Consider the following 57,671-nt stretch of genomic DNA (forward strand, 5'->3'; position numbering starts at 1 on the left):
CCCTTTTCACGAAACCAAGTACCTACACGTGAAAAAGTAGAAACGTGAGGAACGAAATATAAACCACAAGATACACGAAATGAAGGATATTGATGCAAAAAACGTGTTAATTTGCGTAAAGAGTCAATTTGAAATACAGTTTTCAAGAAAAAGCATTTCAGTAAGGCTTTTCTACAGATTGGTGGGCGACCTGTCACAGGCGGAACGCCTTCAATAGTTAAACTGTCTACGTATGCAAATAAAATCTGTAAAATGGATTGATTTTCATCAAATTTGGTTATCATACTAGTAAATCCGTCCTTTCTGGAGATAGTTTCGGTTACTATCATTTTTCCAGGAAAACGGATTTTTTTATGCATTCATTTTTGGATATTTATGAGTTTTGCAACACCCTCTTTGGTAAATAAAATTCGTTATTTTGTACATTTTTCTCTCAAAATACTATATAATAATTCTGAAAAGTTTAAATTACACATTTTACCATATATGTACTATGGATCACTCTCATTGCAAATATTATAATACCATAAAAATTTTTGCATTTTTTTCTTCAAATTATTATAACTAAATTGCAATATTATAATTTATTAATTAAATTAGAAAGGAGGTCCATAAAAATGAAAAATATTATCCCTGCACTATTAGTCTATTTTATTGTTTGCGTTATTTCCGTTATCATCCCAGCATCTGAAGGCTATAATTATGTCGGCTGGAAGTTATTTGTTGGGCAAGTGTATGCGATACCTATTTTCTTCATTACTGCCATAATTACATTTTATATAAACAAGAAAAAATCTTACGAATAAACGATTATAAGGATAGCTAACGCTATCCTTATTTTAATTCGTTAATCAAATTTAGAATGACCCTTGCAGTACTTTATATCCTTTCTTCTAAAAAGTCAAACGCAACTTCTGTATTTCAGCGTTTAAACGTAGCCCCTCCGAGAGCCAGCTCTCTAATTCTGAAACCGACGTAATATTTCGTTCTAAAAGTGACTGTAATTTACTCTCCAAATCATTAAACATACACAATCCTCCCGTTTTTAATTTTCTGTTTTTTAGAGATAAAAAAGGACAAGTAGCCAATCTGACTACTTGTCCTTACTGTTCATCTGTACGCAATACGATTAAGCTTGGAATGCTTCTGTTAATACTGGTACGATTTGTTTTTTACGAGATACAACACCTTTTAAAGTAGCTGTATTGTTTTCTAGTGATACGTTGTATGCTTTCTCAACAACGTTTGCTGCTTTACCGATCGCAAGACCGACAGAATCGTTAGTTAAGATATCAGTTACAACGAATAAGAATAGGTCTAAACCTTTTTCTTCTACTACTGCAGAGATTACTTTTTCAAGTTCCGCTTGGTGTACAAGAACGTCGTTTGTATCAACAGCGTTTACTTGTGCGATTTCAACTTTCGCATTACCCATTTGGAATTCTTTAGCGTCAAGAGAGATTAATTGCTCCATTGTTTTTCCGCTTAAGTCAGCACCAGCTTTTAACATTTCTAAGCCGTAGTTATCTGCATCTACACCAGCGATTTGCGCTAATTCACGAGCAGCTGCTACGTCTTGTTCTGTGCAAGTTGGAGATTTGAATAGTAAAGAATCTGAAATGATTGCAGATAACATTAAACCTGCAACTTCTTTACGAATTGTTACGCCATTTTCTTTGTACATTTTGTTTAAGATTGTAGCTGTACAGCCAACTGGCTCACAACGATAGTATATAGGATCGCTTGTTTCAAAGTTAGCAATACGGTGATGGTCAATAACTTCTAACACACGAACTGATTCGATATCGTTAGCACTTTGTTGACGCTCGTTATGGTCAACTAAAATAACGTTGTCCACTTCGCTTGCTACTGTCTCAACAAAACGCGGTCCTTCTACTTTAAAATAGTCTAACGCAAATTGAGTTTCACCGCTGATTTCGCCTAAACGTACAGGCTCAGCATTCATTCCTAATTCTTTTTTCAATTCTGCATAAGCAATTGCAGAACAAATTGCATCTGTATCTGGGTTTTTATGCCCGAAAACTAGTACTTTTTCCATGTTTTCCACCTCTTCATGAAAAGGATATCTTAAAGAAGCAAATATGACAATATTTAAAGCATATTTTTTTATAAATAATTGCACTTTCTTCTATATTTTTCATCATTTTCATAAAAAAATCATCTAAAATGAATTAGATGATCGAAATGTATGTTTCAATTAAAATAGTGTAGGAGCTTGCACTACATTGTTAAAAGCGAAATTTGAGGATAAGCCATTATTCAAAAGGTTTACATCTATAACTTGATAAAACGCATTTCCAGTGTCTGCAATTTCCCAAACAGCTAAAATAAGATGGTATCCACTACGGTCAGTTGGTACATTTGCTTCGTGCGTTACTGTTGTCCCTGGTCTAGCTCCACCGTCATTTTTCACATAGAATGGCACTAAATCTAAATCTGATCGCGTTAAAGGTTTATTTGGATTCCAACCTTTTTTCGTAATATAATATTTCCACTCTTTTGTACTATGAGGAGCCGTTAGTTTCCACTTGAATGTATTCGTCCCGCCATTTAACGTAACTTTCTTCCACCTATCTACAGTTTGAACATCTAAAGCGGGAAAATGACCAGCCCCTGCAATTTGTCCATCAGAAGGTCCTAGTTGCGGAAATCCACCTATCCCTTCTACGCTTTGTGGTTCATATTGAATCGGTCCACAATTTACATTTACCCCTTGCTTACATAAATAAGATCGGCTCGCTGGTGATTCTACATATCCATGAGCTGAAGCCTTTTCTGAAAATCCAAATGTTAATAATCCCGTAAGTAATACTCCACCACTTAAAATAACTTTCTTCATCTTTTGTAAACTATTCTTTTTCATACTTTCATCCCCTTCCGATAATAAAGCGAAAATAACTATAGTTGGCTAGTCATCTTCTCTACATTTATTATAAGACGAGAATCATTACTAAAAGAACCCTCTAAAAACTTTCTCAAATTCATTTAGTGCGTTAATTAGATTATAATTAACTATTTTAACACCGCCAGAAAAATATAGACTGTGTTAAAAATAGTTGTTTATTATTCACTTACTAATAATTAAGCACTCCCCCCGTTTGATTATACCTTAAATGTTTTTATAATAAATAACCGTAGCATCTAACCTTACCATTCGGAGAAATTGCATACCCTGGTATTGTTCCAACTTCTTGGTAGTCTAGTAATTTGTACAGTTTATTGGAAGGATCTCCTTCTCTAGTATCTAATACTAAAAGAGACCTGTTTTCTTGCTTTGCTCGTTCCTCTGCTTTTTGCATAAGCGATCGTCCAATACCGTTACGTCTAAAGTTTGGATGAGTCATTAATTTGCAAATCTCGGCTCTATGAATTCCGTTAGGCTTAGTAACTAATTGTAATTGAATACTCCCTGCTACTTCGTTGTTTATTTTAGCCACATACAATATCACTTCTGGCGCTAATACTGTTCGCCAATACTTTGTTGCGTCTTTTTGTTCCAGTGGAGGCAAAAAACCAATTGATGCCCCATCATTTACAACCATTTTTAAAAGTTTCGAAAGTTCTTCCATATCATTTTCTAGTTGCTTAATTTCTTCAATTACTAAATTTCGCATTACTTTTCCCCCTTTTGTTTCATTGTAACAATTTTTAAAGAAGGAATAATGAAATAATAAGATGAATTTATAGAAAGATATGATTTTTTGTGAAAGGATAACGATATGAAATATATATTAGATAGAACGTACGCAAAAGAATTACTCGAATGGGCATATGAACAAAACCCGGGCCCTTGGTTTGAACATTCACTACATGTTGCTCATGCAACTGAAAACATAATTATAGAACTTATAAAAAAAGGGTACAAGCTAGATGCTGACATAGCATATAATGCTGCCCTTTTGCATGATATCGGAAGATACAAAGGTTTTACCAAATCGGTTATTCATTCCTATGATGGTTATATGTATATGAATGATTTAGGGTATACAGGAAACGCTGTTATTTGTGTGACACACTCATTCCCATGCAAAAATGAACATATAAATATCGCAGCGGAGTGGAGTCTCGTTCCTGACCATATGAGAAGCCGGTTAGTTGAAATATTAAATGAACATTGTAACTACGATTTATACAATAAAGTAATTACTCTTTGTGACGCTCTTGCTGATGCGGATGGCTTTACTACGCTGGAAAGAAGATTAATTTCTGTTGGTTTGCGTCATGGTACAACATCTCATACATCTTTACATTGGAAAGGGTTTTATGCGATTAAGAAAGAATTAGAATCTTTAATCGGTAAGAGTATATACACAGTTCTTCCTGATGTAGAAAAATCTATTTATGAAGATATAGAATATTAAATTGCATACAAATTGAAAACGATAAAATTTGTATGTATGTTTCTAAAAAACTCTTTCAAAAGTGGAGGGATTTCTTATTAGTAAAATAGGATTTGACTTGATAAACCTTGAGATGAATTTTGATTTTGGATATGAAGATATAAAAGAGATTTCTATGAGATGTAAATTTTCTAACTGTTCACATACAAATGAACCAAACTGCGCGGTTAAAAGAGCTATCTCTGACGGTGCTCTTTCTGAAGAAGTAGTTAACAGTTACTATAGAGATTTTAATGAGGCACATTATGTTTCTAAACAGAAAAATAAAACAAAAGCCATTGACTATATGAAGCAATTGAAGCTTTTTACAAAACCTTAAGATTAAATAGTTGTTATTTCTCATTCCTACTAAATTTAAAATTCTCCCATTATTGTATAACCATAAATTGAACCCATCCTAGATAATTTTTATACTCAAATTTAATTTCACATAAAAAACGTTTTAAACATAAAGTTTAAAACGTTTTTTTATTCAATGCTTTTGATTTTTCAGTTCTGTTAAACACTCTTGCACTAAAGTTACCGCTTGACTCATCGCAGCTCCGCCAGCAAATGCTGCTGAAACACCACATGCTTCCAGAATCTCTTTATCCGAACATCCTTGATCAAGACAACCTTTTGTATGATAAATTGTACAATACTCATCTTGCGTTGCTAAACTAATTCCTAATGCAATAAGTTGTTTTTCTCTTTTTGTTAAAGCACCCTCTTGAAAACAAGCTTGCGTGAACGCATTATATGTCTCAGCGATTTCAGGAATTTGATTTGTAAAACTACCTATACCTTCTTTATAATGATGTAGAATATCATTTATCGAACTATGTTGCTCATGTTCCATCTTATTCCCTCCAGTCATATTATCCATACCTATTGTAGTATGCGATGAAATGGAGGCAATATACCTTCTTTTAAATTAAGAATTTTCAGTTAATTTACGTTATAATTTTAAATTATCATCTACAATAACTTTTTCTCTAGAACTTTTTCTTTCAACCTCTTTACTTCTTTCTTCCCAAAATGTTAATCCTTCAATCCCCACATTTTTAGGATTAAATACTGGATCTTTCCCTTCTTTTTTCTGCGTTTCATAGTCTTTTAACACTTTTAATGCGATTTTACTTAATAATAGAATCGCGATTAAGTTTAACCATGCCATACTACCGATTCCTAAATCTCCGAGATTCCATAAAAGCGACGCTGATTCAACACTACCGATGTAAACCATAATTAAAAATCCAAATTTTAAAACTGGTTTTAACCAGCCATACTTCAATTGACGATCTAAATAAGTAAGTGTCGTTTCAGCAATATAGTAATAAGCGAGTAACGTTGTAAATGCAAAAAAGAAAATTGCAATTGAAATAAATATTGGACCAAACCCTGTCATCACAGTTTCAACTGCTTGTTGCGTATAAATTGGACCTGCTTCCACATTTCCTATGTTTTTTACAATAGCGCTTTTCCCTTCAGGTATAACATTATACATACCTGTAATTAATATCATAAGAGCTGTCGCTGTACATACGACAATTGTATCGATATATACGGAAAACGCTTGAACTAATCCTTGTTTTGCAGGATGCGATACTTCAGCAGCAGCCGAACTATACGTTGCTTCTCCGACACCAGCAACGTTTGAAAATACAGCGCGTTTTACACCCCATGCAATAGCTGCACCAACAATTCCACCAAACATTTCATTTACACCAAATGCGCTAGAGAAAATTAAAGCAAACATACTTGGAATCTCCGTTACATTCGCAATTAATATGATACATGTAACAATTACATAACCAATTGCCATAAATGGAACAAGCATTTGAGAAACGCCAGCAATTCTCTTTACACCACCAAAAATAATTGCTGCTAGTAACACGACTAAAAATATACCAGTTATATATTTGTTAATACCATTAGAGTTTTCGAATCCAACTGCGATACTACTAGATTGAATACCTGGTAATAACATGCCATATGAAAGTGTTACAACTACCGCTACAATGACTGCAAACCATTTCATTTTTAAACCTTTCTCAATGAAATATGGAGTACCGCCGCGATATTCATTCCCTACTTTACTTTTGTATACTTGAGATAATGTTGATTCAACAAACGCACTCGCTGCCCCTAACAAAGCCATTACCCACATCCAAAATACAGCTCCAGGCCCGCCGAAAGCAATTGCTGTCGCTACCCCTGCAATATTACCAATTCCAACTCTTCCTGATAAGGCTAAACAAAATGCCTGAAAAGATGATATCCCCGTCTCTGAACTCTTTCCTTCAAATAATAGTTTAATCATCTCTTTAAAATAACGAATTTGCAAAAAGCGTGTTGCAATCGTGAAATATACGCCTGCCCCTAATGCAAAAACAACTAAACCGATACTCCACACTTGCCCTACTAACCATTCTACTAAATTCTCCATCCAAATCCCCCTTATCATTTTTTTAAAAAGCAATTTTGTATATAAGAAAACGGACAACTATTATCAAACTTTCTAGTTGTCCGCATCTTTCATTATTTCATCCCTCAATTTTTGTCAGTAAAACGCCCTATTACTTTATATTTACCCAAACACTTTTCACTTCTGTATAATTGTCAAGCGCATATGAACCTAATTCGCGGCCAATACCAGATTGTTTGTATCCACCAAATGGTGCAGCTGCATTTTCTAAGTTATAATCATTAATCCATACTGTTCCTGCTTTTAATTTATTTGCCACTTGATGACCCGTTTTGATATTTTGCGTCCATACACCCGCAGCAAGGCCATAGGATGAGTTGTTCGCTCGTTCAATTACTTCTTCTGTCGAATCAAATGGAAGTACAACAACAACTGGTCCAAATATTTCTTCCTTAACGATTGTCATATCGTCTGTAACGTCTGTGAATACAGTTGGCTTAACGAAATAACCTTTTTCAAGCGCACGTTCACCACCAGCCGCAACTGTAGCACCTTCTTTCTTCCCTTGCTCAATGTAATGTGACACACGCTCTTGTTGTTTCTTAGATACGAGTGGACCCATTTCCGTTTCTTTATCCATACCTGCTCCAAGTTTTACGTTGTTCGCCATTTTCACAAGTGCATCCACTACAGTTTCATAATGTTTACGATGAACAAACACACGTGATCCTGCGCTACAATTTTGACCGTGATTATACATAATACCTTGGAATGCACCATTAATTGCTTCTTCCAAGTCCGCATCTTCTAAAATGATATTTGGTGATTTTCCGCCAAGCTCTAACGTTACATGCTTAATCATTTCTGCAGACTGACGCATAATATACTTTCCAGTAACAGTAGATCCTGTAAAAGCAACTTTATCAATGTCATGGTGATTTACAATTGCCGTCCCTGCTTCAGGACCAAATCCTGGTACAAAGTTTACAACACCGTTTGGAAATCCAGCCTCTTTAAAGAGTTTCGCTGTATACAGTAAAGATAAAGGCGTTTGCTCTGCTGGCTTTAATACGATCGTACAACCTGTCGCCAGTGCAGCTCCCATTTTCCAAGAAGACATAACGAGCGGAAAATTCCACGGAATAATCTGACCTACAACACCCACAGGTTCATGTCTCGTGTAATTTAAGTAATCTTTTGAAATTGGTATGGTTTGCCCAATAATTTTTGTAGCCCATCCTGCGTAATAACGATAATTTTCTACAGTCGCTGAAATATCATCATCAAGTGCTACTTGATATGGCTTTCCATTATCTAAAGCTTCTAGTTGCGCTAATTCTTCTCTATGTTCTTCAATTAAATCTGCTAATTTATAAATAAGATGCGCTCTTTCAGCAGTAGTCATTTCTGCCCACGGACCAGATTCAAATGCAGATCTTGCCGCTTTTACTGCAGCATCAATATCCTCTTCTTGCGCTTCACATACGACAGCTAGAACATCTTCTGTAGCCGGATTATACGTTTCAAACGTCTTTCCGCCAATAGCAGAAACAAATTCGCCATTAATAAACATTTTAATTTCTTCATTTAAGAACGCTTCCACTTTTGGTTTCAGCTCAATATTTGTCTTTAACATTATGTTCTCCTCCTTATTTAAACAGCTGCATGAGCTGCAATATTTGATAAAATCATTTGAAGCTTTTGATCTTCGTCAGCAGTTAACCCTAGTCTTGGATAGCGAGAAGGTCCTCCGGCTTGCCCATGTAATTCCATAGAACGTTTAACGATTTGAACATATTTCCCTGATCCTTCAAGAAACTCGCAAAGTGGTAAAATAGCATCGTTTATTTCCCACGCCTTTTCTAATTCACCATTTTGAAAATGCTCATACATTTTTGTAACGAGACCGGGAACGATATTTCCTGCTACTGAAACCCATCCCGAGGCACCAACTAAATATGATTCCATAACTAAATCTTCAGAACCACAGAAGACTTGGAAAGCCCCTTCACTTTGTCTTACTAAATCTCTTGCTTTTCGAATATCTCCGCTAGATTCTTTAATATGTGTAACATTTTCACACTCTTTTCCAATACGGAGCATTAGCTCTGTACTCATATCGACACCAGAAGTAAATGGGTTATTGTATAGCATAATTGGTATATTTACAGAGTTTGAGATTTCTTTAAAATGAAAATAAATCTCCTCTTCCTTCGGTTTACAATAGTAAGAGTTTATAATTAATGCACAATCCGCTCCGTGCGCTTCTGCATGTTTCGTATATTCAATTGTTTCTTTTGTGGTCTCTGCTGCAGTTCCAACAATGACTGGAATACGGCCATCAATTTCTTTCAACACAGTTTCTACCATTTTAAATCGTTCTTCTTTTGATAAACTTACAAACTCTCCTGTACTTCCATTAATGATAATACCTGCAACCTTTTGTTCGATAAAGTAATTTACATTTTGTTTTACCCCATCCCAATTAATTTCCTGAAATTCATCCATCGGTGTTATTAATACTGGAAATGCCCCTTTAATTTTTTGCATATTTATCTCTCCCTATCACATTTTATTTTAATAAGAATCCTGCTGGAAACGGATCCGTAGGGTCTAATAGAAACGTCTGCATCCCTGTAATAAATCCTCTACTTTCAAAACGGAAAATGTATCCTAGTTCCTCCTTCTTCACTTTTTCCACAGTTATAAAACTATTAAATATACTTTCATTTTTAAAAGGTTTATCCGCCATATAATCATTTTTAAATAATGCATGAACATAGGAAACGATAGTAGAAACAAAACCTGGCGAACGTACGATAAAGTTATCTTCATGAAATGTAATCGACTTTATATGGTTCTTTTCATTTTGCGAAGGATCTACTAAAATAAGCCTTTTTATTAGCGACTGTTTTTGTATAGCCTGCAGTGTAGCTTCTCCCCATCTTTTCAATTCTGAAATGTTTTCAACACGAATTTCTGGCGAATACGCACCTTTTTCTACAACTGCATATACTTTATCTGCTTGTATGAGAGAATAACTTACATTACCAACCTGTAAATTTTCCTCAATCAAATAGCAAAGTTTGCTTTCAAACGAAACAGATATAACTTCATCATTCTCTACATACGCATGAACTAAAAATATTCCAGATAACGTTTCAATTTTGTATTGATTGGACTCTCTCTTTTTTAAATACCCACTTTCGAGTAACATCGTTATTACCGCAACAATGCCCCCATAATGAAGCGGAATCGAACCTTCATGATTAAAAAATAATACAGCTGCATCCACTTCATTATGGATAGATGGAACGACAATACACCCATTCAAACCGATAAAACCACGTGGTTCATTTAATAAAAGCTTCATCTCTTCTGCTAATTCACCTGAAAATTGTTCATTTAATTGCTCCAAACTGTAGTAGTATTTGCACGGTACGTCTTTCATTACACGAAATGCCTCGCCATTTACATGTACGTCTACTGCTGTATACATTTTTTGAATGTTCATTTTATATCCTCCGTTTCATGTTCCATCGGCGGAATTAGCAAAAATCCTTCTTTGAGTGGATCCATTTCATTGTAAAAAAATTTATGCATACCCATAAGCCAAGCTGATCCCGTAATTTTCGTTATGACAGCTTCAATATTTTCAACATGTGTCGTATTCACGACATATCCTTTAAATAAAGAACCAACGATACTCTCATGAATGAACTCTTCACCAATTTTGATTTCTTTCTGAGCGTATAATACAGCTAGCTTCGCAGATGTTCCTGTACCGCATGGGGATCGATCTATTCCGCCTGGTGGTACAACAACTGTATTTTTCACATGCGCACATTCATGAGTAGCATCTGTATAAAATTCAACATGTGTTAATCCTCTAATAAACGAATACTCTGGATGAATGATTTCAAACTTCTCATTAATTGTGTTTCTTATATGAATCGCCTTATCGATGATTGTAGATGCATTTTCTGGTATTAATTTTAGGCCTACTGACTTCGCATCAATAATGGCATAAAAATTCCCTCCATACGCAATATCAGCCTCTATAGTCCCAATGTCTTTCACTTGTACAGTAATATTTTTCAATAAAAAAGCTGGTATGTTACAGAAAGATACTTCTTTTGCTTTTCCATCTTGAACAGCAATATCTACTTCCACTAAGCCAGCCGGTGTATCTAGTTTTAAAGAAGTAATCGGTTCAACTACCGGAATTAAACCTGATTCAACTAACGCTGTACATACACCGATTGTATCGTGACCACACATCGGTAAATATCCACCTGTCTCTATGTATATAACACCTATATCAGCCTCAGGATGACACGGGTCTGTTAATAATGCTCCTGACATTACATCATGACCACGCGGTTCATTCATTAACAATTTTCGAATCCAATCATACTCCTTTTTCATATGTAACATCTTCTCTGCCATCGTCTCTCCAATCAACTTTGGAAGTCCACTAATTAATGTCCTCGTTGGATTCCCGCCCGTATGTGTATCAATCGTCGTAAAGACTCTTTGTGACCTCATCTGTTTAACACCCTTTCTGTAAAACGACTCAAACGAAGTGGTTCAATAGGAATAATTGTCTCTTTTTCATTTAATAACTCTTCAATTACTTTTCCAGTAACTGCTGCAAGACTAATCCCATCACCTTCATGTCCAGCGGCAATGAAATAATTCGGAATATGTTCCACTCGTGAAATAATCGGTAAATGATCTTCTGTCCACGGACGTAAACCAGCGTAAGAACGAATTACCATCATATCTGCCATTTTCGGATAAAAGCGAATTGCTCTATTTGCGATACATTTAATGACTTCATTATTTATCCTCGTATGAAATCCTACAAATTCACGACTACTACCAATTAAGAAATTTTGACTTTCAGTAGGCTCAAATACGAGCGCAACCCCGTATTTTTCAGTTAAAGCATCTACTTTTCGTTTTCCGCCAAATTTAGAAATTAAATAACCGAATTCCATTACTTTACGGCATCCTACGTGTTGTTGCCTTGAAGCTACAATAATATGCCCTTTTCTCGGTTCAATTGGTATATTTATATTTAACATCTGACCAATCTTAGGAGCCCACACACCGGCTGCATTTACAACTTGTTGTGCTGTAAAAGTTCCATTCGTAGTTTCTACAACAAATGAACCATCCGTCTCTATTTCCATACTCTTTACTTCCGTCTGCTTAAAAGCTTTTGCGCCAAACTTTTGTGCCTCTGACAGAAGCGAGAAAGCAAGGAGATATGGATTCACAGTTGAATCCGTCGCACATTCTAAACCGCCTAATAAATCCTCAGCAAAAAAAGGCGACTCTTCCCTTATATCTTGCCTATCAAGCATTCGAAACGGTAATCCAGCTTCTTTTTGCCGATTTACCCATTGCTGCGCAGCTTCCATCTCTTCGTCTGACTCACATACGAGAATACTTCCTGGTGCCCTATATTCAAATGAATGCTCTAATTCTTCACTTAAATCAGTTACTAATTTTTGACTTACTAAAGACATTTGACTATCAAATCCTGGGTCTTTATCAATGGCCAAAATATTCCCATCACACCGTGAAGACGTCCCGCTGACAAATTCCCCTTTTTCAATGATTGTTACGTCTCTTCCGTATTTTGAAGTGTAATAAGCGATAGAACACCCTATTATTCCACCACCTATAATTAAAACGTCGCAGTGCCTCACAATATACTCCTCCTTTCCCTAAACCTCTCACTTTCTTTTATGCAATTGACGTGCCAATTTTTCATATATACAATTTCCATAAACAATATTTTTATTTGTAAAAATAATTTAAATTTACAGTAAATAGGTGTATTATTTTTTTATCACTGTCAAAATTTTTATACATAACAGGAGGGCATTATGGCATTTTCATTTCCGACTATACAAGAGTTTTTGGAACGTGTTTTAATCGATCATACATGTAGCCTTAATCACATTAAGCAAGTAAACGAAAGGTTTTATTATCTCCCTTCTACTACAGATGAATATAATTGCGCCATTATTTATGTAGATGACTCATTCACTGCACTAATTGACGCTTTTTCTTATGAATTAGCTGTTATCATCCTTAACGAAAACGATGAGCCGATATGCTGTATAACTTCTCAGCAAATGATTCCATTTCTTTATAAGTCCTACAATGAACTACAGTCATTTTATGACACCGTAATACAAACAACTGACTCTTCTGTTACAGTCATTGATAGTAAAGAATGCGTTCGAACTTGGACAGATGGTGCTGAAAAAATATTTTCAGTCAACCATAATGAAATTATTGGGCAACCGATTACTCATTTTTTTGATTATAAAGACTTGGAAATTTTACAATCTTTACATGATGGAAAAAGCATAGTCGCTCAGTTCCATCAGCCTCGTCCCGATTTATTCGTATTAATTAATTCAAATCCAGTTTATTGTAATGATGAAATTATAGGAGCAGTCGTTTCAGAAACAGATGTTACAAATCAAGTCGCTTTAAATGAAAAACTATTTAATATGTCACATGAAATGCACCGTTTAGAACAAGAAGTGGCAAAGTATAAAGATGAATCCGATCCATTCCTTGCGATGAATGGGAAAAGTCCTGTTATACAAAGAACGATACAATTAGCTAGAAAAGTTTGTTCGGTAAAATCAACTGTTTTAATACTTGGGGAAAGCGGAGTTGGAAAAGAAGTATTTGCGAAAGCAATTCATGAAGCAAGTGAGGCAGCGAAGGCGCCTTTCATTTCGATTAACTGCGGGGCAATTCCAGAAGCGTTATTTGAAAGTGAATTATTCGGTTACGAGCGTGGGGCGTTTTCTGGAGCAAATAGTAAAGGAAAAAAAGGTAAAATTGAACTCGCGCAAGGCGGTACTTTATTTCTTGATGAAATAGGTGAAATGCCACTTGATATGCAAGTAAAACTGTTACGTGTACTGCAAGAGCGAAAGTATTACCGAGTTGGTGGTGAAAAAGAAATTAATATTGATTTCCGTATTATCGCTGCTACAAATCGTGATTTACAAGAAGAAATGAGAAAAGGAACTTTCCGAGAAGATTTATATTACCGCTTAAATGTAGTTAGTTTGCAGATTCCACCGCTGCGCGAAAGACGCGAGGATATTATTGAATTAACCTATTCTTTCTTAAACGATTTTTCAATCAACTACAACAGACCAATTCGTGACCTACCTTCAAGCATTATGCATGAACTGCTTCATTACAATTGGCCAGGTAATATTCGCGAACTTCGAAACGTTGTTGAACGGCTTGTGGTATTCGCAACAGACGGAATTATAAAACAAGAATATTTACCATTTCATACGACTGAAACTTTAGACAACCATACAGCTCATTCCCTATTACTCAGCAACAATAATACAATCCTTTCTTTACAAGAAGAGATGGATGAGCATGAGAAAAAAGTTATTGAAAGGGCTTTACGAATTTTAAATGGGAATAAATTAGAATGCGCAAAACAACTTGGTGTAACAAGGGCTACTTTATATAACCGTTTAAAGAAACTTGGACTTCAATAAAGAATCAGTATGCACCGATCAGGCGTTTACAGGTAGCCCTCTCTCCCTCCTCTATATTGGCATGATTTTTGCATGTATAATTTGTGAAAATCGAACTAGAGGAGGAATACACATGACAAATAAAAACAACTTAATCGTTTGTCGTTGTGAAGAGGTTACATATGGGCAACTTCAATCGACAATTGCTGAATATAACTGCTCGGCAAGAGAATTAAAATTAAGAACACGTGCTGGCATGGGATTTTGCGGTGGTCGCACATGCAGAATAATGATAGATCGAATGATTGAAAATGTGAATCCTGACGTAACTCTTAATGAACTACCGTTAAAATATCAACCACCAATACGTGCAGTTACTTTTGGATCAGTAGGTGAAAGTAAATGAGTAGAATTACACATCACCCTATTTTAGGTACTTTACAAAGTAGTGAGCGTATTACCTTTCAATTTAACGGTCATCAATACGAAGCATATGAACATGAAACGATAGCTGCTGCCCTGTTAGCAAATGAAATAAGGACATTAAGAGTTCATGAAGATAGCGGAACACCGCGAGGTATTTATTGTAATATCGGGCACTGTTCCGAATGCCGCGTGACAGTAAATAATCAAACAAATGTACGCGCATGCTTAACTGTTGTAGAAGAAAACATGGTTGTTGAAAGCGGGAAACAGCATCCGAATATCGTGAGAGAGATGGTGAAAAAGCGATGAGTGATGTAATTATTATAGGTGCAGGGCCAGCGGGATTATCTGCTTCTATCTCTTGTGCTCGTTTCGGACTAAAAGTGCTCGTTATTGATGAATTTATGAAGCCGGGCGGGAGATTGTTAGGACAGTTGCATCAAGAGCCTACTGGAGAATGGTGGAACGGAATAGAAGAATCGAAGCGACTTCATGAAGAAGCAGAATCACTTTCAGTACATATCAGGTGCGGTGTTTCGGTCTATAATTTAGATAGAGATGAAAACAATTGGTTTGTACATACTAATATCGGTACGTTAGAAGCACCTTTCGTACTACTTGCTACTGGAGCTGCGGAATATTCTATTCCCCTTCCTGGCTGGACACTTCCAGGAGTGATGTCAATTGGAGCAGCTCAAGTTATGACAAATGTTCATCGCGTGCAAGTTGGAAAAAAAGGAATTATTATTGGTGCTAACATTTTGTCTTTCGCCATTTTAAGTGAATTGCAATTAGCGGGAATTACAGTGGATCATATTGTACTCCCTGAGAAAAGCGAGTTAAGTCAAAAAGCTGGTGAACCTGAAGAAGTTTTAAACTCTCTTTTAAATGCAGCTCACCTCGCTCCTTCTGCTTTCTTGCGAATAGGTAGCCACTTTATGAAATTTGATTGGATTCGAAAAGCTGGATTAACATTCTATCCAAACAACGGAATGAAAATAAACGGAACGCCACTTCACCTTCGGAAAGCAGCTCTTGAAATTATCGGAACAGATCAAGTTGAAGGTGTACGTATTGCTAATATTGACTCTAAAGGAAATGTTATTAATGGAACAGAGAAAATATACGAAGCAGATTTTGTATGTATTGCCGGGGGATTATACCCACTTGCCGAACTTGCAGCTGTAGCTGGTTGTCCCTTCCATTACATTTCAGAATTAGGTGGACACGTTCCTCTCCATTCTGAAGCAATGGAAACCCCTCTTCCCGGTTTATTTGTAGCCGGCAATATTACAGGCATTGAAAGCGGAAAAATTGCGATGACGCAAGGAACAGTTGCAGGTCTATCTATTGCTAAATATGCAAGTAAAAAACCTGATATAGTCGACCAACAATTATCTCACGCCATTCAAAACGTTCACTCTGTTCGTCAAAAAGCTGCAATTCAGTTTAATCCTATGGTAGATATCGGTAGACGAAAAATGAATGAAATTTGGCGTGATTATTCTTCTACATATGCACATACTAAAAAGAGCTGTTGAGATTATTCTCAACAGCTCTTTTTTCTAGTCATCTGAGTTATTAAATTTCGCTAATGCGTAAATGCCTTCTTCATCATCTAATTCAAGTTGTAATCTCGCTGCGAATGGATTGACATTATATTCTCTGTCAAGCAATAAGCGTAAAGCTTCGATTAAGTTTGCTTGAATTAAAATTTGCTGGCGACCATTTACCTCTACTTCCGCAGAGAAACCGTAGTCGTCATCATACATGAGTTCAACTAACACTTCTTCTGGACCCACTTGTCTTTTTTCAGCTATATATACGCAAAGCGCATTTATAAGCTCTTGTTCAGAAATTTTTATTGTTTCCATGCTACTTCATCTGCTTTCTTCTTACGTTGGTCTTTGAAGTATTTAAATGCACGAACTGCTAACATTACGATACCAGCCATTACTAACATATTTACCATAAACGCTAATACAGAACCAAGAGCTCCCATATTTGCAAATAAGCTACCCATTAGTAAACCACCAAGACCACCTAGTAATAAACCTTTCATAAAGCTTCCTTTATTACTTTTTGGTGCCGTGTTTGTTGCTTTCGTTTTTGAATCTGGAGTCGTTTTTTGAGAATTTACATTTGAGTCTTTTTTGTTTAAATCAACTTTTGACTTTTGACCTGAACTTGGTGTAAATGATTTTTTACCAGATTTGTAACTTTTCGCTGCTGCATGATCTACGAACATAAAGCTGCTAGCCCCAAAGATAACCATGAATGCTGTCATTACTGCTACAAGTTTTTTCAACATATTATATCCATTCTCCTTTTATATAGATATATGTGAAATCTATCTTTCTAGTAAATTCAGAATGATAGATTTGTTTTTAAGAACATTTTAAAGGTTCTTATGAACTTATTATATGAACTTTTGTCGAAATATGCAAGTATTATTTACTTTCAACAGTTTGGTCACAAAGGAAAAATTAAGCAAAACAGAATTGACTTTAAATGAAACAAAACATATTATAAGTTCATAAGAACTTTTTATTATTTTGGAGGTGAAAAGATGGAAACATTTCATCTCACACGAAACGAAATGGCTACCCTTCTTCTATCACTAAGAGGATGGAATACGAAAAAGCCTCTCGGTATTTTACAAGAAGCTTGGGCAAAGTCACATAAAAAAGATATTGAAAGCGGACAAAGCGTTACAGCTTTTATTACTACCGCACTTTCACCTATTTTTGAAAAGCTGATTAAAATTGACGATACTGATGTCGGTTTTTCTTTAAATGAAATAGTTGCGCTTGGCAATCAGATTGAAAACACAAGTTTCTCTGTAACTGCTATGCAAAACTGGGTGAAACGAGATATAAAAGAAATGATTGGCTCTCCTCAAAAAGGGAAAAAATATTCAATTGAACAAGCAGCCTTACTATTTATTGTCGAAGATTTAAAAACAGCACTTGATTTTGAATCCATTCGTAAGCTATTACGCCTTATTGTAAATGACCCAGCCGATCGAAGTGATGATTTAATCAATCCTGTTCATTTATATGTAGCATACTCTTCTCTATTTGAAGAACTCAATCAAGGGAATTGCTTACAATTAAATGCAACAGATACCGTTCATACAATTGAAAACATCGTAAAAGAAAAAGCTGATAAAATCGCAAGCAAGTTCGATCAAATTAATAACGAACAACGCGAAGCAATTCGTAACGCTATTATTATTGCGACCCTTTCTGTACATACCGCTTATGTACAAATGTTAGCAAAACGTTACGTAACAGCAACTTTATTTTTACAGAACTTAGATGTGAAGCCGTAAAAAACAAGCATCCCCCCGTCATATACGTAGTACAGGGGGATGCTTGTTTTCAATCAATATAAAATACAAAAATCATTTTACATCTAAGTTTCATTCTACAATAGCTCTTGATTATGTAAAAATCATGACTAACCTAACATTCAACAATGTTCATTTCTTTTTATTAAATTCCCATCAGATTTTCTCGATAAACTTAATTACTTCATCTTTATAATTATATTTGTCATTAATTTCTTGTAATAATTCAATATCATGCGTATGAGTTTTTCCTGTCTCTAACAGCTCACGATATAAATCAATATAAGGAAGATTTTTATTTATGGCATTTTTATATTCCTTTTCTACATCGTAAAAAACCTTTTTAAACCTCACATCAGTAATCCCTGCCTCATCAATTTCAAGAATTGCATACTGAGCACGTAAGTCAGAGTTTAGCTTATTCCACTTGTAAAAAGGTTGTCCAACTGTTCCTGGGTTAATAATTAATTGATCATTGCTACTATAGCGCAATAATTGATGGTGGGTATGAGCGTAAATCGCAATATCATAATCACGATCAAATAACCGATCAAACTGTTCCTGATTATTAGTGGGCCACAAATCTCCCCCGTAATTTTTATTTTGTAGATTATGACTAATACTGATTGATAAATCATTAACCTGTTTTGTTATATGTAATGGTAAATTTTTAACATGCTTAATATAGTTTTCATCCAAGTTTTCACATTGATACTGAACTAATCTAGAAACATAAATATCAGTTGCGTTATCAATATCAATATTTTTATTAAGAACGTCAAGAAAACTATCTTCCCAGTTTCCTTGTACATAAGTATCAACGTTAATACTTTCTAATATTTCAAATAAATCATTCGATCCAGGACCAGGCATAATTAAATCTCCTAAAAACCAATAATCAGTCACACCTTCTTTCATAGAATCTTCGATAACTGCTTTTAAAGCAGTTGCATTTCCATGTACATCTGCCAGTACAGCAATTTTATGTTTCATGTATTTTATTCCCTCCTCTAAATTTACGTTTCCATCTCATTCATTTTTTATTTTCGAACCAAATCAAATTGAATAGGCATATTCTTTTTTAGGCAATTTTACTATCTCTTGAATGAAATTTGATTTCTCTAAAATGTCCTCTAACTGCCCCTCACTATAGACGTAAATACCACCTACATATGAACTGTACGCCTTTTTCTCAGTTATTACTGCTAAGGTGCTATTTTCCTTTTTAAAATCACCCTCTAGTCCTTTTTCAAAAGATAAACTTTTGGCTTCTGAAAAATAAAGGTGAATTAACGTCGCTAATTGTACGTCCTCTGATTTTGCAAAGTACTTTATTTCATTTAAAATCATTTCATCTTGTAAAGGAAGAAAGTCTTCTACTTCTAACTTCTCTCCTTTATGAAAGAAGTTTTGAAGTTCAGGAGTATAGAACGAAAGATTTTTCTCCTCTATCATTTTTAAAATTGTTTGCAGCAATATGTCTTTTCCTATCACAAACGGGTGGCCAAATCCATTATTGTAAAGCCCTTCTTTCATTTTCATTAATTGTTCGATGAAGGGGATTCCTGATTCTTCAATAACAAGTTTATCGTCAATTAAACGCATGTTAGCAATCAATTCTTCTATCTGTAAACCTTCTAATTCAAGCGATGAGTAATATAAATCTCTATTCCAAAAATCTAATTGATCCATTCCTAATGAATTAAATAAGAGCTCATCTATAATTGGAAAAACTCCATCTTCTGTTAAAGCTTTCGTTACATCATCTAATAATCTAGGTGTTTGATTTAAAATCGTACGTATTTCTTCGTCCTCTTGAATGATTCGTACCGTCCACTCACCATGATCTTCACCCGATATTTGCTGAAAACAATGTGAATATGGCCCATGTCCAACATCGTGTAGAAGGGCTACAGTAGATACTAGCTTTCGTTCATATTTCGATAAATGTATGTCACCAATCTCAGTAAGATGTTCTATCACTTTATTTACTAGCACATATACACCTATCGAATGTTCTTCCCTCGTATGTATTGCGTTCTCATGTAAAAAATAAGTATGTCCTTGTTGTTTAATATTCGCCAACCTTTGAAATGCTTTTGTATCTATCAATCGAAGGATATCTCTATCACGAATAGAGATTGGTCCATAAATCGGATCTGTAATATACATACGTTCTCCTCCTATTTTTGTAAATGAAAGACCTATACCATTATACTTAATTTTCAGTCTATTATCATTGATATATGAGAAATTTTTAATAATCTTTTCATTAACCCTTCATGAAAACGCGGCTTATATCTTTTACTATAATAATTATGAGAGACATAAAAGAATTGAAATAGCAATCCCCTATGTAAATAAGGTATAATCTACATATAGTGAACCTTTTACGTCATTAAATAAAAGGTTCTTATACTCAAAAATTCATAAACTAGAAGGTGCAACAATGTTAAGTAGTTTTATTCATTCAGTATTAACGTTTTTTGAAGGATTAGGTTATTGGGGCATTATGCTTGGACTTATGATTGAAATTATCCCAAGTGAAATTGTCCTTGCTTATGCAGGATACTTAGTATTCAATGGAAGTATCTCATTTATAGGCGCTGTTGTATTCGGTACAATTGGCGGTGTTATTGCTCAAATCTTTATTTATTGGCTTGGACGATACGGCGGACGCCCTATATTAGAACGTTACGGAAAATATATTTTCATACATAAAAAACAAATAGATGCTGCAGAAGATTGGTTTAATCGTTACGGAACTGGCGTCATTTTTACAGCACGCTTCATTCCAGTAGTGCGTCATGCGATTTCAATTCCTGCTGGTATTACAAAAATGCCATTACTACGTTTCACTACATTAACAGCACTTGCGATTATCCCTTGGTCTATTATTTTCATTTATTTAGGTGAAAAACTAGGTGAAAATTGGGAGAATATAAATGATATTGCTGGTCCGTATGTGAAATCATTCGCAATTGGTGGCGTCGTACTTATACTTTTATACTTCGTTATAAAAAAATGGACAAAAAAGCGTAAAAATCTCGCTTAAGAATATAATAAAAACCGCTATAAATTCATTCGGAATTATAGCGGTTTTTTATTTATATATGAATTAATCTTCAGGAATTATATAACACCTTTCCATCTACATTTACATGGATAAGCAACCATTTAATCATTTCTTTCGTATATTATCTCAAAAAGGAGTGGTTCCCCTATGCATTGGCAGCAAAAAATACCGTACTTAATCGGACGCCCTATCGGCATTTCCTTCATAAATGGACAAGGAACTTCTGGTGTATTATGTTCAGCGCATGATGGTCAATTATATGTGTATGAATACCTTTATCAAGCTCAGTTTGCAATGAAACATTATGATTATAGACAGATTCAAGATATACATGCATTCCCAAATTGTCCTCACCAAAATCCTCTATACTAAAAAAATCGGAACGGCTCATAGCCATTCCGATTTCTATACTTTATTTCTCAGAATAAAATTTCTGCACTGCTTCATCAAAATAAATCCAACCTTTCCAGCCCAAATGAATCGTATCTTTTAAGAAATACTTATCATATTCATGACCAGAGAAATCAATTACTGGATATCCTGCTTTCTCAACCTGTTCTCGAACTTTTTTATAATACACTTCACGGCGTTCTTTCGGGAAGCCAGTATAATCATACCAAGGCCCATTTACAGGTACAGAAATAAAGAGTGGTTTGACATTTTTCTCTTTAAATAACTCTAAAATAATTTGTAAATCACCGTATTCTGGTGATTCATCATATGTTTCATTTGCTCTAAAGTTTTTTAAACCTTTTAGTTTTTTCTTCAGATTATTCTTATGATAATACGGATTTTCAATTCCGAATGTATTTGTAGTAGATTCAGCTTTCCCTTCTTGTTCTGCGTGTTTACGTGCGTCTTCCCAAGAAATTGAACGAAGTCCGATATTTGTTTTCTCTTTCATCGGTTCGATTTTAAATAAAGAGTTAAATAAACCTCTATGATCTAAAATATTTCGATGCATATAAGCAAGTGGTTTAACTAACCCTGCTTTTATGTTATGTTTCGAATCATTATATACAATACCTTCTAATGAATTTTTTAATATATCATCTTCTTGAACAACTTTATAATCTAATAGCCGTTTCGCGATTTGCTTCTTCATTTCTGGATTTATCTCATCATTAAAAATAAAATGATATGCTTGTTGTTTGGAGAAATTATTAGTGAAATCCCCTTGTGATACACCAGTCTTTGTAAACCATTGTGGTGAAAGAACAAAGACTACTTTTTTACCTTCTAATTCATCCATAGTAGATGTCATATTTAAAATATGAGCTAAACTTTGTGTACCACCAGTTCCAATTAAAAACGGTGTAAAACCAGTTGGGTTTACTTTGAAATAATTAGACGGATGATATGCATCCATTCGTAAAAATTCTGATGAACCGTACATCGGTAAATACTGTGAATTCTCTAACATTTTTTGCTGTAAGAAAACACTTTGTAATTTCTCTTTTTGTAAAGAAGTTGCCGCATCTTCTACCTTCTTATCACTAATAAGCGATACTAAACTTTTCGATGGGATTAGAATGATAATGAAAAAAAGCACACACGCTAAAATTATAGGACCAAAAGCATGCTTCATTTTCATCTTCTGTCCCTCTTTCTATCGTTATTAAATTGTAACCCTTGTTTTTGACACGTCATCTTTTCTCTCCTTTTTCTCTATACATGTTCCATTCTATTTATCTATTATATACATGTATGTATTTCCTTACTTGGTCTATTAAGTCCTATATAAATAGCACAAGAAAATGTTTCCATAGAAACACGTTAATTATACAAGATTCTACATAAATTTCACACTGGAATTTCATTAATAATTGTATTTTTTAACAATAAAAAAACATATGAAATGTCTAGAATTCTTCGGATGATGTATGAAGTTCAAAATATGATAATAAACGCCCGCTATGATTAACTTCATGAGTATATATAAACCCGAGCTTTCGTAAAAGTTTTTTCGAGCTCTCATTTGCTACTTTAACTCTAGCAATTATTCTTGTTACATTCAAAGTCTCTATTGCATATTTAATGGAAGCCTCTGCTGCTTCTAATGCATACCCATTCCTCCAATGTTCTGGGTCAAGGAGATACATAATTTCTATTTCACCTGTTTCCTCTACCGTTCTTAAACCACAATGTCCTAAAAGCTTTCCTGTTTTACTATTAAATAACAACCATACCCCGAAGTCATACTGTTCCCAATGTAAGATAAGTTGCCCAATATAATCATTTGTTTCTTCCTTCGACATTCCTCTTGATTTAGCCAACCATTTGCCAACAGTATCTTTTTTTAATATGTTATAAAACTGATTAATATCTTCTACAATTGGTTTCCTCATAAATAATCTTTTTGTATAAATTACTTTCTCTTCTTCAAACATAGACATCATTTCCCCTCCAAATACTGTTTACAGACTAATAAATTATACCATGAACTATTTTTCTAACTTTAAATGAGAAAAACAGACTATCACATACATGAAGTCTGTTTCTCCATCACTTTATTTTTGTACATCTGCCCATTTTAAACTTGTAGCTGGACCAAATTGATGTACATATAAATCTTTCACATAGGGTTTTTGTAAGTAAGATAATCCGCGCTGGAATACTGGAGCAATTACCGCATCATCCAGTAGCATTTTTTCAGCATCTTGCATTGCTTTCCAGCGAGCCTTTTCATCATTACCTAATTCTGTTTTAATCTTCTTAATTAACGCATCATATTCTGGGTTTGCATATTCTGTATTATTGACGCTACTTCCAGAAAGGAATACTTCTAAGTAAGTCATTGGATCTGGATAATCTGGTAACCAGCGTGATAACGACATTTCATATTCTTTCTTCTTCTCAAGTGCTAATTTTTGCGTATGTGGTTGTAATTTCACATTCACTTTTAATCCTGGTAAGTTTTTCTCAAGCTGCTCTTTAATGTACTCTCCAACTTTTTTAAAGTTTTCCAAGTCATAATTTAATAGTTCTAACGTCACTTCATTTGTACCTGTCTCTTGTTTTGCTTTCTCCCAATATTCCTTCGCCTGTTTTACATTTGTCTTATTAAACTCACCAGCCGTACTTCTAAAATCTTTCTTATCTGGGCCCTTTAAAAATCCTTTTGGTACGTAATAGTTTGCTGCAACCGATCCATCATTTAAAAATGAATCTGCGAGTCCCTTCTTATCAAAAACTGTACTTAGCGCAAGACGTGCATTTTTATTTTTAAGAATCGGTACATTTTCATTAAATCGGAAGAAGTACATAACTGGATCTGTATATTGTTTTAACTCTTTATTATTTTTATATTTATCTACGAATTCTGTAGAAATAACAGCTCTATCAACTTTATCTGTTTCATATAAATTTACCGCAGTTGAAATTTCTTTTACAATTTGATAGTTTACTTCATCTAACTTCACTTCTTTTTTATCCCAATACTTATCGTTTTTCTTCATTGTAAAGCTAGCTTCATGCTTCCACTCTGATAATGTAAACGGTCCATTATATACCGCTTTATTTGCTTCTAATCCATATTTATCACCTTGCTCTTTCGCATATTTTTCGTTAATTGGATAGAAGGATGGTAAAATTAATAATTTCGTAAAATACGGTACAGGATGTTCTAGCTCTACGACGAATGTTTTATCATCCTTCGCTTTTACTCCTAATTCATCTAGACCTAGTTGTTTTTTATTTATTTTCTCAGCATTTTTTACATCGTACGCAATGTATGCATATTGAGAAGCAGTATCTGGATTTACCAATTTCTTCCAAGCGTATACATAATCATGAGCGGTTACTGGCTCTCCGTTAGACCATTTCGCATCACGTAATTGGAATGTATATGTTTTTCCATCTTTACTCACTTCATATTTTTGTGCGCCGACTTCAATTACTTCATCATTTTTCGATAGACGAAATAGTCCTTCCATTACGTTATTCAAAACGTTAAACGAGACTGCATCTGTTACTTTCCCTGAATTTAACGACGGAATTTCACCTGTTTCTAGTAACTGTAATACTTTCTTCTCATCTTTCGGCTTTGTTGCAGTTTTTTCTTTTGCGCAACCAACTAAAAATGAAGAAACTAATAGAGTACTAACTAATGAGTAACGAACAACTTTTTTCATTTAAAAACCCCCTTCTATTTTTAAGGTAAGTAACGACGAGCACCAGCGTATTCTTCTATATATCCTGGTGTATTTAGCGGTATAATCTCTACCGACCTTTCAGCTCTTGGTGAGTGAATCATATTGCCATCACCAATATACATTGCAACGTGATGGACACTACCTTTCCCTTGATCATGTGCAAAGAAAATTAAATCTCCTTTTTGTAGATTTTCTTTATCAACTGCAACCCCTGCTCTTGATTGCGGTCCAGAATCTCGCGGAATTGTAATGCCGTGCGATTTATAGATCGTATGTGTGAAGCCAGAGCAATCAAATCCAAAACCACTTGTACCAGCCCATATATACGGTAAGCCTAAAAACATTTTCCCTGTGTTAATTAAATCATCGGCCGCCGGAGTTGGAATATCAGTTTGAGATCGGTAAACTGTTCCATCATTTTTTCGTAGCCATGCTTTCTGACCATTTGGCAACAATACACGGTATGAAATTGTGTCTTCACTTAATAGCGGCAGTCTTGTATTATAACTGACTTCAAGTGATTTATGTTTTTCAGAAGGATTTATATATAAAATCGCTGTTGGTTTGGTTATTAAGACAAAAGGTTCATTTGTTTTATCTGCAAATTCTTGATTATATGTTAATTGTTTTTCAGGCATCCAGCCCGGATAACCTTCTTCATTTCGTGGTGTTGGCTGTCCATGCACTAATACCTTCACCCATTCGCCTTTCTTATCAATAACAGTTACTTCTTGACCGAGTAAAGCTTGTGTTTCTAATTTATTTGCATTTGTTAACCATAGTTTCTCGTCAAGTGTCATTGATTTCGTCCATTTCCATAGATCCACTGGATTTGTTGCACTCGGTGTATCGATTGGTCTTAATGAATCAGGTGCTGTCCATAACGTTGCAGCAGATACATCTATAAATGCTTTATTATCCTTCTTTTCTTCAGCATTTGCCGATGTAAACGATGAAAATATAAATAAAGTTGTTAAAAATGCAGTTCCTACTTTTTTCATATATATCCCCCTTAAAAGATAGTTTACTTGTCTCTTCTCCTAAGATTTACTATTCACTGTCGATTGAAGGTTTACCTTTGATCCAGAATAAGTCATTCCTTCTGGCTCTTCCATTAACCAAAGCGGTGCATCAAGATCAAAATAATGAATATTAGGATGCGCTGCCGCTAAATGCGCAACAGCACTAACGGAAAGTGAAGACTCCATCATGCTGCCCACCATACACTTCACACCAGCTGTTTCTGCGATATCAGCAATACGCCATGCTTCACGTATGCCACCACATTTCATTAATTTAATATTAATGAAGTCTGCATATCTTCCTTGAACGAGCTTTAATGCGTCACTTGCTGAAAATATACTTTCATCGGCCATAATTGGCGTTTGCACACGATCTTTGACGTACTTTAACCCATCCCAATCTTTCGCGTGTACTGGTTGTTCAATAAATTCTATATTTAAATTACGATTTTCCATCTCTTGAATGATAGAGACCGCTTCTTTTGGACTCCAACCTTGATTCGCATCTAAACGTAATGTCGTATTTCTTGGTACCACATTTCGAATTGCCTCAATACGTTCCAAATCTAAATGCGCCTCTTTACCCACTTTAATCTTTAATGTTTGAAATCCTTTTTCTATATGTTTCTTCGCTTCTTTTGCCATTAATACAGGCTCATCTACACTCACTGTAATATCGGTATGAATTTCTTTCTTCCCGCCTAACAATGCATATAACGGCACATTTTGATATTGGCAATATACATCATATAAAGCGATATCTACCGCTGCTTTTGCACTTGAATTTCCAATACAACTCATTTGAATGCGCTGTAGTAACTGCTGAAATTGAATGATATTTTGACCAATTAAACATGAACGCATCGGCCCTAAAATCGCTTCTTCCATTCCGCTGGTGAAATCCCCCGTAATAACTGGCGTTGCGGCTGCAGCCCCCTTACCAATCACTCCTTCGTCTGTATGAATATAAACATCTATACTTTCAATTTCGGTTACAGTACGAAGCGCGGTTTTAAACGGTGTATGCAGTTTTACACGTCTACGATTTACTTTTACATCTGTAATTTTCATTTTGTTCATCCTTTCGTTCTCCAATGAAGTGAAATTTTAATCCACCGGAGATTTATACCCACGGATTATTAGGTAAACCCATTGGGCATTTACTCTCCTATCTCTCTACTTTATTTTCGTTTGCTTTTGATGTAGGACGATAATGTGAAATAAAAAAATCCAGCCATAAGAATGATTCTTACGGCTGGATTTTGTCTATGATTGAGTAGACAAAGCAGCAATCTGATTATATTTTTCCTGTGCATCTTTTAGCGCTACAAGTAACGCTTTTTGAGAAGAACCGAAATATCGGTTCTTTACTTCCATTACTAACGCCGGGTCATTTATATTTTTATGTAGAAATAAATATTTAACAAATTGAGATGTTAATGCAATTGTCGCTGAGCAGTCTGCATCTACAATTTCCCCTGTATCCTTAACAAGTATAAATGCTACGAAATAGCTTTTAAACTTTTCAGTAATGGGATTATTTTGAGGTGCTTTCGCATCCCCTACGATATAAATTGTATTTGAGGCGTACACAGCTATCTTCCTTTCTTATACGAGGATAACGGGTTTCTTAATAGTCGTATGAGCGAGGAACTCAACGTTGATTAAAAAATGTATCCGCTTACCTTGTATTATAATATAATTGACAGAATTTTAACAACATTTATTTTAGTGCATATTCCATATTTATGAAAATAGCTTAAACTCTTCATTTCTACAATATGTGATTGTTCCTTGTACCATGACATTCATACATAAAAAACTGCACCCCCAATTGTTAGACGGTGTCTAACAATTGGGGGTGCAGTTCAATGGCTAACTGTTTTTATTACTTTGGCATCACAAATATAGTTTCATTTGACTTAGAAAATTGATACTCTTTTCTCGCTAACTTCAAAATTTCTTCCTCATCGTCTGTTAAATTTTCTATGTTAGTCTTTAAAGAATCTTTATCTTTTTTTAAAGATACTAATTGCTTCTTTTGATCCGTAATCGTATCTTTCTTTTTATCAATTACTTCTTGTTGTTTCGTTAAAATATATTGAACATATAGAGTAGTTGCCGCAATAAAAAGGACCATTAAAATAAGTCGCCTTAACTTCTTTTTATTTATCCTACGCTTGTCACTAGGTTGTGATAATTGCTCTGGTATATTAGGAACATTTACTCGCTCGAGTTTCCTCATTCAAATCCCCCTAACCCATATTTTTCACTACCATCGGCACGTTTTCTTACTAAACTAAATTCTATTCTTATAAAATAAACTCCTTCACAAAAATATCCCATAAATTAACCAATTAAAGATAGCATTCGACGACATTTCCATATTTACACCGATTTTTTTTATACATGCTGCTATAAAATAGTAGTTTCTGTAATTCTTTTTCTACTATTGTAGAAGAGTTTTTTCACACACAAAATTCCTTCCCCACATATCCATGTTATAACATGCTTACAAGGAGGGGGAATATGTATTACCGCACATTAGGTAAAACTGGAATAACTGTTTCTGAAATAGGTTTTGGCGCATGGGCAATCGGTGGTGATGAATGGGGACCTGTTAACGATAAACAATCTATAACCGCTATAAAAAAAGCAATTGAGTGTGGTGTGAATTTTATTGATACTGCGGATGTGTATGGTTTAGGACATAGTGAAAAGTTGGTAGCTACCGCGATTAAAGGACATCGTAATGATATTATCCTATCAACGAAAGGTGGTTTAATCGGACATCACTACGACCCTAATGGAGTTCCTGTATATGATACTCCCGAAAAAATCATCGCCGTATTCGAAACAAGTTTACAACGTCTTCAAACAGATTATATTGATCTTTATTTTTGTCATATTTGGTGGCATAATCGTAGAGAAACAGAAGCATTTCTACATGCATTTGACATATTAAAACGTGATGGCAAAGTAAGAGCAGTCGGTGTTTCGACTCATGATTTACAATACATTCATCATTTCAATAACAACAACGAAATTGATATCGTACAACTTGATTACAATATATTAAATCGAAAACCAGAAAAAGATATATTACCATTCTTACAAGAGAAAAATCTAGGAGCTGTTATTCGTGGTCCATTAAAAATGGGCATTTTAACTGGAAAATTCACAAATAAAACAATTTTTCCAGATGGAGATTTACGCAAAGATTGGCCAAATGAAACTTGGTTTCAAGAAGACTTACAAACCGTAGAGAAACTTCGGCTGCTCTCAAATAAAAATCAGACCCTAGGGCAACTTGCACTTCGCTATGTACTCTCTCATCCGGCAGTAAGTGTTGTAATTCCTGGTGCAAAAACAGGAACACAAGCACAAGAAAATGCAAATGCATCTGTTCGCCCTATTTTGAGTGATGAAGAGCTTAACTATATTCATTCAATATAAAAAGCCCAATCCGGGCTTTTTAATTTGGCAAACTAATATCATACTCCATTCGCTTCGCTGTGTCCTCCGCAACATGCACACCTAACAAGTTTTTCACAATATGAAATGCCATATTAATTCCAGCTGAAATTCCGGCAGATGTTATAATATGTCCTTCATCTACAAACTTTACATTTTCTATAACTTCAACATTTTGAAACTCATTTTTAAACTTTTCAATACTAGCCCAATGTGTTGTTGCTTTTAAACCTTCCAGTAAACCTGCTTTCGCCAGTAATAGCGCTCCTGTACAAACTGAAGTCATCAGCTTTACTTCTTTCATTTGTTGGCGAATCCATTTTATTACTATTTCATTTTTCATTTCATATTTTCTAGCACCTAGTCCACCCGGAATTATTAAAATATCCACTGGTGGTAAATTTTCAATACTATAATCTGGCTGTACCTTCAATCCATTCCTTGCTGTAATCATTTCCCCATTCTCGCTAACTGTATAAACAGTAAATGTTTTTTCTCCATTCACCTCAGTCACAGAAAAAACTTCAAATGGCCCTGCAAAGTCTAACACTTCTACTTCATTAAATAAAAATATACCAACACTCCATGTATTCATCATAAGTTCACTTCCTGTTTCAAATGATGTAAAAGGTGATTATATCCTTTTTCTAATGCAATATCATACGCTGTTTTCCCATCATTTTTCTTAATCATCTTATTAGCTCCATTTTTAAGGAGCAACATAATTATTTCTTCATTTCCTAATAATGCTGCTTCGTGGAGTCCTGTCCAGCCACCACTTTGCATAATATTTACATCTGATCCTTTTTCAATTAAGAAAGCGACAAGTTCACTTTGCTTGTTCGCAATTGCCGCTTGCAAAGGTGTATTTTCATTTTCGTTTTTCGCTCTATTATGTAAATCTGCACCGCTTTCTAAAAGAAAACTCGCTATTTCTTTCTGTCCAAAATAAGCTGCTAAATGAAGTGGTGTCCAGCCATCTTCACTACATTCGTTAACAATACTTGGACTCGCCTTTATAAACTTCACTACTTTTTCCTTATTACCACTTATCACAGCTTGTGCTATTGATTGTAAATGCTCCATAATAATCTCCCATCCTTCAAAATATTTAAGCATCTCCTTCTACATGTTCTATTAATTATTATATTTTCCTTTTAAAATCTTAAGTTTACATAATAATATTATATATATTACTTTTTTGTGCTTAATGGCTGAATAGCAATAATGTTAAAAATACTGCCTTTAAACAATGAAGACCATGATTTCATTAGAGTTACTGAAAAAGCAAGCAAAAAACTATACACATAGTTTTCATCATATTTGTTCAGTTTCATGAACTAAAACAGGTAATGTTTATTCTGCTATTTATGCTTTCAACATATCAAATAATATTATTCCAATAAAAAAAACAATCCCTTTTTAAAATGGATTGTTTTTTTATTTCTTTTTTATACTGTTTATTTTATTTTTGTATTTTCAATGATGAAATAATTACATTTACAAAAATGAAACGATACTATCTTAAACCCTCTTATAGTAAATTTTTCGTTTGAAAACAAAAAAACACACTTCCACCTTACGATTGAAAAAACATATGTAAAAGTCTCTAAAACAGCTGCCTTATCATACTAATCTATAGCAATTCTGTCTTCTTCCCTTACCTGTTTCCTTTAACACATACGATTTTAAAACTAGCGCCGTTAATGAATCTGTTAATGTTTTATATGATAAATTTGATAATGCCAATAGATCGTTCGTATATAGCATTCTATGCTTCTCTAATAATAATAGTACTAATCGTTCAGACGGTTTTAATGCCTCATCACTTTCTAGTATAAAGTCTATATTTTTCATTTCTCTAATTATTACTCCTTATATAAAAAAATACTTTAGACGCTTATTTAATATAAAAATAATACATAACAAAATTATAAATATATTAAAATAGCACCATCTAAAAACACTATTATACTATAACATAGAAGTAGTGTTTCCCCAAATAGGAAATGCTTTTTTATATCGCTTATAAGATTCTTGCAAACCTACATAATATTTTGTACCATTAGCCGCCAAGTTTTCTTCTAATTTCGCTGCTCATCCTGATGTATTTGTAATCAATGAAGTTCTTCTAAATTTATAAACAAATAAAAAACGGTTCGTCTATCATGCCCTAAACATGAATGACAACCGTTTTCCAGCTTCTTCTTAATTAACATGTTCTATCTTAAATATTTCTTGCAATATGCGGCTTACTGTAATGACTTGTTCCACCGCCACCAACTACTACTTTACCGCCTTTTTCGAAAATTAATAATTTACTTGAACCATCTGCAAGAAGCACTATTACTTCAGCATTATTACTTGTTGCTACATAAATTACATAACCACTCTTTGATATACAAGTTTCCCAATTCGAATCAAATTCTGATCTTACTACACGATTTGAATACACTTGATTTTCAATTCTATCTTGTTCTACGTTTTCCAAATTGATTCCTCCCACTTCACTAAAATAGCATTTATAGGAAAATAACAGCCCTATATAAAATAGTAGCCGACTTTAACATAAATAGTATATGTAATTAATAGGAAAATGCTTGGACAACGAAAACGAAATAAACTTACTAGCCTTTTTGCTTCTTTCGTACTGTAATCAAAAATTGGACTTACTAAATCAATTGTCATGTGGTTATGAAAAAGTTTTAAACCGGTTAATGTTGCTAATTCTTGCCCCACTGTCATTTTTCCAACTGCTTGTGGGCCAAATATTAATATAAGTTTCATTTATTTCCCTCCAATCTTTCTCTATAAACCATTACATAAAATAAAAAATAAGGCAGCCGATTTTAAATCGATTGCCTTATTTTTTATTCATAGTTTTAGTTCTATTCTTTTCGCACAGCTTCAAAAGTAATCATTTGATTTGCATTTGACGGTTCTTTTTCATAATCATATTCAGCAGAGCAAGTAATATTAGAGAAACCTATACTTTCTAAAAGAAGTTTAAACTCTTCTATTCCATACCAGCGCAGCGCAAAGCGTTGCAATTCTGTTTGTACTAACTGTCCTTTACTCCACTTTTCATATTTCAAATATGACACAGTAACTTGGTTCAGCCAATCTATTTCAATTGATTTATTTTCTAATGTGATTCCGTCTCCACTCGGCAAAGAGAAAGTCGATGTATGAATTTCCCCAGTCTTCCAGTCATGCGGAAGCATAATATCTACGATTAATCGTCCATCTGGATTAAGATGTTCATAAAAACATTTCAATGCATTTATAGAATCCACACGATTTTCAATTAAACAAAAAGATCCAGTAGGAATGATAATTGCGTCATATTTATGCGGAAGTGAAAATTGTTGCAAGCTTCCTTCATATAAATTAGGATGTAAGCCTCTCTCTTTACAGCGCTTACGGCAAGAATCTAGCATTTCAGGTGAATAATCTATCCCATCCACTTTAAAACCAGCCTCTAGAAGCGGAATGATGACACGTCCTGAACCTACTGCGGCTTCGAGGATTCTTCCTCTACAATCTTTTAAACGTTTTTTGTAATACTCAATATCACCATTTAAAGAATAACCGACTGGTTTTGTGTAATCATACAGTTCTGTACAAAGTGTACTATAAAAGCTAAACATTTATTTTCTCCTCCGTTTTTACGTACGGAAGATTTCAATTCAACTAATCTTCCTGCACCTCTGATTTTAATGATATTTCGAAAGAGCTGACTGTCATAATATATCACTCACTTTCCATAGAATATAATGATATTGTATTACATAACCTTCCAATTTGAAATATAAAAATTAAAAATTCAGACTACAAATTAAAGAGCTTACTTTAGTAAGCTCTTTAGAAAAAATATTTATTTCACAATCGGCAATGTCACTTCACTTAATTTCACTGTAAGTTTCGTGCCAGCTTTCGGTCTAATTGTATAATCATAATCACTTGCAATTAAAACAACTCCGATTTGATGCCCCACTTTATATACATAATCATCTGGCTGCATGTCCCATGTAAATGTATAATCTTTGCCCGCTTGAATCGCTGTTGAATTTTCTATACTCTTTACGTTTTGTGGATCCATCCAGCCTCTCGTTACGATTTCCGGCTTCGCTCCTCCATAGTCAACAAGTAATGCTGTTAAATTTGATACAGATCGATCAATATTTCCTGTAATTGAAATCTTTGGTGTACCACTTATACGCGTATCTTTTTGCAGTACAGGCATTGTATATACTAATCGATTTGCTACTTCTAATTCTGGGTTTGCTACTAATTGGTTTGATTTCATTTGTGCATCATCTAAGAATGAGAAAACTTTATTAGCCGATCCCATACTTAATGGCAAATTGACTAATTTATTACTTAAATACATACGGATTTTTGAAGGTACAGCTGATGGATCTGGCCAATTTTTTATCTTTTGCCACGTTTTATTTTCTCTTTGCACATCAACCATTGGTTCATCCATAATTCCATTTTCAATCCCGTATAACCAATAATCTAACCATTTATTTTGTGTTTGCTGCCAGCTATTACTTGATGTCCCACCATGACCACCTTGATGTAGCCACATTTTACGCGGAACATTATTTTCTCCAAGTGCTTCCCACCATTGCGCGAACTGTTTTGTTTTAACATTCCAATCGTTTAAACCATGAACAACAAATACACTCGCTTTTACATTTTTAGCATCTTTTACATAGTTACGTTTATCCCAAAAATCATTATAATTACCTGTTTTTCGGTCTTGCCCAGCCGTTAACTCTTTTATAACTTGTCCGCAAACTTCAGGGTTTTCCCTTGTCAGTACTGCTTCTGCCATATTATCTGTATCTTCCCCTTGATATCCGCCTGGAGCAATGACTGCACCATTTGCACGATAATAATCATACCAACTACTAATTGCTGCGATTGGAATAATTGTTTTTAAACCTTCAACTCCAGTAGTCGCAACAGCATTTGGTAATGTACCATTATAAGAAACTCCAGTCATACCTACATTTCCTGTAGACCAATTTGCCTGAACTTCCTCACCCTGTTCTGTAAATGCTTTCGCGCGACCGTTTACCCAATCAATAACAGATTTTGTCCCGAGTATCTCTTGTTCATCTCCAGTTGTAGGGCATCCATCTGATTTTCCAGTACCGATACTTTCGCCTAGAATAACTGCATAACCTCTTGGCACGTAATAGTTCCCATACGAACCAAGATTAACCGCTCCATACGGTTTTCCTTCATACGCATACAATTCTTCATCTACATTATATACAGGAACATCTTTTAATCCAGATCGATATGGACTCATTTCATAAATAACAGGAACTTTCACATTCGGATCTGTTTTTGGACGCATAACTTTTATCGATACTCTGTCTTTCTTACCGTCTCGATCACTATCAACTTCTGTCTCTACATATAAATTTTCGATAATAGCTTCATCGAGAGAATAAATCGGTTTTGTCATCCCATTTTCTAATTCAATTTTCGTACTTTTAGTCTCTTCCTTCTTCTCTGCATGCACATCCATAGTAAAGCTAGGTATAATTGTTGCAGATAGCATTGCTGACAGTGTAATTGCCATTTTCTTTTTACTCAAAATATTCCCTCCCCTTATTCGTTCTCTTTTACTATATAACAAAATAACTGAAAATTCAGTTTTATTTTTATATAAAAGTTGAGAAACTCAAAGATTTCTTATTAAGTAAAATTTAATAGAGGTGTGAAATTATTTTCCCACTTCCTCCTTCTTTATAACGTGAAACTTTAATCAGCCCTCACCAATTGGGCGTTTACGATCAGCAGGGCCACTTCTTTGCTTTCGCTGAATTTTGAGGTGGGGTCTTACTGCCCGGCAAATAGCGGGATAAATAGAGAAAAAGACAACCGATATTTCTATCGCTTGCCTTACATTCCATTTATTATTTTTCTAACTCTTTAAAGGTATCTTTCAAGTCTTTATCAGATACCTTTATATCTGCATTTTTAAGCAGTTCTCTAGTAACTTGTTGATGGAATTGAGGATCTTGTATACGTTGCTGTTCTAATTCTTTACGAATATTCTCTTTCTCTTCCTCATACGGTTTAAGCTCTTTTTTATCCGTTAGCTTAATAATATGATATCCGAAAGAAGATTTAACAGGTTCACTCAATTGACCAACTTCTAACTTATACGCAGCATCCTCAAATTCTTTCACCATCATACCAGGTCCAAATTCAGATAGTTCCCCACCTTTTTCTTTAGAACCTGGATCCTCTGAATATTGTTTAGCCAATGCCGCGAAATCTTCGCCACTATTTAATTTTTCTTTAATTTCTTTTGCTGTCTTTTCATCTTTTACTAAAATATGGCTAACTTGAAGCTTTGGCTTATAATGATCTTTAATATCTTTTTCCGTTACGGTTGCTTTAATAGCTTTTTCAAAAGCAAAAGTAAGCTTTAATTTCTCTTTCAACTGATCTTCATTTTTCACACCATTGGATTCCATATATGTATTAAAATTATCGCCCATCTTGTCTTTTAATTCTTTTAGTTGTTTCGTTACCTCTTCATCCGTAACTTTATATTTATCATGTAATACTTTTTCTACTACCATTTCAGATAAATTCTGTTTACCGTAGTTTTCTTTTAATTTTTTGTTAAAATCACTTTCTGAAATGCTTCCTGATTTTGTCGTTACAATATTATCTGATGAACCACATGCAGATAAAGATAACGTCATACCCATTAAAATGCTACCAATTACTAATTTCTTTCTTTTCAAATCTGAATACCTCACTTCATTAAATTCAAATATAACTATGTAAATATAACGTTTTCCTGTGAACTTCACGTGAATTTAATGAAAGTAGAACATTTGCTAATTCTCCATTTAATACATCAATTTTGAAAATTATGGTGATTCATCCTGTATCGCTAATCTCTAAAGCTGCAAAAAGGACTAATATTTTCATTAGTCCTTTTTCACATTTATATAAAATTGAATTTCTCCATCTATAGAGGAAACTCCATATTCAAAACCATGCCTTTCTAAAATACTTTTCACTATCGCTAAACCTAATCCTGTACCTGATTTTTCTTTACTACGAGAAGATTCTAGTACATAAAAAGGCTCCCAAATTTTCTCGATATCCTTAATTTTATCCGTAGGAATGCCATTTTTTATTTGGAAATATATACTTTTATTTCTATCTTCTAATGTAATTATTATGTTTTGATTTGCTGTATATTTTATCGCATTAGAAATTAAATTTTGAAACACCATTCTCATTTTATTTAAATCTGCATAAACGATTGTATCGCCCGCATTACAATTTACTTGCAAGTTAATTTCTTTCGAATCCAGTTCAATCTGATGCTTATCTAATATACTCTGAACCAGTGGTTCAATGGGGAATTCTTCTTTTTGTAAAATATCTCTTTCTAGTTTAGAAAATCGTAATAGTTCTTCAATTAAGTTTGATATTTGATCTGTTTGTTTAATAATTGTATCTACATAAGTCCCATCATCTAATCCATCTTTAATCCCCATAGAGTATGCTTTTACTAATGCGATCGGTGTCTTTAATTCATGCGTTACATCACCCATAAATCGTTTTAAATGTTCATTACGATCAGTTAAGTCTTGATGTGCTTCATGTAGTTTTTCACTCATGATATTAATACTATTGGCCAACTCTCCTATTTCATCATTCGTTTTCACTTTCGTTCTTTTAAACTGCAAATGTGAAATATCCTGAGCCACATCACTTAACTCTTTCAGTGGTGTCGTTATTATTTTTGAAAGTATCCACACAAGTAAAATAATAAGAAGGAGCGAGAAACATAGGATATATAAGTAAAATGTATTTAACGTATTTATAATTTCATTTGAATTCGCAATGGAAGTCCCAATTAAAATTATCGTATCATCTTTCGCAATATATTTAGCAAAAAAACTCGCTTTTACCTTTCCTTGATCGTACAGTTTATTCGATTGCCCTTCCGTCTTCACTTTCATAACTTCGTCTTTCGTAATCCAAAGCTTATTTAACGTTACTTTCTTTTTCGTAAGTTGCATGCGTAACGCGTCGTTCATAGCATCTTCCGACTGATTAATTGGCGTATACGCAATTGTAACGTTATTTTCACTTTCAATTGTATGAATAACATCCTCTATATTTTCCACTGTTGTATTTTGTATTTGTGTTGTAAATTTATTTAAATTTTCACGTGTTTTATAAATATTATAGTTCGGTAAGAGATTGTTAATGAATAATAATGAAATCATAAAGATGAGAATAACAGTTGCAGAAATACTTAAAAATAACTTTTTCCCAAGTTTATTCACTTTGTTCCTCCAAACTATAACCCAGCCCACGATGCGTCTTAATAATATTTTCTCCAATTTTTTTACGTAGCCTTCTTACATGTGTATCAACCGTTCTCTCTTCTCCAAAATAGTCAAATCCCCAGACAATATCTAGCAATTTTTTACGAGTTAAAATTGTTCCTTTATGATTTAAAAAGCATTTTATTAATTCGAGCTCTGTTTTTGTAATTTCTAACTCTATATCATTTTTATATACTTTATTTTTGGCGAAATTTATCTTTACATCTTGTACTTGAATAATATCATCATGCTGAATAAGTTTTTTCGCTCGCGTAATTAGTACTCCTGGATGAAATGGTTTTTTCACGTACTCATCTGCCCCACTTTGAAGCGCTGCTAATTCATCTTCACTTTCACTTTTCGCCGTAAGCATTAATACTTTTACGCTTGAATTCTTTTTTATTTCCTGACAGACAGTAATACCACTATGTTTTGGCATCATCCAATCCAAAATAGCTAAATCAATTTTTTCATCATAAAATATTTGAAGTGCTTCCTCCCCGTCTTTTGCTAAAAAAACTTCAAATCCTTCTTTTTCAAAATAAGCTTTTAAAATCCTTAACATATCTTGTTCGTCATCTGCAATTAAAACTTTCATATTTTTTCCTCCATTGCTTTTAAACAAAAACCAATTGTATCATACAACATCTTTGTTACATGAATGTGACAGAAAAATATTTAAAGCTTTTGAGGGGATAGTAATGGTGAGGTGTTGTACTATGATAAAAAAAATCGGGGTCATTTCTCTTCTTCTATTTCTATTATCAACAAATGCGTTCGCAAATACAAATCAACAAATTGAAGTATTTGATTGTCAAAAAGAAATGGTCATTCAAAAACAATCTTTAGATCCAGTAATCCAAAAAGAAGCAGTTCAATACGCTAAATCAATTACTGGTCCATTTAAAAACTTAAATGTCGTTCCAAAAGATGGCTATATGATAAAAATCCCTTTATCTAAGCCGGTTTCTATTACTAATCAATGGTTACACACTACAATAGACGAAATACTTATACTACTCCCACTAAAAGAAAAGCCTTATATTATGCTTTATGATGATGAAAATAATCCGCATTTTTATTATGTAAAAGGTAAACCAGGATTATTATTGAAACAAATGAAGGTTAAAATGTAATTGAATGAAAAGGAGTCACCTTATAAGCTAAATTTTAAAAGCTAAGGTGCTCTTTTTTATAATAACAATTTGGTAAATGAAATTATAAAAGTTGTTTTTAATATAAGGGTCGCACCTTCATATATATCAGGGATTTTTAAAATATATCGATTTATCAACGAAAATATCTTTCCGTAGCTATTCTTTGGATAGCAATCTCTATAATAGTTTGTAGTGACTCGATCCCTTATATAATCCCCCTTTTACAAATCCATTTGAAGTATAAAACACATCCCCTTGCTTCGTGTCAGCATGTAAAACAATCACTTCAAAATACTTTTCCGCATGACATAATAGTTGATTTAATAATAAATTCCCTAACCCTATACGCCGATAATCCTTGGAAATATAAAATCTCCTCAACCGCCCAATCTTATTGTCTTTTGTGTACGGATCTTTATTTAAACCTCCAACTCCGATTAACATATCCCCTTGGAAAATACCATATAAACATTCTCCAGTTTTATTGAATACATTTACTTTGTGTTTATATTCATTTATTAGTCTTATAAGGAAATTAAACCCTTCTTCTTCACTGTCTTGAACGAGATGACTGAATTCATATTCCATTAAATTTTCTATTTGTTGAATATGTATATCTTTCAAGTCCATTCCCCCTAAGTACGAAAATACATAAAAATGCTCGAGAATCATTTATTCTGAGCATTTTTATGGTTGTTACTTTATTTAATTCATAGTATGCATATACTTCACTTCATATGTAAATCGATAATACAGTTAATTAATTTTATTATGAAAATATAAGAGCCTTGCTACAATCTAGTGTGTGGTAAGGCTCTTTAAAGTTGTGTAATTCTTATTGAACTAAAGCACCTGTTTACTTAAATGAATACATATACATTTATAATGTCTCTCAAATATAATATCAGTTTATAAATTCACCATTCTTCTCTAACAGGTATAAGTTAAATTATAATTTGTTAATTGATATGCTTGTGTAACCACTGTTCAAATATTTTCAACTGTTCTTCAGTATGAAAGTAATGTTCACCCGTCTCCATAACTTCTAATTCACAACGATGTTTTTTTGTAAAATAGTTAATAGTTTCAAATTCGCACAGCTCATCCTTAGCTCCGTACATAATATATGTATCTGTATTCCATGTACTAATAGGATGCTCTTTTACATAGCATAAATAATCCCAATATAACTTTTGACCAATAGGTGTCTCTATAGTCATTTCTTTTTGTAAAAGCTCCGGTGTTACATTAAACCATTTCATCATATTTTCGATAATTCGTTCCATATTAACTACTGGTGATAAAAATAATGCCTTTTCTAGCACATCATTTTGATAAGCTAAAAGACTAAAATACGCTCCCATACTACATGCAAACACATTTATTTCTTTCCAATGTACTTTTGCGTAGTTCATAATTATAGATAATTCACTAACACAAAACTGTACTTTGCAAGGAGTGTTATCATTTTTTCTTTCTCCATGCTCAGGTAAATCAAAGCTTAATACTTGATAGCCTTTTTGATTGGCTTCTTCAGCTAATATTTGAATAACTATATCTTCCTTATTTGACATATTTCCATGTACTGCAATAAAAACTTTTTCACTCTTCTCTCCCCATAAAACCGCAGGAATATTACTAATTTTAAAATTATTTTTAAGCATACTCCCTCCATAAAATAAGACATATAGGACTTGGAAAAAATGCACACACTTTATTTATCTCTGTACAGCAGGCAGTATCCGCTTTAACTCTATTAAATCATCTATTACTATATCAGCCTGAGCAAGTTCCTCTTCTTGCGCAAAATCAAAATTGCACCCAACTGCAAGTAAACCGTTGTCTTTCGCTGCATTTATATCAGATAGCCGGTCACCAACTACCGCTGCCTCTTTTATATCATATTTGTTCATAATACTTTTAACTAAGTCACCTTTATTTAGCGATTGTATTTGTTCAATACTAAACGTTTCAGTCACCCACTTGTCTAAAGCATAATACGTTACGATTGCTCGTAAATATTCTTTCAAACCATTACTAGCAATGTAAATTGAACAATTATTTTCTTTTATATATGTAAATATTTCTTTTACATTTGGATATAAAGCGCCTTTTCCGCTTTTTATGTTTTCAATTAGTCTATCTAAAAAATATGCATCTGTTTGTTCTCTTATTTCAATAGAATGGTCCGGTAATAAAGCTTCCCAAACTTTCGGTAGCGGCACACCCATAATTTCACGGTATTTTTCAATCGGTGTTACCGTATCCCATAATTGAAGTGATCTTAAGTGATCAAAAGTATCATCTAACGATAATTCTAAAATTTTATCTGTTTGAAATAATGTTCCATCCATATCAAAAATTAATGCTTGTAACATTCCTATCTCTCCTTTTGGACTATAGTTTTACCAGATATATTTTTAAGCATCTCAATAATAATTTCTGAGCAATAATTCGCAGCAGTTTTCGCGAAATCATCATAAGAAACTTGAGCTTCATCATCTGCACTGTCAGAAATACATCGTATAACAAGAAACGGTATATCATTTATGTAGGCAACATGTCCAATTGCTGCACCTTCCATTTCTGTACAATGAGGTGCGTATTCATCTATTAATTTTGCCTTTAACTTTGAATCTTCAACAAAACATTCACCACTTACAATTCTTCCTTCGTGAGCTTGAATATTTGAACTATTACTGTTACATGCTTTACGTGCTAACTCTATCAATTCCTTACTTGCAATAAACTCCTCTTGAAACGGGAATAATTTTTTCATTTGATTTTTACTTACATCATGATGGGTAACATTCGTTGAAATAACTACATCACCAACTTTTACATCTGGATGTAATCCACCAGCAACGCCCGTATTGATGATAGAGTCTACATTAAATTTATGAATTAATGTTTGCGCACATGCAGCTGCATTTACTTTCCCTACACCAGAACGTGCAATAATTACTTCTGTTCCCATGAATTCTCCAATATAAAATGGCATTCCCGCTATTGTCTGTTCTTCTTGTATTACTAGCTTTTCTAAAAGTAAATCTATTTCAATTTGCATTGCTCCGATAATGCCGATTCTGTTCATGTATGTAGTCCCCTCGTAGAATATAGTTTAGATCAGTATTTCTGCTTTCTAATTACCCTGATTTTTAAAAAAATAGATAACAAGATTCCTTACGGAATTTGTTTCGATATTATTGAATTTCCCAGATACAATGGATGTATGGAAAGGATCCATCGGGAATTTGCTCATTTCCCCTGTAGCTCTGTCTACGATAAAAAGTCTGTTACCCGAGCCATTGCTATCACTACCAACACACTAGCTGTTTCGATAACTGATTGGGCTTTTGGATAGTAGTTCAAAAGGTAGCCCCCAAAAGTTGTCATTGTATTCTCGTAGGCGAGGTTGTGGTTACGCAATGAGCTTCTGGGAAATCCCATAGTATCGAAGCATATTCCAAATAACCAATGAAAGGAGGTCCTTCCAAATGAACTTATTTGTCGGATTAGATGTCAGCTCTGAGAAACTAGATGTGTGCTTTTTATCAGACGATAACCAATTGACAATTCTTCTTGAAGCGAGTCTCGGAAATGACGTGAAAGGCGCTCATCAAATTAAACAAAAAATTTTAGAATTTCAAAATGTGTACTCGTTTTCTCAAATCGTCATAGGCATGGAGTCAACTTCTATGTACAGCTTTCATCCTGCTACATTTTTTAATGAGGATCGAGAATTAAAGCGTATAAATACCGTCGTTACCATCGAAAATCCTTTTCGCATCAAGCAATTCAGTCGAATATTTGATGAAGATAAAACAGATAAAAATGATGCGATGCGAATCGCTGACTTTTTAAGAATCCAAAGATTCACTACGTCTCCCATTAAAGAAGAGAAATATATGGCTCTTCAACGTTTAACTCGCACACGTTACCAATTAATTGGACAACTTGTAGAAACGAAACAACATTTTCTCGAAAATTTAACTTACAAATGCAACACGCTCACGCGTGAGTTAAAGAATAGCGAAACTCCTTCTTCTGTATTTGGAGCTACCTTAATCGCTTTAATGACAGAAGATTATGGGTTAGAAGAATTAGCTCAAATGCCTTTAACAGATTTCGCCTCTTTGCTTCAAGAAAAAGGTAACGGCCGGTTTAAAAATCCAGAAGGATTAGCGAAAACGATTCAACGAGCCATTACTATGTCTTATCGTTTAGGAGAAGTCGCTCAAGAATCCATCAATATTATCCTGAGTATTCTTGCTCGCGAAATTCGTGCACTCGAAGCCAGTATCAAAGACCTTGATAAGGCAATTGAACAGCTCGTAATGGTCCTACCAGAATACCAATGCTTGACGAGTATTCCTGGTGTTGGAAAAGTGTATGCTGCTGGATTACTAGCTGAGATCGGACAAATCCAACGATTTGAAGACCAAACGAAACTAGCTAAATATGCCGGATTAAGCTGGAAAATCAAGCAATCTGGAAATTATCAGTCTGAAAATACGCCCTTAACCAAACAAGGCAATCGTTATCTTCGCTATTACTTAGTTGAGGCTGCCAATTCAGTAAGAAGATATTTGCCTGAATATCAAGCATTTTATCAAAAGAAATACAAAGAAACACCCAAACATCAACACAAAAGAGCCATCGTCTTAACCGCAAGAAAATTTGTGCGTCTGGTGGATACGCTACTACGTAACCATCAACTCTACACGCCACCAAGGAGCGTGATAGAAAAATAACACTTTGTTATTGACGCAATCTTGGAAACGGCCCGAAAAAATTTCATTTTTGGTCGGGTCTATTTCCGTATGCTGAAAAAATCGCACCTAGAAAAAATCAGTCTTGTTTTACTCTTGACTTATTACCACTAGACTTTATTAATTAATCCCTTTAATCCTCTCTGACATAACCGACAATAAAAATTTCGGAAGTACAAGTTGTCTCTTTAATCTTTTCGGCTGTGAGAGTAACCTATACAGCCATTCAGTTCCAGTATCCCTCATTATTTTCGGTGCTCTTTTTACAGTACCAGATATTATATCAATCATTCCCCCGATACCAATAGATAGCGGAACGTTTAATGTTTGTATGTTTTCATAAATGAACTCTTCTTGTTTTGGTGAACCTAGTCCTACAAGTAATAAATGCGGCTTGAATTGCTTAATTTTCATTTTTATTTCTTCTATTTCTTCACCATTTACAAATCCATGCTGTCCTTTAAATTGTGCTCCTGGGAACTGCTCATTTAATTTTTCTAATGCCTTTTTATTACTTTCTGGCGCAGCTCCAAAAAGAAAGACACGATATTCATTGTCGTTACAATATTTTATTAAATCGTGAGTTAAATCCGCCCCAGTAACACGTTCTTTCAAAGTTCCTTTTAATATTTTCGAGCCAATTATGACACCAATCCCATCCGCTGTTATTAAATCCGCAGATAGTAACATCTTTTTAAACTCCTTTGATTTTTCCGTATTTTCCTTTGCAGACATAACAATTTCAGGATTTGCAGTTACTACAAACCTTGGTTTCTCTTGTTGTTCATGTACCCAACCTTTTAATAAACTTATAGCTTTTGCATATTCTAAAGTTGAAAAAGGTATACCTTTTATAAACTGTTGATCCACTATACTCTCCCCTTATATAAGCTGCAAATATTCATCAATGTCTTTAGAAATTTGAATAAAAGCTTTATTCCAAAATTCATAATTTCTTATATCTATTTCAAAATGTTTTTTCATAAGCTCCTCTACTGGAGCCTTTCCTGTTTCTCGTAAGAACTCTTTATATTTCGAATGAAAAGTACTTTTACCTTCTTGAGCTATTTCTAATAAACTAAAACTTACTAAATATCCAAACGTGTATGGATAATTGTAAAAAGGAACATCTGCTATATAAAATTGAATATATTTCATCCATACAAACGGCTGGTATTCACTTAAAGCTTTTCCATAAGCTTCTTTTTGTGCCATTATAGATAATTTCTCAATTTCATCAGCACTTAATGGACCCTCTTTACATTTTTCATAAAATGTTTTTTCAAACTGATACGATGCTCGTATTGCCATTACATAATTAAAACTATTTCTTATTTTCCAGCTAAGTAATGACTTTTTCATATCTTTACTATCCGTTGTTTCAATTAGATAATTTAAGAGTACCGTTTCAAAGAAAATAGATGCTGATTCAGCCGTACTCATCGGCAAATAATCATCTAAAAAAGATGTAGATTGTTCAAAACTCATATTATAAAAATGCCAAGCATGTCCTAATTCATGAGCGAGCACTCTTACACTATCTATACTCCCATCATAACGCATGGAGATTCTCGATTCTTTCTCACTGAAAAATGGAGCACAAAACCCACCTGGTGGTTTATTCTCTCTCGGTTCAGCATCTATCCATCCACTTTCTATCGCATTACGTGCAAATTCTGCTAATTCTTGATCAATATTCTTACATGCATCATAAACGTTTTGTACTGCTACTGAAAAAGGAATCATGACCTCATTACTTTCCTTTACTGTCATAAGTTCATGCCATGTAATCGAAGCTTTCCCTTTCTTATACACGTTTAAAGCACTTACTAATTTATCAAGGTTTTCTTCTGTCACATTCCACATTTGGAATAATACAGTTTCTGAAATGCCATTCGCATGAAAAGATTGTGTTAAAATCTCTCTATCTTCTATTTCATTACTCTTTGCATTACGCAATCTCCCTACTTGATTTAATACAGTAGCAAAGATTTCTTTTTCCTTATGTAAAGCACATGTTAATGAATCGAATACTTCTAATCTTTCCTTTTCATTATCACTATTCATTGCAATAGTATTTGCTTGTCCAAAGGATAATAGTTTATTATTGTGCTCTATTTCTATCCTATCCCGTAATTGTATGTACATATTTTCCCACGCATTAAGTTCATCTTTTATTAACTTAGTATTATCTGAAGTTTCCACTTCATTATGTTTTATTACTTGCTGTAATTCACTTTTTAGTTCCTTCACTTTCACGGTCAATTTAGTAAGGTCAGATGGAACACTTTCTTCAACCGATCGACAGTACAAATAGTATTCTGCTTTTTCAATAGCTTGTATAAGCTTTGAAAGAATCTCTACATCTTTTGTTACAAAATATTGCTCTTTCAACTCCAAAATCGGAAATAGAATATCCTCATTCAAATACAAGCGATTTAAATCCCATCTAGCACTTTCTTGCATTTTTATAGCCGCCTCCTATTTTTACAAATAGTTACAGATATTTCTCCACACACAATTATATATGAAATGGAAAAATTTTGATATCTTCAAATATTTAAATTCCTATAAATATATTCTTATTTATACTCTTTTCTTCTACCATTAAGTATCATTACACATATAAAAAATAATCCCTCTACAAGATTGCATTTGATATAGGGAAACTTCAAAGATTTTATCTTCATCAATACCATATCGACCGATTATCACAGATTAAAAAATAAAAAAGGATTGATCAAAAGATCAATCCTTTACTCTACTTCATTTAAGAAAAATAACGTTATAACGCCAGGTCCTGTATGTGCACCGATTGCTGCACCAATTGTATTTACGATAAATACTTCACAGCCAAATCTTTCCGTAATTAATGATTTTAATGCTTCCGCTGTTTCTAAATCGTCACCGTGAGTCATACCGATTGTTTGACCTTTAAGGTCTTTACCACGTTCTTCCATAATATCAACAATACGGCTTAATACTTTCTTTTTCCCTCGTACCTTTTCAAGTGGTACAAGTTTTCCTTCTTCCACGTTTAAGATCGGTTTAATGTTTAGTAAACCACCGATAAATCCTGCGACTTTACTTAAACGTCCACCTCTCACTAAGTACTGTAAGTCAGCTACAGTGAAGATATGTTCCATATGGCTCATTAGAAAATCAACACGCTTTAAAATATCTTCTTTTGATGCGCCGTCTTTTGCCATTTTAGCAGCTTCTAAAACGACAAGACCTTGACCAAGCGAAGCACATTTCGTATCAATAATTTCTAAATCTAAGTTAGCATATGTTTCTTTTACTTCCTCTTTAATGACAACTGATGATTGATATGTACCAGACAGTTCAGATGAAAAAGCTAAATATATACAAGGATTACCTTCTTTTGCATAAGAAACAAATTTTTCTTGGAACGTTTCAAGTGAAGGCAATGACGTTCTATAAACAGCGCCTTCTCTCATTTTTTGCAATAATGTAACTGACTCTAATGTTACTCCATCTAAATACTCTGTTTCTGCTTCATCATATACACGGAGTGGAATTAAATCAATATCATATGCTTGCAGCAATTCTACTGGTAAATCCGCCGCACTATCCGTAATGATTTTAACACCCATTTTTAAACCTCTATTCTGTTATAAATATAAAATAATAAAATAAAAATAGTACTTTTAAATTATATACGTAAAACTTAAATGAAGAAAGGAAAACACTTTATATTGTATGCACTATTCTTCAAAACTTGAACTGTTAATGAAAATGATTCTATTTTAAACACCTTTTTCTTATTATTTTTCTAAAACACGAATAATTTTATAAGTATTTTGTATCATTATATTTTAATTCTTTATCTTAATATAATCTTTTCAAATTCATACTGTTTAAAATTGAAAAGCCAAATCCAATAAAGGAAATGGCTTTTACATTTTCATAAAATAACCAAACTTTATTTTCCATCACATTGTTTGTTTACATTCATACTTTGGTGATGTTGAATATTAGTCCAGTTATGATAAATATTTATAGCCTGTACTATAATTAAAACAGTGAATATTCACCTGTAAGAATCACTAGATAAAAACAAGTTAAACATTTTATAAAATATTTAATTTTACTAGTAAAGCTAATAAAATTTGGAGAAGAATTTGAACATTTACTGCTATGTCTGTATCCGTAGTCGTAACTGTAACATTTCTAGAATTTCTAATAACAGTTTCTTGTTTATTAATTTGTTTAATAGATGATTTTTGAAACAATTCTTGTGCTACACGGTCAGCTTTTTCACTATCTGCTATAGAAATACTTATTATAACCACGATAGCTGCTTGTAATGCTGCTTGAATAGATAAAGCAGCTTTTGTATCTGTAGTAGTAACTTCTACATCTGCTGAATCTACAATTGTAATAGATTCTTCAGAAATTTGATACGTTTTACTTTCTTGCGCAGCTGCTTCTGAAACGCTAGCATTTTTAAAAGATGGATGAGGATTTGAGGAATCTAATGCACTCCACTTTTTATTTTCATCTGAATGACATGTTTTGTCCATGCGTTCACCCCATGCCCATCAACTTAAGACTTTTTACTACCCCCAAGTACAAAAAAACGTTATTCTTTCTTAAGCAACTATAAGAACCTGTCTGAAATCTTTGGTATAATCTATGTAAAAAGGATGTTTTCCATGATACACAATTATACAAGTAATATTACTCGTGAACAGTTTGAAGTGATTCGAGAGGATTTAGAAAATGCACGGAAAACGACGCGCCCACGCACAGTAGATTTATACGAAGTATTCTGTGGCGTACTGTACCTGCTCACAGCAGGCTGCCAATGGCGCCATCTACCAAGTGACTTTCCAAACTGGAAAACCGTGTATTCCTACTATCAAATTTGGCGGAAAGTAGAGGAGAATGACACAANGTTACAGAAAAAACAAAAGGAATTAAGTGAATATAAAGCAATTGGAATGATTCAAGATCATCTATTTCTCCTCTATCAAGCCATAGAAAACACCCAAGAGATAACAAAGCTTCTAACCCGCCTGTTCCACCTTCTAGAGAAAAACGGACGGAAATCTCATCGATATGAGAAGAAAACAGTCTTTGATATCATGGGTGTTATCTATGAGTATAGTGGATATAGCAAACAAAAGAAAGCTGCATAAGAAAAAAATGAAACCCGTTAGGGTTTATTTCGTGTGCTTATTTTTAATAACTTGCCCCCATTTGGGGAGACTTTAGTTCAAATGAAGAAAAGTTAATTTTGTATCCATTCTTAAGTTGATGGGCATGTGCGTTCACCCCCTTTCAATCTAAATAATTATTAACTTGTGATTGTATTTCAGAAACAATACTTTTAATTTGCTGCTTTTTTTCTGGTGATAAATTTTTTAATTTTTCTTCATTTATCCCATGCCTATTAAAAATATCTGAGAGTAAAAGGTCTATAATTATATTCTTTTGATCCTTATCAAACTTAAAGGAAGAAAATTTGTTTAAATCATCCATTTACAATATTCACTCCAATCAATTTTCTATAAAAATTTTAAATATCTACGAGCATTATATGTAATGAAATAAAAATTGCTTGGACAAGTAACTTAATCTTCTATTTTCACTTCTTTTTGCTAATAAAATCAAAAGCTGACTTCTAATAAGAAGACAGCTTTCCTTCACTTCACATAAATATAAGTTTCATTACTGTTAAATCATGTATTTTATCTTTATTTGTAGTTTTCCACACTTGCTTTACCATTAATCTTGAATATTAATTCAGTCATAATAAAAAGTCCAAGCTTGTACCACGTATTACAACAAAAAACATTTACTTAGAGTGAAAACTTATAGCTAAATATCAATAGGATAGACACTTTATAAAATGTTTAGTTTAACTAATAAAGCTAATAAAATTTGAAGGAGAATTTGAATATTCACTGCAATATCTGTATCAGTAGTTGTTACGGTTACGTTTCTAGAATTTTTAATAAATGTTTTTTGTCTATTAATTTGTTTAATAGCTGATTTTTGAAATAATTCTTGTGTTATTTTATCTGCCTTTTCACTATCTGCTATAGAAATACTTACTACAACTACGATAGCTGCTTGTAATGCCGCTTGGATAGATAGCGCAGCTTTTGTATCTGTAGTAGTAACTTGTACATCTGCTGAATCAACTATTTCAATATATTCCTCAGAATTTGATCGATTTCATCTGTTTGTATAGCTGCCTCTAAAAAATTTGCATTTTTACTAAACGAATAATCATTTAATGATTCGCAATCTTCTTTTTTTGGCTCACAATCCTCTTTTTTTGGCTCATGAACTCGTTTTTTCGGCTCAAACTCCCGGTTTAATGGATCCCGATTTTTCTTTCGTCTACAAACTTCACATTCACACATAAAATCACCCCTTTTAGTCTTAAAAATTAGCAATATTAAAATATTGACTAACTAATAGCATTTTATGTATTTTTTTAAAATTTGTTTGGACAAGTAACTTAATCTTCTACTTCTTTTTCTAATAAAAAAAGCTGCCTTCTAATAAGAAGACAACTTTCTTTGTGACTACTCTAGAATAGATTTCATACAATATAATTGTTCCTTCCTTATAACCTGAGTTCGTCACTTTAGTTATAAAAATGTGGGTATATCCTATAACCTTTTTTAGGGACCATCCATAATTTATTTCATAAAAAGTGCTTTGTTTTACTGAAAGGTGGTTGCGGAAACAACCGCCTTTTTATTCGGAACAAAATAAAACTTTTATATAAAAGACCCATACTTAAATACACTAAACTTCATATAATATATTGCATCCTTTCTTTTTAGAATAAGTAGTCGTTTACTGAAGGGCACTTTTCGAAGTGCTCTTATCTTTAATCCCCCTCTTTTTCAGGAAGAGTTTTTTTACTAAACCATAATATGATTTGTATCACTAAGGCTAGGGATTACGACATTTCCTTAATAACTTCAATGAATACAGTAGCTACTAATTAAAATACCCCTATGATCTTCTCTACACTTAAACCATCGTGCATTACCGAACGCATGAACTAATTTTTATTTTGACTATGTAACACTAAATTCACAAGATTATTATCCTATGTTTGGTGAAGCCATCATTTCAATGCCAACAACCCCACACTTTTAACTAATAACTTAAACAAATGGGCTACCTCAAGGTTCCTTTGATATAGTATGTTATGTTCTATATAATGAAGAAAGCGCTAGTATTTCCAAGGAGGATGTATATGAGTATTCAATTAGCCACATCTAACGATTTAGAATGGGTTAATAATCAATATGACTCAATAGGATTTGTACGAAGTGATTTAAAAAGAGATAAAGTTGCAATTATTACATATAACAACGAGTATGCAGGTGTTGGCCGATTAGTCCAAATAGATGAAGATACTTTAGAAATGGGCGGGATTTTTATTCTGCCTCAATTTAGAGGGCTTCAATTAGCTGGTGAGCTTGTTTCATTTTTAGTAGAAACTGCGAAAAAATCACAAATACAAAATGTATATTGTCTTCCTTTTGAGGAATTAGAAAACTTTTATAAGAAATATGGATATACTGAAGTCGATACTACGACAGAAGCAGTCCATCCAATTATTCTAAAAAAATATAATTGGTGTTTGGAGAACTACGATAAACACGTTCTACTATTTAAATTGTAAATGTAATAAAGTGAAACTTTAATCAGTGGGAGTTTTAATCAAACCCCTCACCAATCGGGCTTTGATTAAAACTCTATGTTCCGTCAATACTATAGATAATATGATTGTATTTCTCCATTCCTCCTGAGAGAGGAGCAGTTGGCTTTTGCTAGCTGCTCTTTTATTTTTTCAAAAAGTCACATAAATATCTTTAATTCCAAACATTCAAAAGATAAAATATGATATGATTGTTATGAAGATATTTACCAACTAATAAATGCGCCCTAGACTTACGTACTAGGGCGCATTTATTTTTTAGTATGTAACTCCTTCACTCATCTATTATCCACAAAATAAGTATCATATGCCTTATCAAATTCATATCCTAACTTTTCTGCTAGTTTAGCAGATGTAGTATTCGCTGCGTCCCAGTTTGGATACTTTCCATTTTCTAAGCAATCCAATATAAGAGCTGCACTTACTACAGTTGCCAAGCCCTCTCTTCTATGATTGTGATCAGTCGCAACTTCAATTTCAATCCCATCATTATAAATACTATACGAGGATGCACCGCATACAACTTCTCCGTTATATAAAATGCTATAACCTATACCACGGTTTATATAATCTTCTACCGAATGAAATTGACTTGTGAAATCTTCAGATATCTTATGTAATGTAGGGCTATTTGCGATATGCTCGTCTATTCTTCTTAACTCATATTCTTTTGGAAGTGCTGATATAAAAGATTTTAATTTTGAACGATTAAAAACTTCTGGATTTCGTTTGAATTTATAACGTAAAAACTTATCTATTTTTCTTTCATGGAATGTTTCTAAGCGTTGTTTCCACTCTTCACTATTTACGATAACTAAAATTCTTTCTGGAATATTACGTAATAACTCTTCTGTTTCTTTCGTATTTGGGTCTCCAGCGTAAAATGTAAAAATCCCTACCGTAACTTGTGCTACTTTTGGATTTTCAAGATCATTTACCCAAGCAGTACCCATATGCCCTTGTAAATAAGAAAGTAAAACAACGTTATTGAAATCCTCAAACATAGAAACTAGTTTTTTTCTTGTATGTATATTCGCTTCATATATCATTTACATTCCCGCCTTCTTTAGAATCAACTACTCTTAACATTTTCATGAGCGCTCCATAATTCGTATTCATATACATACCCACCTGTTCATCATAAAAGCAATTGACTATTAAATTAAAACTTCGAATATTTATAAAATATCAGTAAACATAAAAAGATTATAACATCTACTAACTATGAAATGATCAACATATAAAATAAGTCAACAATAAATATATTTCTTACCCGTTAACAAACGGTTTGAAGGACCAACATAATTAATTATGTAACAACCCTCAACAATAGTTTGAGGGTGCATTTAAATACATGTGTTATAACTCATTTTTATAAATAAAAGATTCCGTCTCACCGTTCTTATATACTTTAGTCAATTTAACAACTGATTTGTACGTGTTAACGTCATCCTCTATCATTTTTTTCATCTCTTCTATTTCGGCATCACCAGTTCCGCCCTCTATTTTTAAACAGTTCGAAATGGAAAGGTATCCGCTTGATGCCAATATAAAAATAAAAATCGTATCAGGAAAATTAATAAATAATAATCCGTAGTTTAAAGGGTCTCCAGCTGGATGTGATAAAAGTAATCGAAAACCTACCAGTTCAGGTACTTGAACAAAATCTCTAGAAACTCTCGCCTCACCTACTATAGTAATTTGCTTTACTACATTCCCGAGATCATCTGTAAATTCAGTACATCTAGGTGGATTAATTGTTGTTGCTTGGAAAGACACATTTAATTCAGGATTGTTAAAATCGAAAAAGATTGTACTCCCCTCTGTTAAACAATGCGGGCAAACATTTCCTAGCAAGCTAAAGTCCTCTTCAATATATTTAACTTTTGTTTTGCAACTACATACTTTCCCTATTCGAATTGCATCAATCTTTGAACAATCGACAAATATAACCTCATTGTCTTCTTGTACGAATGATACGATACCTGTTTTCTTATTAAATGAAAGAAAATAAGATACAGCAATTTCGTTTCCTGCTATTATGATACTTTCAACTTTTGTATACGGTTCTAGACTCTGTAAAAACTCACATATACTATTTTGGCAACACCCACAATCACGTTTCGGTTCACACCCCACTTACACTCCATCCCTTCTCTATATAGAATTGCTACTACATATATATGAGAAGAAAATAAGAAAAGCTTGGACAATATAACGTTAACGTAGCAATATCGTTACCTAATCGTACATTTATATGGAAATCACACCATTTTTGAGTAAGGAAACATAATTTTTACTATAAATACATATAACAATTTCATCTTTCATGAAAAAAACGTTATAATAAGGTGTAGCCTCTACGATTACGTTATAAAGGAGATTAAAACAATGGCTAAAATTAAAGTATACCAAGCAAAAGAGGAAAATATGGAAGCAGTAAAAAACATCATTGATGTTGAGGAACAAAACCCAACTGCTGAAAATTTACAAAATCTATATGCGTGTGTATTAGATACTGAAGATATGGCATTGCCTGAATCATATATTGAAGAAGATATCTTAATTGATTCTATTGAAGTTATGGTTAACGCTTCTCAAAGCAAAGTAAGAGACTTAGGCGCATACGATGTAATCGAAGTTCAAAACAAAGGCAAGAAAACGCAAATTTTATTACTTGCAGACGAAGAATACGAAATTATCGAAGGCTAATCTAACACCGTACATACGAAAAAGCTCCTTTCCAATTAGAAAGGAGCTTTTTCATTACGCTTTTGATGTTTCACTCTTTTTATTCGTTTGTTGTTTCTTAATTACCATGCGCTCATTTCCCATAAAGAAAATGAATATGAATGCTAATCCAGCTGGTACCAATGCCCACATGAATGTTTGAACAATTGAACTAGAAAGAGCGTCAATAATCTTATCTAATATTTGCGGAGGGATTTGAGATCTTGCCGATTCTGATAGAATAGCTCTTGAATCCCCTAAAGCGTTTGTATTCATTCCCCCGCTCATCCCTTTAAATGCTTCTTCTAATTGATCTTGGAAACCTGTTCTTTGGATCATTCCGAAGATTGTAATGCCTAGTGTCATTCCTAACGAACGAATGAAGTTGCTCGTTGAAGTCGCAGACCCGCGCTGTTCCATACCGAAGTTGTGAATAGCTGCCATACTTAGTACAGAGAATGAGAAACCGACTCCAAATCCGATAATAATCATATAAACTGTTAATAATGCACGACTTGTTTCTGGTGTTAACGTGCTTAATAAGAATAGTCCAATTAGCATAATAACCGCAGAAATAATCATAATGTTTCGGTAGCTAAGTTTAGTTGTTAAAAATCCGCCTAACTGCGCTGTTACGACTGATCCTAACATCATCGGTAAAAGTAATAATCCTGAGTTTGTTGCGGTACCACCGTATACACCTTGAATAAATAACGGAATGTACACAGTTGCTGACATAAATGCAGCACCGTAACATAAAGCAATAATTGTACTCATTCCGAATAAGCGCTGCTTAAACATCTCAAATGAAATAATTGGTTCTTCTACTTTTCGTTCAATAAAAATGAATGCGATGATTAAAATGGCGAATCCACCAAATAAGCTTAAAATAAAGCTAGAATCCCAATCATATTTTTGTCCACCTAGTTCTAAAGCAAACATTAAACAAATTACTGCACCAACTAAAGTAATTGCGCCAAACCAATCAATTTTTTGCTTTCTATGAACGCGTGATTCTTTATAAAAGAATGTAATAAAAATAAGTGCTAAAATGCCAAGTGGTAAGTTAATATAAAATACCCAGTGCCAGCTAATGTAATCGGTAATATATGCGCCAAGTAATGGCCCGAAAATACTAGATAATCCAAATACCGCTCCGAATAAACCACCCATTTTCCCGCGTTTTTCAGGTGGGAAAATATCAAAAACGATAGTAAACGCGATTGGCACTAATGCCCCGCCGCCAATACCTTGAATGGCACGATAAATACCTAACTGTGTAATATTTTCAGCAGTACCACAAAGTGCCGAACCAATCATAAAGACAATTAAACCGAAAATAAAGAATCTCTTTCTACCATACATATCTGATAGCTTACCGAAAATCGGCATGCCTGCCATTTCTGCGACCATATAGGCAGAAACGACCCATACAAAGTTTTCGAGGCCTCCTAAGTCACCAACGATTGTTCCCATCGCCGTTACGACAATGGTATTATCCATCGATGCCATTAAAATACCTAGCAATAAGCCCGCCACAACAAAGCCGAGCTTATTATTCTTCTCAACCATATCTCTTGCTCTCCCTCATACTACTTATATTTGTTTATGTTCTTTTACGACTGCATTACCTTTTTGATTAAAACTAGTATGATATTCTACAACACTAATTTCACATCCAGGACCAATTGTGACGTTGTTGCCTCTTACAACTTCAGCAATCGTATGTTCTAAATAGATATCATCTCCTTCAACAATCGAAGTTTGGAGGTTTCCAGCATGACTAGTAAAAGGAATAAATCTCGCTTTTTTACGAACAGTAATCTTTTTACCACCAATTTCTCTTACCTTACTGCCTTCATAACGAAGTGAGATTTGAATATTTTCAGCATTAAGTAATCCATCACTTTCAAGACCACCAGTTAATGATAAATCTTCTACTTCAATATCTCCCTTTACATTTAAAGCACCTTTTACATCTACGAAATCACCTGAAAACTTTCCTTCAATATCTATCATACCTCTAACTTTTGTTTTTTCAATATGAGCATCACCATGAATTTGTGTATTACCATATACTTTTACATATTCCGCATCTACATTTCCTTGTACTTCGTTATCTCCATACACGACATAGTTTTTCACTTTCACATTACCGTGTACATCACTCGTTCCGTACGTTTTAAACTCATTGCAACTCATATCATTGGTAATTGTTCCTTCACCGCGAATCTTCACTTTATTATAATCTCCGCCTGCTGAATTACCAGAACCATTTACTGTGAGACTATGTGGATGTTCCATACTGATTTCTCCCTTCCGTTAAACCTGCTTAATTTCTTTTACATTTGCATTTTTATCAACAGTAAGAACACCGGTATATTCAATCAGTTCAATCTCACAGTTTGCTCCTACTGTAACATTGTTTCCTCTTACCGTTCTTATATGAGCATAATCAATATCGATATTGTCACCTTCTAATAGTTCAGCTTCTAACTGCAAGCCAAACACTGTTTTAAATAACCTACTAAATGTACCTGATCTATGTCTTACTTTAATCGTTTGACCACCAATTTCTTTCGCTCGACATGTACCGTGAATATTTATATTAATTTCATCTGCGCTTAATAAACCACCGATTGTAAATTGTCCTTCTGAAGAAAAAGTATCCACTTCACAATTACCGTCAATTGTAGCTTGACCATTGACTTTAAATTCTTCACCAGTGACATTTCCACCTATCGTACCTTTTCCTGCAATTTTCAAACTGTTTGCTTTTACATTTTGCGTAATTGTTGCTTTTCCATCAATTCGCATCGTTTCAGCATGAACTGTACCATCAACTTTACCAGATCCGCTAATTCGTGCACTGCTACTTTTCAAATCACCAGTAACTGCACCGTAACCGTTACATTCAAATTGCTCACATTCAACATTTCCATTCACAGTTCCTTTTCCGTTTAATTGCACTTTATGAAACTCGCCGCCATTCGATGAACCGTAACCATTTATAATCAAATTATCTGTACGCA

General features: G+C 33.7%; 59 protein-coding genes and 5 pseudogenes (1 of these 64 only partly in view). 17 read left to right on the forward strand and 47 right to left on the reverse strand.

All coding sequences use genetic code 11. The annotated features are described in order from the left end of the window. A partial coding sequence (locus tag V6946_RS14790; protein WP_406622057.1) for a transposase occupies positions 1-284 on the reverse strand: 284 nt, incomplete at its 3' end. Between the two features lie 333 nt (positions 285-617). On the opposite strand from V6946_RS14790, the gene V6946_RS14795 reads away from it, so the two are divergent. Then, entirely contained in the window at positions 618-806 is a 189-nt protein-coding gene (locus tag V6946_RS14795; RefSeq protein WP_000789485.1) for a DUF4017 family protein, read from the forward strand. 323 nt (positions 807-1,129) lie between these two features. Here V6946_RS14795 and ppaC read toward each other — a convergent pair whose 3' ends face one another. From ppaC to V6946_RS14810, 3 genes and pseudogenes are all read right to left on the reverse strand, one after another. Next, the gene (gene ppaC / locus V6946_RS14800) at positions 1,130-2,059 is read right to left on the reverse strand and encodes a manganese-dependent inorganic pyrophosphatase (RefSeq protein WP_000416873.1); all 930 of its coding nucleotides are present in this window, start codon (positions 2,057-2,059) and stop codon (positions 1,130-1,132) included. Between the two features lie 159 nt (positions 2,060-2,218). Next, positions 2,219-2,884, reverse strand: a complete 666-nt coding sequence (locus tag V6946_RS14805; protein WP_000742279.1) for a lytic polysaccharide monooxygenase — start codon at positions 2,882-2,884, stop codon at positions 2,219-2,221. A gap of 246 nt (positions 2,885-3,130) precedes the next feature. Continuing rightward, positions 3,131-3,635: pseudogene (locus V6946_RS14810) on the reverse strand (N-acetyltransferase family protein). Between the two features lie 105 nt (positions 3,636-3,740). Between V6946_RS14810 and V6946_RS14815 the strand changes: the two are divergent. Together V6946_RS14815 and V6946_RS14820 are read left to right on the forward strand one after the other, a co-directional pair. Further along, entirely contained in the window at positions 3,741-4,382 is a 642-nt protein-coding gene (locus V6946_RS14815; protein ID WP_006920616.1) for an HD domain-containing protein, read from the forward strand. A gap of 61 nt (positions 4,383-4,443) precedes the next feature. Beyond that, a complete protein-coding gene (locus V6946_RS14820; protein WP_080120270.1) occupies positions 4,444-4,740 on the forward strand; it encodes a hypothetical protein in 297 nt (98 codons plus the stop codon). A 153-nt stretch (positions 4,741-4,893) separates the two neighbouring features. Here the strand turns inward: V6946_RS14820 and V6946_RS14825 are convergent, their stop codons facing one another. The 7 genes from V6946_RS14825 to V6946_RS14855 all read right to left on the reverse strand — a co-directional run bounded on the left by V6946_RS14825 (position 4,894) and on the right by V6946_RS14855 (position 12,548). Next, a complete protein-coding gene (locus tag V6946_RS14825; protein WP_001999958.1) occupies positions 4,894-5,286 on the reverse strand; it encodes a carboxymuconolactone decarboxylase family protein in 393 nt (130 codons plus the stop codon). 72 nt (positions 5,287-5,358) lie between these two features. Further along, entirely contained in the window at positions 5,359-6,849 is a 1,491-nt protein-coding gene (locus tag V6946_RS14830) for a sodium:alanine symporter family protein (protein ID WP_006920613.1), read from the reverse strand. Between the two features lie 130 nt (positions 6,850-6,979). Beyond that, on the reverse strand, positions 6,980-8,464 hold the full coding sequence (locus tag V6946_RS14835; protein WP_366981915.1) for an aldehyde dehydrogenase family protein: 1,485 nt from the start codon (positions 8,462-8,464) through the stop codon (positions 6,980-6,982). Positions 8,465-8,481: 17 nt separating this feature from the next. Then, positions 8,482-9,378 (reverse strand): 4-hydroxy-tetrahydrodipicolinate synthase, encoded by an 897-nt coding sequence (gene dapA, locus V6946_RS14840; RefSeq protein WP_001169448.1) that lies wholly within the window; start codon positions 9,376-9,378, stop codon positions 8,482-8,484. A 22-nt stretch (positions 9,379-9,400) separates the two neighbouring features. Further along, entirely contained in the window at positions 9,401-10,342 is a 942-nt protein-coding gene (locus V6946_RS14845; RefSeq protein ID WP_006920612.1) for a proline racemase family protein, read from the reverse strand. Further along, complete coding sequence (locus tag V6946_RS14850) at positions 10,339-11,376, reverse strand: proline racemase family protein (protein ID WP_366981914.1); 1,038 nt, start codon at positions 11,374-11,376, stop codon at positions 10,339-10,341. The genes V6946_RS14845 and V6946_RS14850 overlap by 4 nt, the downstream gene beginning before the upstream one ends. Next, a complete protein-coding gene (locus V6946_RS14855; RefSeq protein WP_001215265.1) occupies positions 11,373-12,548 on the reverse strand; it encodes an FAD-binding oxidoreductase in 1,176 nt (391 codons plus the stop codon). The genes V6946_RS14850 and V6946_RS14855 overlap by 4 nt, the downstream gene beginning before the upstream one ends. A gap of 180 nt (positions 12,549-12,728) precedes the next feature. Between V6946_RS14855 and V6946_RS14860 the strand changes: the two genes are divergently transcribed. The 4 genes from V6946_RS14860 to V6946_RS14875 all read left to right on the forward strand — a co-directional run bounded on the left by V6946_RS14860 (position 12,729) and on the right by V6946_RS14875 (position 16,336). Beyond that, positions 12,729-14,390, forward strand: a complete 1,662-nt coding sequence (locus tag V6946_RS14860; protein ID WP_000885731.1) for a sigma-54-dependent Fis family transcriptional regulator — start codon at positions 12,729-12,731, stop codon at positions 14,388-14,390. 112 nt (positions 14,391-14,502) lie between these two features. Next, positions 14,503-14,775, forward strand: a complete 273-nt coding sequence (locus V6946_RS14865; RefSeq protein WP_000182620.1) for a (2Fe-2S)-binding protein — start codon at positions 14,503-14,505, stop codon at positions 14,773-14,775. Continuing rightward, positions 14,772-15,104: a (2Fe-2S)-binding protein gene (locus V6946_RS14870; protein ID WP_000087063.1), complete on the forward strand. Its 333-nt coding sequence runs from the start codon at positions 14,772-14,774 to the stop codon at positions 15,102-15,104. Before V6946_RS14865 ends, V6946_RS14870 begins: the two co-directional genes overlap by 4 nt. Further along, complete coding sequence (locus V6946_RS14875) at positions 15,101-16,336, forward strand: NAD(P)/FAD-dependent oxidoreductase (RefSeq protein ID WP_001286091.1); 1,236 nt, start codon at positions 15,101-15,103, stop codon at positions 16,334-16,336. Before V6946_RS14870 ends, V6946_RS14875 begins: the two co-directional genes overlap by 4 nt. Before the next feature lie 24 nt (positions 16,337-16,360). Here V6946_RS14875 and V6946_RS14880 read toward each other — a convergent pair whose 3' ends face one another. Both V6946_RS14880 and V6946_RS14885 read right to left on the reverse strand, forming a co-directional pair. Beyond that, complete coding sequence (locus V6946_RS14880; RefSeq protein WP_000447758.1) at positions 16,361-16,669, reverse strand: YxcD family protein; 309 nt, start codon at positions 16,667-16,669, stop codon at positions 16,361-16,363. Then, complete coding sequence (locus V6946_RS14885; protein WP_000914478.1) at positions 16,657-17,106, reverse strand: hypothetical protein; 450 nt, start codon at positions 17,104-17,106, stop codon at positions 16,657-16,659. The genes V6946_RS14880 and V6946_RS14885 overlap by 13 nt, the downstream gene beginning before the upstream one ends. A gap of 258 nt (positions 17,107-17,364) precedes the next feature. On the opposite strand from V6946_RS14885, the gene V6946_RS14890 reads away from it, so the two are divergent. Then, positions 17,365-18,129 carry a DUF1836 domain-containing protein gene (locus V6946_RS14890; RefSeq protein WP_000447231.1) on the forward strand — a complete coding sequence of 255 codons (765 nt, stop codon included), beginning with the start codon at positions 17,365-17,367 and terminating at the stop codon, positions 18,127-18,129. A 174-nt stretch (positions 18,130-18,303) separates the two neighbouring features. Here the strand turns inward: V6946_RS14890 and V6946_RS14895 are convergent, their stop codons facing one another. Together V6946_RS14895 and V6946_RS14900 are read right to left on the reverse strand one after the other, a co-directional pair. Next, on the reverse strand, positions 18,304-19,140 hold the full coding sequence (locus V6946_RS14895) for a metallophosphoesterase (protein ID WP_000680866.1): 837 nt from the start codon (positions 19,138-19,140) through the stop codon (positions 18,304-18,306). A 63-nt stretch (positions 19,141-19,203) separates the two neighbouring features. After that, the gene (locus V6946_RS14900) at positions 19,204-20,319 is read right to left on the reverse strand and encodes an HD domain-containing protein (protein ID WP_000275988.1); all 1,116 of its coding nucleotides are present in this window, start codon (positions 20,317-20,319) and stop codon (positions 19,204-19,206) included. 277 nt (positions 20,320-20,596) lie between these two features. On the opposite strand from V6946_RS14900, the gene V6946_RS14905 reads away from it, so the two are divergent. Both V6946_RS14905 and V6946_RS14910 read left to right on the forward strand, forming a co-directional pair. Then, positions 20,597-21,202, forward strand: coding sequence for a DedA family protein (locus tag V6946_RS14905; RefSeq protein WP_000952913.1), 606 nt, complete (start codon positions 20,597-20,599; stop codon positions 21,200-21,202). Positions 21,203-21,370: 168 nt separating this feature from the next. After that, entirely contained in the window at positions 21,371-21,595 is a 225-nt protein-coding gene (locus V6946_RS14910; protein WP_000558689.1) for a hypothetical protein, read from the forward strand. Between the two features lie 40 nt (positions 21,596-21,635). Here the strand turns inward: V6946_RS14910 and dltD are convergent, their stop codons facing one another. From dltD to V6946_RS14945, 7 genes are all read right to left on the reverse strand, one after another. Then, a complete protein-coding gene (gene dltD / locus V6946_RS14915; protein WP_366981912.1) occupies positions 21,636-22,817 on the reverse strand; it encodes a D-alanyl-lipoteichoic acid biosynthesis protein DltD in 1,182 nt (393 codons plus the stop codon). Between the two features lie 268 nt (positions 22,818-23,085). Then, entirely contained in the window at positions 23,086-23,619 is a 534-nt protein-coding gene (locus tag V6946_RS14920; protein ID WP_000061618.1) for a GNAT family N-acetyltransferase, read from the reverse strand. Positions 23,620-23,733: 114 nt separating this feature from the next. Further along, on the reverse strand, positions 23,734-25,356 hold the full coding sequence (locus V6946_RS14925) for a peptide ABC transporter substrate-binding protein (RefSeq protein ID WP_406622058.1): 1,623 nt from the start codon (positions 25,354-25,356) through the stop codon (positions 23,734-23,736). 20 nt (positions 25,357-25,376) lie between these two features. Next, on the reverse strand, positions 25,377-26,378 hold the full coding sequence (locus V6946_RS14930; RefSeq protein ID WP_006921880.1) for a C40 family peptidase: 1,002 nt from the start codon (positions 26,376-26,378) through the stop codon (positions 25,377-25,379). Between the two features lie 39 nt (positions 26,379-26,417). Next, entirely contained in the window at positions 26,418-27,479 is a 1,062-nt protein-coding gene (locus V6946_RS14935) for a dipeptide epimerase (protein WP_001038463.1), read from the reverse strand. A gap of 186 nt (positions 27,480-27,665) precedes the next feature. Further along, positions 27,666-27,992, reverse strand: a complete 327-nt coding sequence (locus tag V6946_RS14940) for a DUF3870 domain-containing protein (RefSeq protein WP_366981911.1) — start codon at positions 27,990-27,992, stop codon at positions 27,666-27,668. Positions 27,993-28,287: 295 nt separating this feature from the next. Next, a complete protein-coding gene (locus tag V6946_RS14945) occupies positions 28,288-28,644 on the reverse strand; it encodes a septum formation initiator family protein (protein ID WP_001228371.1) in 357 nt (118 codons plus the stop codon). Between the two features lie 284 nt (positions 28,645-28,928). Between V6946_RS14945 and V6946_RS14950 the strand changes: the two genes are divergently transcribed. Continuing rightward, positions 28,929-29,855, forward strand: coding sequence for an aldo/keto reductase (locus V6946_RS14950; RefSeq protein ID WP_006921876.1), 927 nt, complete (start codon positions 28,929-28,931; stop codon positions 29,853-29,855). A 19-nt stretch (positions 29,856-29,874) separates the two neighbouring features. Here V6946_RS14950 and V6946_RS14955 read toward each other — a convergent pair whose 3' ends face one another. The 10 genes and pseudogenes from V6946_RS14955 to V6946_RS15000 form a co-directional block, all read right to left on the reverse strand. Then, positions 29,875-30,471: a DJ-1/PfpI family protein gene (locus V6946_RS14955; protein ID WP_366981910.1), complete on the reverse strand. Its 597-nt coding sequence runs from the start codon at positions 30,469-30,471 to the stop codon at positions 29,875-29,877. Beyond that, the gene (locus V6946_RS14960; protein ID WP_006921873.1) at positions 30,468-30,959 is read right to left on the reverse strand and encodes an ankyrin repeat domain-containing protein; all 492 of its coding nucleotides are present in this window, start codon (positions 30,957-30,959) and stop codon (positions 30,468-30,470) included. Before V6946_RS14960 ends, V6946_RS14955 begins: the two co-directional genes overlap by 4 nt. Before the next feature lie 540 nt (positions 30,960-31,499). Continuing rightward, positions 31,500-31,730: a hypothetical protein gene (locus tag V6946_RS14965; protein ID WP_000789031.1), complete on the reverse strand. Its 231-nt coding sequence runs from the start codon at positions 31,728-31,730 to the stop codon at positions 31,500-31,502. A 370-nt stretch (positions 31,731-32,100) separates the two neighbouring features. Beyond that, a complete protein-coding gene (locus V6946_RS14970) occupies positions 32,101-32,364 on the reverse strand; it encodes a hypothetical protein (RefSeq protein WP_000432429.1) in 264 nt (87 codons plus the stop codon). 122 nt (positions 32,365-32,486) lie between these two features. Beyond that, a pseudogene (locus tag V6946_RS14975) lies at positions 32,487-32,660 on the reverse strand (shikimate kinase); the annotation flags it as partial. 101 nt (positions 32,661-32,761) lie between these two features. Further along, entirely contained in the window at positions 32,762-33,523 is a 762-nt protein-coding gene (locus V6946_RS14980; RefSeq protein ID WP_000490927.1) for a class I SAM-dependent methyltransferase, read from the reverse strand. A gap of 227 nt (positions 33,524-33,750) precedes the next feature. Further along, a complete protein-coding gene (locus V6946_RS14985) occupies positions 33,751-35,490 on the reverse strand; it encodes a Xaa-Pro dipeptidyl-peptidase (RefSeq protein WP_006921867.1) in 1,740 nt (579 codons plus the stop codon). A gap of 322 nt (positions 35,491-35,812) precedes the next feature. Then, the gene (locus V6946_RS14990; protein WP_002204764.1) at positions 35,813-36,655 is read right to left on the reverse strand and encodes a peptidylprolyl isomerase PrsA; all 843 of its coding nucleotides are present in this window, start codon (positions 36,653-36,655) and stop codon (positions 35,813-35,815) included. Positions 36,656-36,844: 189 nt separating this feature from the next. Continuing rightward, a complete protein-coding gene (locus V6946_RS14995; protein WP_006922096.1) occupies positions 36,845-38,221 on the reverse strand; it encodes a HAMP domain-containing sensor histidine kinase in 1,377 nt (458 codons plus the stop codon). Further along, positions 38,214-38,861 (reverse strand): response regulator transcription factor, encoded by a 648-nt coding sequence (locus tag V6946_RS15000; protein WP_000865970.1) that lies wholly within the window; start codon positions 38,859-38,861, stop codon positions 38,214-38,216. Before V6946_RS15000 ends, V6946_RS14995 begins: the two co-directional genes overlap by 8 nt. Before the next feature lie 121 nt (positions 38,862-38,982). Here V6946_RS15000 and V6946_RS15005 point away from each other — a divergent pair, with 121 nt between their 5' ends. Further along, positions 38,983-39,399 (forward strand): hypothetical protein, encoded by a 417-nt coding sequence (locus tag V6946_RS15005; RefSeq protein ID WP_006922097.1) that lies wholly within the window; start codon positions 38,983-38,985, stop codon positions 39,397-39,399. A gap of 198 nt (positions 39,400-39,597) precedes the next feature. Here the strand turns inward: V6946_RS15005 and V6946_RS15010 are convergent, their stop codons facing one another. From V6946_RS15010 to V6946_RS15025, 4 genes are all read right to left on the reverse strand, one after another. Beyond that, positions 39,598-40,092 (reverse strand): GNAT family N-acetyltransferase, encoded by a 495-nt coding sequence (locus V6946_RS15010; RefSeq protein ID WP_116344779.1) that lies wholly within the window; start codon positions 40,090-40,092, stop codon positions 39,598-39,600. 287 nt (positions 40,093-40,379) lie between these two features. Beyond that, a complete protein-coding gene (locus tag V6946_RS15015; RefSeq protein ID WP_000916870.1) occupies positions 40,380-41,084 on the reverse strand; it encodes a carboxylesterase in 705 nt (234 codons plus the stop codon). A gap of 54 nt (positions 41,085-41,138) precedes the next feature. After that, on the reverse strand, positions 41,139-41,798 hold the full coding sequence (locus V6946_RS15020; protein WP_006922102.1) for an HAD hydrolase-like protein: 660 nt from the start codon (positions 41,796-41,798) through the stop codon (positions 41,139-41,141). Between the two features lie 2 nt (positions 41,799-41,800). Continuing rightward, positions 41,801-42,514, reverse strand: coding sequence for a 5'-methylthioadenosine/adenosylhomocysteine nucleosidase (locus tag V6946_RS15025; RefSeq protein WP_001079720.1), 714 nt, complete (start codon positions 42,512-42,514; stop codon positions 41,801-41,803). Between the two features lie 403 nt (positions 42,515-42,917). Between V6946_RS15025 and V6946_RS15030 the strand changes: the two genes are divergently transcribed. Continuing rightward, positions 42,918-44,174: an IS110 family transposase gene (locus tag V6946_RS15030; RefSeq protein WP_256426878.1), complete on the forward strand. Its 1,257-nt coding sequence runs from the start codon at positions 42,918-42,920 to the stop codon at positions 44,172-44,174. Positions 44,175-44,312: 138 nt separating this feature from the next. On the opposite strand, the gene V6946_RS15035 is transcribed toward V6946_RS15030, so the two are convergent. The 4 genes from V6946_RS15035 to V6946_RS15050 all read right to left on the reverse strand — a co-directional run bounded on the left by V6946_RS15035 (position 44,313) and on the right by V6946_RS15050 (position 48,739). After that, positions 44,313-45,062, reverse strand: coding sequence for a WecB/TagA/CpsF family glycosyltransferase (locus tag V6946_RS15035; protein WP_006922103.1), 750 nt, complete (start codon positions 45,060-45,062; stop codon positions 44,313-44,315). Between the two features lie 12 nt (positions 45,063-45,074). Beyond that, a complete protein-coding gene (locus V6946_RS15040) occupies positions 45,075-46,658 on the reverse strand; it encodes a M3 family metallopeptidase (RefSeq protein WP_001158169.1) in 1,584 nt (527 codons plus the stop codon). Between the two features lie 290 nt (positions 46,659-46,948). Then, on the reverse strand, positions 46,949-47,809 hold the full coding sequence (locus tag V6946_RS15045; protein WP_000538278.1) for a DegV family protein: 861 nt from the start codon (positions 47,807-47,809) through the stop codon (positions 46,949-46,951). A 477-nt stretch (positions 47,810-48,286) separates the two neighbouring features. Then, a complete protein-coding gene (locus V6946_RS15050; protein ID WP_000361676.1) occupies positions 48,287-48,739 on the reverse strand; it encodes a spore coat protein in 453 nt (150 codons plus the stop codon). A gap of 132 nt (positions 48,740-48,871) precedes the next feature. Here V6946_RS15050 and V6946_RS15055 point away from each other — a divergent pair. Continuing rightward, positions 48,872-49,105, forward strand: a pseudogene (locus V6946_RS15055) (transposase); the annotation flags it as partial. A gap of 9 nt (positions 49,106-49,114) precedes the next feature. Next, positions 49,115-49,357, forward strand: a pseudogene (locus V6946_RS15060) (IS4 family transposase); the annotation flags it as partial. A gap of 142 nt (positions 49,358-49,499) precedes the next feature. Here the strand turns inward: V6946_RS15060 and V6946_RS15065 are convergent. Next, positions 49,500-49,700, reverse strand: coding sequence for a spore coat protein W (locus V6946_RS15065; protein WP_000342253.1), 201 nt, complete (start codon positions 49,698-49,700; stop codon positions 49,500-49,502). Between the two features lie 363 nt (positions 49,701-50,063). After that, positions 50,064-50,590: pseudogene (locus V6946_RS15070) on the reverse strand (spore coat protein). 851 nt (positions 50,591-51,441) lie between these two features. Between V6946_RS15070 and V6946_RS15075 the strand changes: the two are divergent. Then, positions 51,442-51,873: a GNAT family N-acetyltransferase gene (locus tag V6946_RS15075; protein WP_000027163.1), complete on the forward strand. Its 432-nt coding sequence runs from the start codon at positions 51,442-51,444 to the stop codon at positions 51,871-51,873. A gap of 314 nt (positions 51,874-52,187) precedes the next feature. Here V6946_RS15075 and V6946_RS15080 read toward each other — a convergent pair whose 3' ends face one another. Both V6946_RS15080 and V6946_RS15085 read right to left on the reverse strand, forming a co-directional pair. After that, positions 52,188-52,958 carry a GNAT family N-acetyltransferase gene (locus V6946_RS15080; RefSeq protein ID WP_000638727.1) on the reverse strand — a complete coding sequence of 257 codons (771 nt, stop codon included), beginning with the start codon at positions 52,956-52,958 and terminating at the stop codon, positions 52,188-52,190. Positions 52,959-53,268: 310 nt separating this feature from the next. After that, positions 53,269-54,048: a BC_2878 family exosporium-associated protein gene (locus V6946_RS15085; RefSeq protein WP_000501710.1), complete on the reverse strand. Its 780-nt coding sequence runs from the start codon at positions 54,046-54,048 to the stop codon at positions 53,269-53,271. Positions 54,049-54,300: 252 nt separating this feature from the next. Here V6946_RS15085 and V6946_RS15090 point away from each other — a divergent pair, with 252 nt between their 5' ends. Continuing rightward, positions 54,301-54,621 (forward strand): hypothetical protein, encoded by a 321-nt coding sequence (locus tag V6946_RS15090; RefSeq protein WP_001062733.1) that lies wholly within the window; start codon positions 54,301-54,303, stop codon positions 54,619-54,621. Between the two features lie 54 nt (positions 54,622-54,675). On the opposite strand, the gene V6946_RS15095 is transcribed toward V6946_RS15090, so the two are convergent. The 3 genes in view from V6946_RS15095 to V6946_RS15105 are tightly spaced (at most 24 nt apart) and all read right to left on the reverse strand, a layout consistent with a single transcriptional unit that may run on beyond the window. Further along, on the reverse strand, positions 54,676-56,211 hold the full coding sequence (locus tag V6946_RS15095) for an MDR family MFS transporter (protein WP_000229612.1): 1,536 nt from the start codon (positions 56,209-56,211) through the stop codon (positions 54,676-54,678). Positions 56,212-56,235: 24 nt separating this feature from the next. Continuing rightward, positions 56,236-56,943: a polymer-forming cytoskeletal protein gene (locus V6946_RS15100; RefSeq protein WP_000400903.1), complete on the reverse strand. Its 708-nt coding sequence runs from the start codon at positions 56,941-56,943 to the stop codon at positions 56,236-56,238. Between the two features lie 18 nt (positions 56,944-56,961). Then, positions 56,962-57,671: the 3' portion of a polymer-forming cytoskeletal protein gene (locus V6946_RS15105; RefSeq protein ID WP_001258384.1), read on the reverse strand. Its footprint extends 1 nt past the window's final position; only the last 710 of its 711 coding nucleotides appear in the window; the start codon is cut by the window's right edge — 2 of its three bases fall inside, at positions 57,670-57,671; its stop codon occupies positions 56,962-56,964.

Origin of the sequence: Bacillus sp. PPSBB_2, from assembly GCF_045291115.1 — a bacterium.
Taxonomy (GTDB): Bacteria; Bacillota; Bacilli; order Bacillales; family Bacillaceae_G; genus Bacillus_A; species Bacillus_A cereus.

What these genes read in the sequence shown, in the direction of transcription:
- V6946_RS15075 (WP_000027163.1), top strand. Translation starts at nt 51,442, where the DNA reads ATGAGTATTCAATTAGCCACATCTAACGATTTAGAATGGGTTAATAAT.
- V6946_RS14960 (WP_006921873.1), bottom strand. Translation starts at nt 30,959, where the DNA reads ATGGAGCATTTACAATCAATAGCACAAGCTGTGATAAGTGGTAATAAG.
- dltD (WP_366981912.1), bottom strand. Translation starts at nt 22,817, where the DNA reads ATGAAAATGAAGCATGCTTTTGGTCCTATAATTTTAGCGTGTGTGCTT.
- V6946_RS15080 (WP_000638727.1), bottom strand. Translation starts at nt 52,958, where the DNA reads ATGATATATGAAGCGAATATACATACAAGAAAAAAACTAGTTTCTATG.
- V6946_RS15065 (WP_000342253.1), bottom strand. Translation starts at nt 49,700, where the DNA reads ATGGATGATTTAAACAAATTTTCTTCCTTTAAGTTTGATAAGGATCAA.
- V6946_RS14830 (WP_006920613.1), bottom strand. Translation starts at nt 6,849, where the DNA reads ATGGAGAATTTAGTAGAATGGTTAGTAGGGCAAGTGTGGAGTATCGGT.
- V6946_RS14885 (WP_000914478.1), bottom strand. Translation starts at nt 17,106, where the DNA reads ATGTTGAAAAAACTTGTAGCAGTAATGACAGCATTCATGGTTATCTTT.
- V6946_RS14865 (WP_000182620.1), top strand. Translation starts at nt 14,503, where the DNA reads ATGACAAATAAAAACAACTTAATCGTTTGTCGTTGTGAAGAGGTTACA.
- V6946_RS15020 (WP_006922102.1), bottom strand. Translation starts at nt 41,798, where the DNA reads ATGTTACAAGCATTAATTTTTGATATGGATGGAACATTATTTCAAACA.
- V6946_RS14850 (WP_366981914.1), bottom strand. Translation starts at nt 11,376, where the DNA reads ATGAGGTCACAAAGAGTCTTTACGACGATTGATACACATACGGGCGGG.
- V6946_RS15100 (WP_000400903.1), bottom strand. Translation starts at nt 56,943, where the DNA reads ATGGAACATCCACATAGTCTCACAGTAAATGGTTCTGGTAATTCAGCA.
- V6946_RS15090 (WP_001062733.1), top strand. Translation starts at nt 54,301, where the DNA reads ATGGCTAAAATTAAAGTATACCAAGCAAAAGAGGAAAATATGGAAGCA.
- V6946_RS14795 (WP_000789485.1), top strand. Translation starts at nt 618, where the DNA reads ATGAAAAATATTATCCCTGCACTATTAGTCTATTTTATTGTTTGCGTT.
- V6946_RS14935 (WP_001038463.1), bottom strand. Translation starts at nt 27,479, where the DNA reads ATGAACAAAATGAAAATTACAGATGTAAAAGTAAATCGTAGACGTGTA.
- V6946_RS15015 (WP_000916870.1), bottom strand. Translation starts at nt 41,084, where the DNA reads ATGCTTAAAAATAATTTTAAAATTAGTAATATTCCTGCGGTTTTATGG.
- V6946_RS14870 (WP_000087063.1), top strand. Translation starts at nt 14,772, where the DNA reads ATGAGTAGAATTACACATCACCCTATTTTAGGTACTTTACAAAGTAGT.
- V6946_RS14815 (WP_006920616.1), top strand. Translation starts at nt 3,741, where the DNA reads ATGAAATATATATTAGATAGAACGTACGCAAAAGAATTACTCGAATGG.
- V6946_RS15050 (WP_000361676.1), bottom strand. Translation starts at nt 48,739, where the DNA reads ATGGACAAAACATGTCATTCAGATGAAAATAAAAAGTGGAGTGCATTA.
- V6946_RS14880 (WP_000447758.1), bottom strand. Translation starts at nt 16,669, where the DNA reads ATGGAAACAATAAAAATTTCTGAACAAGAGCTTATAAATGCGCTTTGC.
- V6946_RS14875 (WP_001286091.1), top strand. Translation starts at nt 15,101, where the DNA reads ATGAGTGATGTAATTATTATAGGTGCAGGGCCAGCGGGATTATCTGCT.
- V6946_RS14835 (WP_366981915.1), bottom strand. Translation starts at nt 8,464, where the DNA reads ATGTTAAAGACAAATATTGAGCTGAAACCAAAAGTGGAAGCGTTCTTA.
- V6946_RS14955 (WP_366981910.1), bottom strand. Translation starts at nt 30,471, where the DNA reads ATGATGAATACATGGAGTGTTGGTATATTTTTATTTAATGAAGTAGAA.
- V6946_RS15025 (WP_001079720.1), bottom strand. Translation starts at nt 42,514, where the DNA reads ATGAACAGAATCGGCATTATCGGAGCAATGCAAATTGAAATAGATTTA.
- V6946_RS14895 (WP_000680866.1), bottom strand. Translation starts at nt 19,140, where the DNA reads ATGAAACATAAAATTGCTGTACTGGCAGATGTACATGGAAATGCAACT.
- V6946_RS15095 (WP_000229612.1), bottom strand. Translation starts at nt 56,211, where the DNA reads ATGGTTGAGAAGAATAATAAGCTCGGCTTTGTTGTGGCGGGCTTATTG.
- V6946_RS15030 (WP_256426878.1), top strand. Translation starts at nt 42,918, where the DNA reads ATGAACTTATTTGTCGGATTAGATGTCAGCTCTGAGAAACTAGATGTG.
- V6946_RS14900 (WP_000275988.1), bottom strand. Translation starts at nt 20,319, where the DNA reads ATGTATATTACAGATCCGATTTATGGACCAATCTCTATTCGTGATAGA.
- V6946_RS14910 (WP_000558689.1), top strand. Translation starts at nt 21,371, where the DNA reads ATGCATTGGCAGCAAAAAATACCGTACTTAATCGGACGCCCTATCGGC.
- dapA (WP_001169448.1), bottom strand. Translation starts at nt 9,378, where the DNA reads ATGCAAAAAATTAAAGGGGCATTTCCAGTATTAATAACACCGATGGAT.
- V6946_RS15000 (WP_000865970.1), bottom strand. Translation starts at nt 38,861, where the DNA reads ATGAAAGTTTTAATTGCAGATGACGAACAAGATATGTTAAGGATTTTA.
- ppaC (WP_000416873.1), bottom strand. Translation starts at nt 2,059, where the DNA reads ATGGAAAAAGTACTAGTTTTCGGGCATAAAAACCCAGATACAGATGCA.
- V6946_RS14825 (WP_001999958.1), bottom strand. Translation starts at nt 5,286, where the DNA reads ATGGATAATATGACTGGAGGGAATAAGATGGAACATGAGCAACATAGT.
- V6946_RS14890 (WP_000447231.1), top strand. Translation starts at nt 17,365, where the DNA reads ATGGAAACATTTCATCTCACACGAAACGAAATGGCTACCCTTCTTCTA.
- V6946_RS14860 (WP_000885731.1), top strand. Translation starts at nt 12,729, where the DNA reads ATGGCATTTTCATTTCCGACTATACAAGAGTTTTTGGAACGTGTTTTA.
- V6946_RS14945 (WP_001228371.1), bottom strand. Translation starts at nt 28,644, where the DNA reads ATGAGGAAACTCGAGCGAGTAAATGTTCCTAATATACCAGAGCAATTA.
- V6946_RS14925 (WP_406622058.1), bottom strand. Translation starts at nt 25,356, where the DNA reads ATGAAAAAAGTTGTTCGTTACTCATTAGTTAGTACTCTATTAGTTTCT.
- V6946_RS14905 (WP_000952913.1), top strand. Translation starts at nt 20,597, where the DNA reads ATGTTAAGTAGTTTTATTCATTCAGTATTAACGTTTTTTGAAGGATTA.
- V6946_RS15010 (WP_116344779.1), bottom strand. Translation starts at nt 40,092, where the DNA reads ATGATTCTCGAGCATTTTTATGTATTTTCGTACTTAGGGGGAATGGAC.
- V6946_RS14920 (WP_000061618.1), bottom strand. Translation starts at nt 23,619, where the DNA reads ATGTCTATGTTTGAAGAAGAGAAAGTAATTTATACAAAAAGATTATTT.
- V6946_RS15040 (WP_001158169.1), bottom strand. Translation starts at nt 46,658, where the DNA reads ATGCAAGAAAGTGCTAGATGGGATTTAAATCGCTTGTATTTGAATGAG.
- V6946_RS15005 (WP_006922097.1), top strand. Translation starts at nt 38,983, where the DNA reads ATGATAAAAAAAATCGGGGTCATTTCTCTTCTTCTATTTCTATTATCA.
- V6946_RS14930 (WP_006921880.1), bottom strand. Translation starts at nt 26,378, where the DNA reads ATGAAAAAAGTAGGAACTGCATTTTTAACAACTTTATTTATATTTTCA.
- V6946_RS14845 (WP_006920612.1), bottom strand. Translation starts at nt 10,342, where the DNA reads ATGAACATTCAAAAAATGTATACAGCAGTAGACGTACATGTAAATGGC.
- V6946_RS14950 (WP_006921876.1), top strand. Translation starts at nt 28,929, where the DNA reads ATGTATTACCGCACATTAGGTAAAACTGGAATAACTGTTTCTGAAATA.
- V6946_RS15045 (WP_000538278.1), bottom strand. Translation starts at nt 47,809, where the DNA reads ATGGGTGTTAAAATCATTACGGATAGTGCGGCGGATTTACCAGTAGAA.
- V6946_RS14965 (WP_000789031.1), bottom strand. Translation starts at nt 31,730, where the DNA reads ATGAAAAATATAGACTTTATACTAGAAAGTGATGAGGCATTAAAACCG.
- V6946_RS14980 (WP_000490927.1), bottom strand. Translation starts at nt 33,523, where the DNA reads ATGTTTAGCTTTTATAGTACACTTTGTACAGAACTGTATGATTACACA.
- V6946_RS14805 (WP_000742279.1), bottom strand. Translation starts at nt 2,884, where the DNA reads ATGAAAAAGAATAGTTTACAAAAGATGAAGAAAGTTATTTTAAGTGGT.